The organism is Methylocystis sp., from assembly GCF_051062815.1.
Taxonomy (GTDB): Bacteria; Pseudomonadota; Alphaproteobacteria; order Rhizobiales; family Beijerinckiaceae; genus Methylocystis.
In genome coordinates, this window is sequence record NZ_JBPFDU010000044.1 from 1 (window position 1) to 55873 (window position 55873).

General features: G+C 64.1%; 55 protein-coding genes (1 of these 55 cut by a window edge). 35 read left to right on the forward strand and 20 right to left on the reverse strand.

Translation table 11 applies throughout. From position 1 onward, the window contains the following. The first annotated feature begins 68 nt into the window (after nucleotides 1-68). Nucleotides 69-2777, forward strand: a complete 2709-nt coding sequence (locus tag ACR65W_RS06425) for a valine--tRNA ligase (protein WP_434500121.1) — start codon at nucleotides 69-71, stop codon at nucleotides 2775-2777. Here the strand turns inward: ACR65W_RS06425 and ACR65W_RS06430 are convergent. Beyond that, nucleotides 2774-3535 (reverse strand): phosphodiester glycosidase family protein, encoded by a 762-nt coding sequence (locus tag ACR65W_RS06430; RefSeq protein WP_434500120.1) that lies wholly within the window; start codon nucleotides 3533-3535, stop codon nucleotides 2774-2776. The genes ACR65W_RS06425 and ACR65W_RS06430 overlap by 4 nt on opposite strands. A gap of 251 nt (nucleotides 3536-3786) precedes the next feature. Here ACR65W_RS06430 and ribB point away from each other — a divergent pair, with 251 nt between their 5' ends. Then, nucleotides 3787-4920, forward strand: coding sequence for a 3,4-dihydroxy-2-butanone-4-phosphate synthase (gene ribB, locus ACR65W_RS06435; RefSeq protein ID WP_434500086.1), 1134 nt, complete (start codon nucleotides 3787-3789; stop codon nucleotides 4918-4920). Nucleotides 4921-5001: 81 nt separating this feature from the next. Here ribB and ACR65W_RS06440 read toward each other — a convergent pair whose 3' ends face one another. Together ACR65W_RS06440 and ACR65W_RS06445 are read right to left on the reverse strand one after the other, a co-directional pair. After that, nucleotides 5002-5988: a tyrosine recombinase XerC gene (locus ACR65W_RS06440; RefSeq protein WP_434500085.1), complete on the reverse strand. Its 987-nt coding sequence runs from the start codon at nucleotides 5986-5988 to the stop codon at nucleotides 5002-5004. Between the two features lie 45 nt (nucleotides 5989-6033). Beyond that, nucleotides 6034-6357: a DUF1476 domain-containing protein gene (locus ACR65W_RS06445; RefSeq protein ID WP_123177435.1), complete on the reverse strand. Its 324-nt coding sequence runs from the start codon at nucleotides 6355-6357 to the stop codon at nucleotides 6034-6036. A gap of 556 nt (nucleotides 6358-6913) precedes the next feature. On the opposite strand from ACR65W_RS06445, the gene purC reads away from it, so the two are divergent. After that, on the forward strand, nucleotides 6914-7708 hold the full coding sequence (gene purC / locus ACR65W_RS06450) for a phosphoribosylaminoimidazolesuccinocarboxamide synthase (RefSeq protein WP_014892432.1): 795 nt from the start codon (nucleotides 6914-6916) through the stop codon (nucleotides 7706-7708). A 179-nt stretch (nucleotides 7709-7887) separates the two neighbouring features. On the opposite strand, the gene ACR65W_RS06455 is transcribed toward purC, so the two are convergent. Then, complete coding sequence (locus tag ACR65W_RS06455; protein WP_434500083.1) at nucleotides 7888-8979, reverse strand: AI-2E family transporter; 1092 nt, start codon at nucleotides 8977-8979, stop codon at nucleotides 7888-7890. 184 nt (nucleotides 8980-9163) lie between these two features. Here ACR65W_RS06455 and purS point away from each other — a divergent pair, with 184 nt between their 5' ends. From purS to ACR65W_RS06470, 3 genes are all read left to right on the forward strand, one after another. After that, a complete protein-coding gene (gene purS / locus ACR65W_RS06460; RefSeq protein ID WP_434500081.1) occupies nucleotides 9164-9400 on the forward strand; it encodes a phosphoribosylformylglycinamidine synthase subunit PurS in 237 nt (78 codons plus the stop codon). A 105-nt stretch (nucleotides 9401-9505) separates the two neighbouring features. Continuing rightward, entirely contained in the window at nucleotides 9506-10195 is a 690-nt protein-coding gene (purQ, locus tag ACR65W_RS06465) for a phosphoribosylformylglycinamidine synthase subunit PurQ (protein ID WP_434500080.1), read from the forward strand. 71 nt (nucleotides 10196-10266) lie between these two features. Further along, complete coding sequence (locus ACR65W_RS06470; protein ID WP_434500079.1) at nucleotides 10267-10623, forward strand: DUF1428 domain-containing protein; 357 nt, start codon at nucleotides 10267-10269, stop codon at nucleotides 10621-10623. On the opposite strand, the gene holA is transcribed toward ACR65W_RS06470, so the two are convergent. The 4 genes from holA to ACR65W_RS06490 form a co-directional block, all read right to left on the reverse strand. Next, a complete protein-coding gene (holA, locus tag ACR65W_RS06475) occupies nucleotides 10624-11649 on the reverse strand; it encodes a DNA polymerase III subunit delta (protein ID WP_434500078.1) in 1026 nt (341 codons plus the stop codon). Between the two features lie 25 nt (nucleotides 11650-11674). Beyond that, nucleotides 11675-12202: a hypothetical protein gene (locus tag ACR65W_RS06480; protein WP_434500077.1), complete on the reverse strand. Its 528-nt coding sequence runs from the start codon at nucleotides 12200-12202 to the stop codon at nucleotides 11675-11677. A 175-nt stretch (nucleotides 12203-12377) separates the two neighbouring features. Then, nucleotides 12378-15014 (reverse strand): leucine--tRNA ligase, encoded by a 2637-nt coding sequence (gene leuS, locus ACR65W_RS06485; RefSeq protein ID WP_434500076.1) that lies wholly within the window; start codon nucleotides 15012-15014, stop codon nucleotides 12378-12380. A 144-nt stretch (nucleotides 15015-15158) separates the two neighbouring features. Beyond that, nucleotides 15159-15722 (reverse strand): HdeD family acid-resistance protein, encoded by a 564-nt coding sequence (locus tag ACR65W_RS06490; RefSeq protein ID WP_434496117.1) that lies wholly within the window; start codon nucleotides 15720-15722, stop codon nucleotides 15159-15161. A gap of 198 nt (nucleotides 15723-15920) precedes the next feature. Between ACR65W_RS06490 and ACR65W_RS06495 the strand changes: the two genes are divergently transcribed. Beyond that, entirely contained in the window at nucleotides 15921-16592 is a 672-nt protein-coding gene (locus ACR65W_RS06495; protein WP_434500075.1) for a YggS family pyridoxal phosphate-dependent enzyme, read from the forward strand. A 223-nt stretch (nucleotides 16593-16815) separates the two neighbouring features. Here ACR65W_RS06495 and ACR65W_RS06500 read toward each other — a convergent pair whose 3' ends face one another. Further along, entirely contained in the window at nucleotides 16816-17358 is a 543-nt protein-coding gene (locus ACR65W_RS06500; RefSeq protein ID WP_434500073.1) for a L,D-transpeptidase family protein, read from the reverse strand. Nucleotides 17359-17442: 84 nt separating this feature from the next. Between ACR65W_RS06500 and ACR65W_RS06505 the strand changes: the two genes are divergently transcribed. From ACR65W_RS06505 to ACR65W_RS06525, 5 genes are all read left to right on the forward strand, one after another. Beyond that, nucleotides 17443-18075, forward strand: a complete 633-nt coding sequence (locus ACR65W_RS06505) for a winged helix-turn-helix domain-containing protein (protein WP_434500072.1) — start codon at nucleotides 17443-17445, stop codon at nucleotides 18073-18075. Between the two features lie 61 nt (nucleotides 18076-18136). Continuing rightward, entirely contained in the window at nucleotides 18137-18607 is a 471-nt protein-coding gene (locus tag ACR65W_RS06510; RefSeq protein WP_434500071.1) for a cyclic nucleotide-binding domain-containing protein, read from the forward strand. A gap of 134 nt (nucleotides 18608-18741) precedes the next feature. Beyond that, nucleotides 18742-19191 carry a hypothetical protein gene (locus ACR65W_RS06515; protein ID WP_434500070.1) on the forward strand — a complete coding sequence of 150 codons (450 nt, stop codon included), beginning with the start codon at nucleotides 18742-18744 and terminating at the stop codon, nucleotides 19189-19191. A 135-nt stretch (nucleotides 19192-19326) separates the two neighbouring features. Beyond that, the gene (locus tag ACR65W_RS06520) at nucleotides 19327-20967 is read left to right on the forward strand and encodes an alpha-D-glucose phosphate-specific phosphoglucomutase (RefSeq protein ID WP_434500069.1); all 1641 of its coding nucleotides are present in this window, start codon (nucleotides 19327-19329) and stop codon (nucleotides 20965-20967) included. A 70-nt stretch (nucleotides 20968-21037) separates the two neighbouring features. Next, nucleotides 21038-22357, forward strand: a complete 1320-nt coding sequence (locus ACR65W_RS06525; protein ID WP_434500068.1) for a DUF3422 family protein — start codon at nucleotides 21038-21040, stop codon at nucleotides 22355-22357. 3 nt (nucleotides 22358-22360) lie between these two features. On the opposite strand, the gene ACR65W_RS06530 is transcribed toward ACR65W_RS06525, so the two are convergent. Continuing rightward, the gene (locus ACR65W_RS06530; protein ID WP_123175153.1) at nucleotides 22361-22618 is read right to left on the reverse strand and encodes an exodeoxyribonuclease VII small subunit; all 258 of its coding nucleotides are present in this window, start codon (nucleotides 22616-22618) and stop codon (nucleotides 22361-22363) included. 33 nt (nucleotides 22619-22651) lie between these two features. Continuing rightward, complete coding sequence (locus ACR65W_RS06535; RefSeq protein WP_434500067.1) at nucleotides 22652-24064, reverse strand: cation diffusion facilitator family transporter; 1413 nt, start codon at nucleotides 24062-24064, stop codon at nucleotides 22652-22654. Between the two features lie 118 nt (nucleotides 24065-24182). Here ACR65W_RS06535 and ACR65W_RS06540 point away from each other — a divergent pair, with 118 nt between their 5' ends. From ACR65W_RS06540 to ACR65W_RS06550, 3 genes are all read left to right on the forward strand, one after another. Continuing rightward, nucleotides 24183-24623 carry a VOC family protein gene (locus ACR65W_RS06540; RefSeq protein ID WP_434500066.1) on the forward strand — a complete coding sequence of 147 codons (441 nt, stop codon included), beginning with the start codon at nucleotides 24183-24185 and terminating at the stop codon, nucleotides 24621-24623. Nucleotides 24624-25043: 420 nt separating this feature from the next. Further along, nucleotides 25044-25430 (forward strand): hypothetical protein, encoded by a 387-nt coding sequence (locus ACR65W_RS06545; RefSeq protein ID WP_434500065.1) that lies wholly within the window; start codon nucleotides 25044-25046, stop codon nucleotides 25428-25430. 108 nt (nucleotides 25431-25538) lie between these two features. Further along, nucleotides 25539-26180, forward strand: a complete 642-nt coding sequence (locus tag ACR65W_RS06550; RefSeq protein WP_434500064.1) for a DedA family protein — start codon at nucleotides 25539-25541, stop codon at nucleotides 26178-26180. A gap of 33 nt (nucleotides 26181-26213) precedes the next feature. Here the strand turns inward: ACR65W_RS06550 and ACR65W_RS06555 are convergent, their stop codons facing one another. Next, complete coding sequence (locus ACR65W_RS06555; RefSeq protein WP_196391699.1) at nucleotides 26214-26705, reverse strand: DUF2244 domain-containing protein; 492 nt, start codon at nucleotides 26703-26705, stop codon at nucleotides 26214-26216. Nucleotides 26706-26753: 48 nt separating this feature from the next. Here ACR65W_RS06555 and nth point away from each other — a divergent pair, with 48 nt between their 5' ends. Then, nucleotides 26754-27455 carry an endonuclease III gene (gene nth / locus ACR65W_RS06560; RefSeq protein ID WP_434500063.1) on the forward strand — a complete coding sequence of 234 codons (702 nt, stop codon included), beginning with the start codon at nucleotides 26754-26756 and terminating at the stop codon, nucleotides 27453-27455. A 295-nt stretch (nucleotides 27456-27750) separates the two neighbouring features. On the opposite strand, the gene ACR65W_RS06565 is transcribed toward nth, so the two are convergent. Together ACR65W_RS06565 and ACR65W_RS06570 are read right to left on the reverse strand one after the other, a co-directional pair. Next, nucleotides 27751-28263, reverse strand: a complete 513-nt coding sequence (locus tag ACR65W_RS06565) for a hypothetical protein (RefSeq protein ID WP_434500062.1) — start codon at nucleotides 28261-28263, stop codon at nucleotides 27751-27753. A gap of 113 nt (nucleotides 28264-28376) precedes the next feature. Next, entirely contained in the window at nucleotides 28377-29225 is an 849-nt protein-coding gene (locus tag ACR65W_RS06570) for an ATP-binding protein (protein WP_434500061.1), read from the reverse strand. Between the two features lie 130 nt (nucleotides 29226-29355). Here ACR65W_RS06570 and ACR65W_RS06575 point away from each other — a divergent pair, with 130 nt between their 5' ends. From ACR65W_RS06575 to ACR65W_RS06600, 6 genes are all read left to right on the forward strand, one after another. Continuing rightward, nucleotides 29356-32313, forward strand: a complete 2958-nt coding sequence (locus ACR65W_RS06575) for a bifunctional [glutamine synthetase] adenylyltransferase/[glutamine synthetase]-adenylyl-L-tyrosine phosphorylase (RefSeq protein WP_434500060.1) — start codon at nucleotides 29356-29358, stop codon at nucleotides 32311-32313. Between the two features lie 125 nt (nucleotides 32314-32438). After that, nucleotides 32439-33338: a peptidylprolyl isomerase gene (locus ACR65W_RS06580; protein ID WP_434500059.1), complete on the forward strand. Its 900-nt coding sequence runs from the start codon at nucleotides 32439-32441 to the stop codon at nucleotides 33336-33338. Between the two features lie 209 nt (nucleotides 33339-33547). Beyond that, nucleotides 33548-34795, forward strand: a complete 1248-nt coding sequence (argJ, locus tag ACR65W_RS06585) for a bifunctional glutamate N-acetyltransferase/amino-acid acetyltransferase ArgJ (RefSeq protein WP_434500058.1) — start codon at nucleotides 33548-33550, stop codon at nucleotides 34793-34795. Nucleotides 34796-34802: 7 nt separating this feature from the next. Continuing rightward, entirely contained in the window at nucleotides 34803-34949 is a 147-nt protein-coding gene (locus tag ACR65W_RS06590; protein ID WP_434500057.1) for a hypothetical protein, read from the forward strand. 67 nt (nucleotides 34950-35016) lie between these two features. Continuing rightward, nucleotides 35017-35535: a carboxypeptidase regulatory-like domain-containing protein gene (locus tag ACR65W_RS06595; protein ID WP_434500056.1), complete on the forward strand. Its 519-nt coding sequence runs from the start codon at nucleotides 35017-35019 to the stop codon at nucleotides 35533-35535. Nucleotides 35536-35543: 8 nt separating this feature from the next. Then, nucleotides 35544-35945, forward strand: coding sequence for a (deoxy)nucleoside triphosphate pyrophosphohydrolase (locus ACR65W_RS06600; RefSeq protein ID WP_434500055.1), 402 nt, complete (start codon nucleotides 35544-35546; stop codon nucleotides 35943-35945). A 21-nt stretch (nucleotides 35946-35966) separates the two neighbouring features. Here the strand turns inward: ACR65W_RS06600 and ACR65W_RS06605 are convergent, their stop codons facing one another. Both ACR65W_RS06605 and parE read right to left on the reverse strand, forming a co-directional pair. Next, nucleotides 35967-37031, reverse strand: a complete 1065-nt coding sequence (locus ACR65W_RS06605) for a sensor histidine kinase (RefSeq protein ID WP_434502401.1) — start codon at nucleotides 37029-37031, stop codon at nucleotides 35967-35969. A gap of 162 nt (nucleotides 37032-37193) precedes the next feature. Beyond that, nucleotides 37194-39209 carry a DNA topoisomerase IV subunit B gene (gene parE / locus ACR65W_RS06610; RefSeq protein WP_434502403.1) on the reverse strand — a complete coding sequence of 672 codons (2016 nt, stop codon included), beginning with the start codon at nucleotides 39207-39209 and terminating at the stop codon, nucleotides 37194-37196. A gap of 193 nt (nucleotides 39210-39402) precedes the next feature. Here parE and ACR65W_RS06615 point away from each other — a divergent pair, with 193 nt between their 5' ends. The 6 genes from ACR65W_RS06615 to ACR65W_RS06640 all read left to right on the forward strand — a co-directional run bounded on the left by ACR65W_RS06615 (nucleotide 39403) and on the right by ACR65W_RS06640 (nucleotide 44879). After that, nucleotides 39403-40953 carry a hypothetical protein gene (locus tag ACR65W_RS06615; protein ID WP_434501016.1) on the forward strand — a complete coding sequence of 517 codons (1551 nt, stop codon included), beginning with the start codon at nucleotides 39403-39405 and terminating at the stop codon, nucleotides 40951-40953. After that, a complete protein-coding gene (locus ACR65W_RS06620; protein WP_434501015.1) occupies nucleotides 40950-41435 on the forward strand; it encodes a DUF6790 family protein in 486 nt (161 codons plus the stop codon). Before ACR65W_RS06615 ends, ACR65W_RS06620 begins: the two co-directional genes overlap by 4 nt. Before the next feature lie 61 nt (nucleotides 41436-41496). Further along, nucleotides 41497-42240 carry an MBL fold metallo-hydrolase gene (locus ACR65W_RS06625; RefSeq protein WP_434501014.1) on the forward strand — a complete coding sequence of 248 codons (744 nt, stop codon included), beginning with the start codon at nucleotides 41497-41499 and terminating at the stop codon, nucleotides 42238-42240. Nucleotides 42241-42437: 197 nt separating this feature from the next. Then, nucleotides 42438-43421, forward strand: coding sequence for an ABC transporter substrate-binding protein (locus ACR65W_RS06630; protein WP_434501013.1), 984 nt, complete (start codon nucleotides 42438-42440; stop codon nucleotides 43419-43421). After that, nucleotides 43418-44173, forward strand: coding sequence for an ABC transporter permease (locus ACR65W_RS06635; protein ID WP_434501012.1), 756 nt, complete (start codon nucleotides 43418-43420; stop codon nucleotides 44171-44173). Before ACR65W_RS06630 ends, ACR65W_RS06635 begins: the two co-directional genes overlap by 4 nt. Next, nucleotides 44115-44879 (forward strand): ABC transporter ATP-binding protein, encoded by a 765-nt coding sequence (locus tag ACR65W_RS06640; protein ID WP_434501011.1) that lies wholly within the window; start codon nucleotides 44115-44117, stop codon nucleotides 44877-44879. The genes ACR65W_RS06635 and ACR65W_RS06640 overlap by 59 nt, the downstream gene beginning before the upstream one ends. A 33-nt stretch (nucleotides 44880-44912) precedes the next feature. On the opposite strand, the gene ACR65W_RS06645 is transcribed toward ACR65W_RS06640, so the two are convergent. The 4 genes from ACR65W_RS06645 to ACR65W_RS06660 all read right to left on the reverse strand — a co-directional run bounded on the left by ACR65W_RS06645 (nucleotide 44913) and on the right by ACR65W_RS06660 (nucleotide 48877). Further along, complete coding sequence (locus tag ACR65W_RS06645) at nucleotides 44913-45590, reverse strand: SDR family oxidoreductase (RefSeq protein WP_434501010.1); 678 nt, start codon at nucleotides 45588-45590, stop codon at nucleotides 44913-44915. 189 nt (nucleotides 45591-45779) lie between these two features. Then, nucleotides 45780-46664, reverse strand: a complete 885-nt coding sequence (gene rpoH, locus ACR65W_RS06650; RefSeq protein ID WP_434501009.1) for an RNA polymerase sigma factor RpoH — start codon at nucleotides 46662-46664, stop codon at nucleotides 45780-45782. Nucleotides 46665-46845: 181 nt separating this feature from the next. Next, nucleotides 46846-47061: a DUF2283 domain-containing protein gene (locus ACR65W_RS06655; protein WP_175093654.1), complete on the reverse strand. Its 216-nt coding sequence runs from the start codon at nucleotides 47059-47061 to the stop codon at nucleotides 46846-46848. Between the two features lie 298 nt (nucleotides 47062-47359). After that, nucleotides 47360-48877, reverse strand: coding sequence for a helicase HerA-like domain-containing protein (locus ACR65W_RS06660; RefSeq protein WP_434501008.1), 1518 nt, complete (start codon nucleotides 48875-48877; stop codon nucleotides 47360-47362). A 153-nt stretch (nucleotides 48878-49030) separates the two neighbouring features. Here ACR65W_RS06660 and ACR65W_RS06665 point away from each other — a divergent pair, with 153 nt between their 5' ends. The 7 genes from ACR65W_RS06665 to pheT all read left to right on the forward strand — a co-directional run. Then, entirely contained in the window at nucleotides 49031-49381 is a 351-nt protein-coding gene (locus ACR65W_RS06665; protein WP_434501007.1) for a hypothetical protein, read from the forward strand. Nucleotides 49382-49452: 71 nt separating this feature from the next. Beyond that, complete coding sequence (locus ACR65W_RS06670; protein ID WP_434502405.1) at nucleotides 49453-50100, forward strand: SCO family protein; 648 nt, start codon at nucleotides 49453-49455, stop codon at nucleotides 50098-50100. Nucleotides 50101-50217: 117 nt separating this feature from the next. Then, complete coding sequence (locus ACR65W_RS06675) at nucleotides 50218-50985, forward strand: M48 family metallopeptidase (RefSeq protein WP_434501018.1); 768 nt, start codon at nucleotides 50218-50220, stop codon at nucleotides 50983-50985. Next, nucleotides 50982-51509, forward strand: coding sequence for a DUF3280 domain-containing protein (locus ACR65W_RS06680; protein WP_434501005.1), 528 nt, complete (start codon nucleotides 50982-50984; stop codon nucleotides 51507-51509). Before ACR65W_RS06675 ends, ACR65W_RS06680 begins: the two co-directional genes overlap by 4 nt. A gap of 15 nt (nucleotides 51510-51524) precedes the next feature. Then, nucleotides 51525-52517, forward strand: a complete 993-nt coding sequence (locus ACR65W_RS06685) for a bifunctional enoyl-CoA hydratase/phosphate acetyltransferase (protein ID WP_434501004.1) — start codon at nucleotides 51525-51527, stop codon at nucleotides 52515-52517. A gap of 281 nt (nucleotides 52518-52798) precedes the next feature. Further along, a complete protein-coding gene (gene pheS / locus ACR65W_RS06690) occupies nucleotides 52799-53878 on the forward strand; it encodes a phenylalanine--tRNA ligase subunit alpha (protein ID WP_434501003.1) in 1080 nt (359 codons plus the stop codon). A 188-nt stretch (nucleotides 53879-54066) separates the two neighbouring features. After that, a protein-coding gene (gene pheT, locus ACR65W_RS06695) for a phenylalanine--tRNA ligase subunit beta (RefSeq protein WP_434497883.1) crosses the window boundary here: on the forward strand, nucleotides 54067-55873 show its 5' portion. It continues 608 nt past the right edge of the window; the window shows 1807 of its 2415 coding nt (coding positions 1-1807); its start codon is at nucleotides 54067-54069; its stop codon lies beyond the right edge, outside the window.

Consider the following 55873-nt stretch of genomic DNA (forward strand, 5'->3'; position numbering starts at 1 on the left):
AGCGTCCCCTCTCCCGCGAAGCGGGGGAGGGACAGGGTGGGGGCCAAAAGGCTCCTCGCCCGATGACCATGGAAAAAACCTTCGCTCCCGCCTCAATTGAATCGCGCATCCGCGACGCGTGGGAAGAGGCGCAAGCCTTTCGCGCCGGACGGCCCGAACGCGCGCGGGCGGCGCCCTATTCCATCGTCATTCCGCCGCCGAACGTCACCGGCAGCCTGCATATGGGCCATGCGCTCAACAATACGCTGCAGGACATTCTCGTGCGCTATCGGCGCATGAAGGGCGACGACGTGTTGTGGCAGCCCGGCACCGACCATGCCGGCATCGCGACGCAAATGGTCGTCGAGCGCCAGCTCATGGAGCGCCAGGAGAATCGCCGCGAACTCGGACGCGAGAAATTCGTCGCGCGCGTCTGGGAATGGAAGGCGGAATCGGGTGGCAAGATCGTCGAACAGCTGAAGCGGCTCGGCGCCTCTTGCGACTGGTCGCGCGAGCGCTTCACGCTCGATGAAGGCCTGTCGCGCGCGGTGGTGAAGGTTTTCGTGCAGCTCTATCGCGACGGGCTGCTCTATAAGGACAAGCGTCTCGTCAATTGGGACCCGGCGCTGCATACGGCGATCTCCGATCTCGAAGTGCAGCAGGTCGAAGTGAAGGGCCATCTCTGGCGCTTCAAATATCCCATCGTTGACGACGCTGGGAAAGAGACTGGCGAATATATCGTCGTCGCGACGACGCGCCCCGAGACGATGCTCGGCGACACGGCGGTCGCCGTGCATCCGGAAGACGAGCGCTATACGGCGCTCGTCGGCAAGCGCGTTCGTCTGCCATTGGTCGGCCGGCTGATCCCGATCGTCGCCGACGAATATTCCGATCCCGAGAAGGGCACCGGCGCGGTGAAAATCACCCCGGCGCATGACTTCAACGATTTCGAGGTCGGCAAGCGGCATGGTCTGCGACTCGTCAATGTGCTCGACCCGCAGGCGCAGATGACGCTTGCCGCCAATGCTGATTTCCACGAAGGCGTCGACCCTTCTCCGGAACTCGCGGCGACGGTCTCCATCCTCGACGGGCTCGACCGTTTCGCGGCGCGCAAGCGCGTCGTCGAAATGATGGAGGAGCGCGAGCTGCTCGAGGGCGTCGACGACCATAAGCACATGGTGCCGCATGGCGACCGCTCGGGCGCGGTGCTCGAACCGCGCCTTACCGACCAATGGTATGTCGACGCCAAGACTCTCGCGCAGCCGGCGCTCGCGGCCGTGCGCGAGGGCCGCACGACGTTCGTGCCGAAGAATTGGGAAAAAACCTATTTCGACTGGCTGGAGAATATTCAGCCCTGGTGCGTGTCGCGTCAGCTCTGGTGGGGTCATCGCATTCCGGCCTGGTATGACGAGGACGGCAACGCCTATATCGAAGAGACAGAAGAGGCGGCGCTTGCCGCGGCGCGCGCCAAACTGGGCGATGGCGTGACGCTCACGCGCGACGAAGACGTGCTCGACACCTGGTTCTCGTCGGCGCTGTGGCCCTTCTCGACTCTCGGCTGGCCGGAGAAGACGTCGGAGCTCGCGCGCTATTATCCGACGAGCGCCCTCGTCACCGGCTTCGATATCATCTTCTTCTGGGTCGCCCGCATGATGATGATGGGCCTCTATTTCATGGACGAAGTCCCCTTCCGCGACGTCTATATCCACGCGCTGGTTCGCGACGAGAAGGGCGCGAAGATGAGTAAGTCGAAGGGCAATGTCATCGACCCGCTGCGCCTCATCGACGAATATGGCGCCGATGCGCTGCGCTTCACGCTCGCGGCGATGGCGGCGCAGGGCCGCGACATCAAGCTCTCGACGCAGCGCGTCGAAGGCTATCGCAATTTCGCGACGAAGCTGTGGAACGCCTCGCGCTTCGCCGAGATCAACGGCTGCGCGCGCGTCGCCCATTACGATCCGCGCGCCAATGAGATCACGCTGAACCGCTGGATCATCGGCGAAGCGGCGCGCACAACGGCGGACGTGAGCGCGGCGATCGAGGCCTATCGCTTCAATGACGCGGCGAACGCCGTCTATCGCTTCGTCTGGAGCGTCTTCTGCGATTGGTATATCGAGCTGGCGAAGCCGCTGCTGCAAGGCGCCGATGGCCCTGAAAAGGACGAGACGCGCGCGACGACCGCCTTCGTTCTCGACCAGATCTACGCGCTGCTGCATCCCTTCATGCCCTTCCTCACCGAGGAGCTCTGGGCGATCAAGGGCGCGGACGGTCCCAAGCGCGAGACGATGCTGGCGCTCGCCTCGTGGCCCTCGCTCGAAGGACTCGAAGATGCGGAGGCCGAAAGCGAAATCGGCTGGGTCGTCGACCTGATTTCCGAAGTCCGCTCGCTGCGTGCGGAAATGAATTTGACCAGCGAGACCGAGCTGCTGCTGCTCGGCGCAGACGGCGCGCTGAAAGCGCGCGCGACGCGTTGGGACGAGACGATCCGCAAGCTGGCGCGCCTCTCGCACATCGGCTTCGCTGAGGCGGCGCCAAAGAGCAGCGCGCAAATCATCGTCCGCGGCGGCGTCGCCGCCATGCCGCTCGAAGGCGTGATCGACCTTGGCGCCGAGAGGGCGCGACTGGCGAAAGAAATCGGCAAGCTCGAAGGCGAGTTGAAGAAGCTCGACGCCAAACTCGCCAATGAGGGCTTCCTCGCCAAGGCCGAAGAAGAGGTGATCGACGAGCACCGCGAGCGGCGCGAAGAGACCGCCGCGCGCGTCGAAAAGCTCAATGCGGCTCTTACGCGACTAAGCTAGCGATCCGCGTTCTCGACGACCCCGACGATCGGCCCCATCGCCGGCATAAAGCGATCATGGCGCGAAAGCGACGGCGCATAAAGCGCCGAAGCGGCGCCGCCGTCGAGAAACAGCGCATCCAGACAGTGCAGGCGATCGCGAAAAAGCAGCGCGAACTCATAAAACGTCACCGGCTGATTGGAGATCGCGAAACGCGCGACATGGCCGTCCTGGACGCACACGCCGTTGCGAAATTTCTGCGACGTTCCGTCCTCATGGATGCGCGGATGAATGCGCCCGCCGATAACAAGCATCGGCCCAGACTGGGTCGCGAACTGCGCGCGCTGACGGCTCTTCAAGAAGCGCGCCGTTTCGGTCACGCCGGCGCGCGACCCGTCGACCCAGAACACGCCGTTGGGCTTCATGTGAAAATTGCCGGGGCCGGGGCGCGTATTGGCGCCCTTCGCCGTCCGGCCGTTCTCGACGTAAAGGCCGACCGGCGCGCGACTTTCCGCATACATGCCGGCGTTCATGGCGAAGACGAGCGTTTCGCCGCTCTTCGCCAATTCGCTCGCAAGGCGGGAAAAGGCGCCCAGGATTTCGCCTTTTCCGTCGCGCAGAAAGACCCGGATGTCGCTCTTGTGCGCGTCGAAGTCGCAGACCGCATAGGCGACGCCTTGCTCCTCGATCTCGGCGCAGGGGCCGGGCTCGGCCGCCGCCCCGGATGCGATAAAAAGCGCCAGCCCTAGCGCCGCGAGCGTTTTTGAAAAGACGCGCATCATGGGCGTCATTAGCTCCGTAGCGAGCAAATGCCTCCTCCTTCCTTCCTATCGTCGGAACCGCCATCCGGAAGCGCCGACTTTGGGACTATGTCATTCCCGGCAGGCCGCAGGCCTGACCGGGAATCCAGAGCAACGCCATGAATGGCTGGCTTTATGCTGGATTCCCGATCGCGCGCCGCGCGTCGGGAATGACAATTGCGAAAGCTGCGCAGCCACCCGTTTGAAACGTCGCCGCGGCAAGGCTAGATATGCGACGCAGGCGCCGCAAGCGGCGGGTTCCGGAGATCTCATTGTCCCATTCCATCACTGAAGCCGTCGAGGCCGTGGCTAGAGGCGAGATGGTCGTCGTCACCGATGACGACGATCGCGAAAACGAAGGCGACCTCGTCGTCGCCGCGTCGCTCTGCACGCCGGAGAAAATGGCCTTCATCATCCGCCACACGAGCGGGATTGTCTGCGCGCCGCTCACGCTCGAGGAGGCGCGCCGTCTGCATCTCGCGCCAATGGTCGCGGAAAACGACGCGCCGCTCGCCACCGCATTCACCGTCACCGTCGACGCGCGCCACGGGCTCACCACCGGCATTTCCGCCGAGCAGCGCTGCAATACGGTGCGCGCGCTCGCCAATGGCAATATGGGCGCGAGCGACTTCGTGCGGCCCGGCCATGTCTTCCCGCTGATCGCCAAGGACGGCGGAGTGCTGATGCGCTCGGGACATACTGAAGCCGCCGTTGATCTGTGCAAGCTTGCCGGCCTGCCGCCGGTCGGCGTGATCTGCGAACTCGCCAATGACGATGGCACGGTGATGACCGGACGCCAGATCGAGGAATTCGCGCGCGCACACGACCTCAAACTCGTGTCGGTTTCCGATCTCATCGCGTTCCGACAGGCGCGCGAAAAGCTCGTCGAACGCGTCGCAACCTTCCCCGTCGAGACGGAGGCCGGGGCAATGATCGGCCACGCCTATGTGACGCCCTTCGACAGCGTGCAGCACTTCGCCTTCGTTCTGGGCGCGATCGGCGACGGGCGCGACGTGCCGACGCGCCTGCATCGCGCCGATATCATCTCCGATGTGATGTGCGGCGCGCCGACGATCAAGAAGACTCTCGCGCGCTTCGCCCGCGAAGGGCGCGGCGTGCTCGTCTATCTGCGCGACGGCGCGGCCGGCGTGCCGGCGAATATCGTCGGACGCCAGAAGGACGAGGAGGAAAGGGCGGAGGAAACGCGCAAGCGGCAATGGCTCGACGTCGGTCTCGGCGCGCAGATTTTGAAGGACCTCGGCGTTTCCTCGATCCGTCTGCGTTCCTCGTCGTCAAAGCCCCGCGCTTTCGTCGGGCTCTCGGGCTTTGGAATCGAGATTAGCGCGGTGGAGCCGGTGGAGTGAGCGGCTTCTGACGCCGCCTGCCCGTCACGCGGGCGTGTCACGGGCATCCACGCCCGCGCGGCCATGACGCGATCTTTGGCCTCACTTCGCGCGCGGATGCGCCGAGCGATAAGCGTCGAGGAGCCGCGTCTTGTCGACGGCGGTATAGATCTGCGTCGTCGACAGCGAGGCGTGCCCGAGCAATTCCTGAATCGTGCGCAGATCGCCGCCGCGACCCAGGAGATGCGTCGCAAAGGAATGTCGCAGCGCATGCGGCGTCGCGCTCTCGGGCAGGCCGAGCGCCCCGCGCAGGCGCTGGACGGCGAGCTGGATGATGCGCGGCGAGAGCGGCCCGCCGCGCGCGCCCACAAACAGCGGCCCGCCGGCGAGATCATAGGGACAGAGCGCGAGATAGGCTTCGATCGCCGCGCGCACCGGCGCGATCACCGGCACGGTCCGGCTCTTGCCGCCCTTCCCCAGGATCGTGACCCGATCGGCGGCGCCGATCGGCGCCGCGGCGCTCCCGATCGACAGAGCCTCCGAAATTCGCAGGCCGGCGCCGTAGAGCAGCGCCAGCACGGCGGCGTCCCGCGCGATCACCCAAGGCTCTCGCGCCTCGCCCGCTCTCTGTTCGGGGTCCACGATGTCGCGGGCGTCGGGCACGGTAAGCGCCTTGGGGAGGCTGTGCGGGCGCTTGGGCGGACGCACGGCGCCAAAGACATCCGTGCGGGCGAGGCCCTTCTTCTCAATGAAGCGCAGAAAATTGCGCACGGCGGCGAGCGCCCGCAGCAGCGAACGGCTTTCCAAGCCGTCGCGGCGACGCTTGGCCATAAAGGCGCGCAGGTCTACGGGTTGAAGCGACTTAAGCGCGGCGGCGTCCGGCCGCTCGCCAGTATGATGCGCCAGAAAGCCCAAAAAATTGGCGAGGTCCCGGCCATAGGCCTCGACAGTATGGCGGGAGGCGCGCCGCTCGCCGGCAAGATAGCGCAGCCATAGCGCCGCTTCCTCGGCGATCGCCGGCGCCGCCTGAAAATAGGAGGCGTCGGGAAGCGGTTTCTGTCGGGGCGCTCTCAGGGACGAATCGCGCATAAGCGACTATCGCCCAAAAAGATGAATGAAGGCCGTGGTCGTCGGTTATTGGCCCGACTTGATCTCGGCCTTCGCCTTGGTCAGCATCTCGTCCATGGTGCGGCGGATCTGATGCTCGGACTGATTCACGCCCGCCGCCTCGAAATCCTTCATGACCAAAGCCACGACCCGCTCATCGGCGTCGGCGGTCACTTCCGCTGCGACCAAGGCGTCCGCGTAGGCCTGCGCCTCGGCGCCTGTCTTGCCGAGCTTCTCGGCCGCCCAGAGGCCGAGCAGCTTGTTGCGGCGCGCTTCGGCGCGAAACTGCAGCTCCTCTTCATGGACAAAGCGTTTTTCGAAGGAATCTTCGCGCTGGTCGAACGTGCTCATGTCCATCCTCGGCCGGGTTGTTCTTAAATCAGGACTCGGCGATCATGCGCCGCATCGGCGTGGGCTCGATATATGCGTATTCGCGCGCAAAGCCAATGCCGGAAAGCGTGGTCCTGGCCGCGACGAAACCGCCCCCTGCTCTCCACGCTGCGCGCGCGAGCGCGGATATGGCCGCGCGCCGCGCAGAACTGCAAAAAGCGCGCCGGTGCGGCTATTTGTCGATGCATGGCATTTTCCGTCCGGCGATCCGAAAGTAGAGGCGCTACGCGCCATGAGCGTCGCAGGGGTGAACGGGCGCGGTCGAAAAATCGCCGACCAGATGCTCAAATTACGGGCGCCAGAACCGACACGGCGACGGCGACGCTGGGCCGCCACACTTTCAGTTTCATTGTATCGTCTTCCCCTTTGCGATAGAGTGCCCCGTCGGCTTGTCACTGGCCGCCAAAGACGCTAGGACCGCCGGTGCTCGCGGCTGGGCGCACGCCCGCCGCCGCTCCCTGAGAGCCGCCCACAAGCCGGCATGCGTTCACACTTCGGAGGAGCGACGACCCGCCAGATGGACTTCCTCAAGCCCCGGTTGATCCCAATGAACCGCCGACGCCGCATCTACGAGGGCAAGGCCAAGGTCCTCTATGAGGGCCCTGAACCCGGCACTTTGATTCAGCATTTTAAGGACGACGCCACGGCCTTCAACGCGAAGAAACACGAGGTGATCGACGGGAAGGGCGTGCTCAACAACCGGATCTCCGAATATATCTTCCAGCATTTGAACAGCATCGGCGTGCCGACCCACTTCATCCGCCGGCTGAACATGCGCGAGCAGCTCATCCGCGAGGTGGAAATCATCCCGCTCGAAGTCGTCGTGCGCAACGTCGCGGCCGGCTCGCTCGCCAAGCGCCTCGGGATGGAAGAAGGCACGCAACTGCCCCGCTCCATCATCGAATTCTACTATAAGAACGACGCGCTGGACGACCCGATGGTGTCCGAGGAGCATATCACCGCCTTCGGCTGGGCGACTCCCCAGGAGATCGACGACGTCATGGCGCTCGCCATCCGCGTCAACGATTTCCTCTCCGGACTCTTCCTCGGCGTCGGCATCCGCCTCGTCGACTTCAAGATGGAATGCGGTCGGCTCTGGGAAGGCGACATGATGCGAATCGTCGTCGCCGACGAGATTTCGCCCGACAGCTGCCGGCTGTGGGATATCAAGTCGAACGACAAGCTCGACAAGGATCGCTTCCGTCGCGACTTGGGCGGGCTGGTCGAGGCTTATACCGAAGTCGCGCGCCGTCTCGGCATCATGCAGGAAAACGAGACGATCCGCACCGGCGCGCCGAAGCTCGTGCAGTAGCCGGCGCGCCGCCGCCGCGCAGCTGTGACAGCGCTGGCGTGAAGGTCGCGGCGCCCGCTCCGGCGAAACGCGATTCTGTCGCCTCGCCCTCTGTCCCTATTAGCGTGGCGACGCGATTTCCGCCGCCGCGCGCCTGCCGGTTTTGGCGAGCGAAGCGCGCGACATGGGTTCCGGCATTTTCATATCCACCAACGACGTTTCTTCGGCGGGCCGAGGTCCGCCGCGCCAAGAGAATGCTCGAGGTCCTGCGATAGGACAAAGCGCACGATCACGCCGATTGTCGCCGCTAACGGCACGGCGATGAGCAGACCGATAAATCCAAACAAATAGCCGAAGGCGGCGATCGCGAACATCACCAGGAGCGGGCTGAGATTGACGCGCTGGCCGACGAGGCGCGGCGTCAACGCATTATCATCGAGCAATTGTCCAGCCAGGAATATCCCCAATATGAGCGGAATCATGCTCCAGTTTGGCCAGAATTGAAGAAGCGCAACGCTCACCGATAGGACAACGCCGGTCAGCACGCCCAAATAAGGAATGAAACTGATCAGTCCGGACGCAATGCCGATCAGAAAGGCATGATTGAGACCGGTCAATTGGAGCGCCACGGCATAATACACAGCCAGAACGAGGCAAATGATCCCTTGTCCGCGGAGAAACACACTGATCGTTTCATTGATCTCGCGCGCCAGGGCTCGAACGGTCTCCTGCTGCGGCGCGGGGATCATCTTGTCGAGCGCCGCGATGATTTGATCCCAATCAATGAGCAAATAGAAGGTTACGATCGGAGAGACGACCAGCAAGGAGAAGATCGACGCCAACGCCTGACCATCCGACCATAGCTTGCGCAAAAGGTTCGCGCTCATGTGAGCGCCGAGGGTGGTCAATTCTCCTGTCGACTGCCGAGCTTCGCTCAGCCCTTCGACGATGATCTGGCGCATCCATGGCCGGCTGGGATCGGTCGCCAATGCTTGCAGCTGGGTGAGATAATCCGGCAGTTTTTCGATGAAGAGCGCGATCTCCTCGGCGAGCATTGGCGTGAGAACCACAATCAAGCCGATGATGACCGCGTAAAAAAGGCCGATGAGCGCGAGCGCCGCAACGGTTCGACCGAATCCGAGGCGTTCGAGTCGGGTGACAAGCGGGTCGAGTAAATAAGCGAGAGCGATTCCCACCAAAAAGGGCGTCAAGATCTCGCGCAACAGGACGATCGTTCCGCCGACGATCACCGCCGCCGCGATCCAGGAAATCGATAGACGGTTAAAATTCATGGCGTGATCTTATCCCCATAATGCTGACGGGCAATGCTGGGCCCGAAAACGCGTTCCGACGCAATGTCGAATACATCCTCTTTTGGCCGAGCCCGATGGCGATATGGTGAATATCGGCGTAATGGAGATTGCGCGCCTGTTGCGCGCCCACTAACAGTCTTTCCTTCACCACGGACCTCAGCCGATGAAAGCCCGCGTCGTCGTCACTCTCAAATCCGGCATTCTCGATCCGCAAGGCAAGGCGATCGAGGGCGCGCTGAAGTCGCTTGGCGTCGAAGGCGTCGCCAGTGTGCGGCAGGGCAAGGTGTTCGACGTGGAGTTCGACGGCGATGACGCCAGCGCCGCCAAGGCGCAGTTGCAAGCCGCCTGTGAGAAGCTGCTCGCCAATACCGTGATCGAGAATTATCAGATCGATGTGTGAGGCGATTGAGGGCAGTCGGGCTTCGTCAGTCGGCAGTCGGAGCAGCTCTTCCGACTGCCGATCTGGCGACTGCCGATCTGCCGATTTCCCGCTCAGGACACGCCCATGAAAGCCGCCGTCGTTGTTTTCCCCGGCTCCAATCGCGAAGGCGACATGGCCCGCGCGCTGACACAAGCGACCGGGCGCCAGCCGTCGATGCTCTGGCACGCCGACCACGAGCTGCCCGCCGGGACGGACCTTGTCGTATTGCCCGGAGGCTTTTCCTACGGCGATTATCTTCGCTGCGGCGCGATCGCCGGCCGCGCCGCCATCATGGACGCGGTGCGCGCGCACGCCGCGCGCGGCGGATTGGTGCTGGGCGTTTGCAACGGCTTCCAGATTCTTTGCGAAAGCGGCCTTCTGCCGGGCGTGCTGATGCGCAACGCCAATTTGCGCTTCGTCTGCCGGATGCAGCATCTCAAGGTCGAACGCAACGACACCGCGTTCACCCGGCATTACGCCCGGGGCCAGACGATCGAAGTCTGCATCGCGCATGGCGAAGGCAATTACGAAGCCGACGACGCCACGATCGAGCGGCTTGAGGGCGACGGCCTTGTCGCCTTCCGCTATTGCGACTCCGCCGGCGCCGTCGGCGGCGAGTCCAATCCCAACGGCTCGCGCAATGACATCGCCGGCATCTATTCAGACGGGCGCAATGTGCTCGGCCTGATGCCGCATCCCGAAAATCTCATCGACCCACTTGCGGGCGGAATTGACGGCCGCGGGCTTTTCGAGAGCCTCTCCCGCGCGGCGTGAACAAAACGAGACGACCGATTGTCATTTCCCGAAGCGGCGTCAAAGGCATGCCAGCAAGAAGGAGCGGCGCAATGAGCTATGTCGACGGTTTCGTGATTCCCGTGCCCATGGGCAAGAAGGAAGATTACCATAAGGCCGCCGCGCAGATGTGGCCCATCATGAAGGAGTGGGGCGCGCTACGCGTCGTCGAATGTTGGGGCGACGACCTGCCCGACGGCAAAGTCACCGACTTCAAACGCGCCGTCGCCGCCGAGAGCGGCGAAAACATCGTGTTCTCGTGGGTCCTATGGCCGTCCAAAGACGTGCGCGACGCGGCGCACAAGAAAATGCACGAAGATCCGCGCATGAAGGACATGCCGATGCCGTTCGACGGCAAGCGCATGATCTTCGGCGGCTTCGAAATGCTGATGGACGAAGGCCAGGGCTGACTAACGCCGCGCCGCGCGCGCGACGTTCCACAGCGCGCGCTCGGCCTCCATTTGCGCCACGCCGGCGTTGGCGCGCGCCCGCGTCTGCGCGGCGCGCAGCGGCTCGATCAGCGCGCTAAGACGCGCGGATGACCAGCTCTTGAGCTGCTCGTCCATCAGCGCGCGGTGCATGAAGCCGAAGCCGGCGCGCATCAGCGCCGAAACGCCGGCGTCGGGTCGCCCGCCCTCGCGCTCCATGGCGAGACGGGCGCGATGCAGCGCCACGGCGTAGCGCAGCGCCCCGATGAGAAGCTGCTGCGCGTCGCCGTCCTGCGCGAAATAGGCGTCGAGCGCCACGCCGATGTCGGCGGCGCCCGCGAAAGCCGCCGTCACCATGCGATCCGACGCGATGTTCGAGGCGTGCGCGACGATCGCTTCGACGTCCTTGGCCTCGACATGTTCCCGGCCATGCATATAGAGCGCGAGCTTTTCAAGCTCGGCGCGACTCATCAGCCGGTCTTCTCCGAGAGCGCCGAGGAGTAGGCCGCGGGCCTCGGGACTGGCGACAAGGCCGGCATCGCGCAGGCTGCGCTCGATCAGCGCCTGCAAATCCGCTTCCGCGTCGGGCTGGCACTCGATCGCCGCGCCCTGCTTGGCGCCCTCGACCAGCTTGCGCAGCGGCGAGTCGCGCCTCAGCGCGCCTGCGGTCAGCACGACAGCGCAATGCGCCGGCGGCGCGCCGATAAGCGACGTCAGCGCCGGAATGACGGATTTGCCGCCTGTCTCGACCAGAATGGCGCGCCGTCCGCCAAAGAGCGGCGTGGTGTTCGCCTCGTCGAGCAGCGCAAGCGGGTCGGAAGCGACCGCATCGCCGCTCATCTCGACGAATTGGAAGGGATCGCGGCGATCGTCGATGCGTTTTTCGACGAGCGCGAGCGCGCGCTCGCGCACCATGCCCGCGTCGGAGCCGAAGACCAGGAAAAGAAAAACGCCCTCGGGCGGCGCGGCGATGAAACGTTCGGCGTCGCGACTCTTGACCGCCGTCATGAGGCGCTATTGTCCGTCGCTGCCGTCAATAGCGAACGACGGCGGGCGGCGGGACCGGCGACAGGCGCGTGGCGAGCACGGTGGCGATTCTGGTGCGGATCGAATCGGCGATGACCCGGGCGTTGCGGATCTCTGCGTCGCGCGCGGCGCGCACATTGGAGAAGCGGTTCGAGAAACGATCGTAGCTCGCAATGTTGAAAGCGACGCCTTTCGTGACCTCCACCTCGTCAGGCAAGGTGACCAGCCGATATTCGGCGTCGGCGATCACCGTCGCCGACGTGGCGCGGCCGGTCACGGTGTCGAGAATCGGCGTCTGCACGCGCTCGCGAAGCACAACCATCAGACGGTAGCGCGGCGGCGGCTGCGAGCCGGTGCCGTTCAGGCCGAAGATCAGCTCATTTCGGACATAGTGACCGAGCCGCTGCGGAATTTCGTCAACCGCGATCGACTGCAGCTCGGCCGCGAGCGGCGCGGAGTCGAGCCCAAATCCTGCCGGCGCATAAAGCGGCTGGAGGCAGCCGGCGAGCGGCAGGGTGGCAGAAAAGATGGTCATCACAACTAGGAGCCTCATCCTGAGGAGCCCGCGCAGCGGGCGTCTCGAAGGATGCTCCAGAAGGCGCAGCGCGGAGCCCTCGCCCCTTCGAGACGCGCCTTTCAGGCGCTCCTCAGGGTGAGGGCTTTGTGGGTCGCTCGAGACGCGGAAAGCCTGGGACGCGCGACATGCGGTTTCAAACCACCACATTGACGATCCTTTTCGGAACGAGAATGAACTTCCTCAGCGGCTTGCCTTCCATGGCGCGCTGAACGCCATCTTGCGCCAAAGCCTCTTTGCGAATCGTTTCCTCGTCGGCGTCATGGGCGACAAGAATTTCGGCGCGCTTTTTGCCGTTGACCTGCACCGGCAGGCTTATCATCTCCTGGGCCAACAGGGTAGGATCCGCCGCCGGCCAAGGCGCTTCAGCAACCAGACCTTTGTGGCCCAAATCGGCCCAGCACTCCTCGGCGACATGCGGCGTCATCGGCGCGACAAGCCGAATGAGCGCGTCCGCCGCCTCGCGGAAGGCGAAGGCGAGATCGGCCGGAACCGGCGTTTCGGTCACGGCGTCGAGCGCGCTCGTCAGCTCATTGGCGAATTCGCGGATGCGGGCGATGGCGCTGTTGAACCGCAGCCGCTCGATATTTTCGCTCGCCTGGGCGATCGAACGATGTGTCGCCTTGCGCACGGCGAGCGCGAGATCGTGAAAGGCCGCCGGCGGCTCAGCCCCGACGGGGGCCGCCACACGCCCCAGTTCGCCGGTCAGACGCCACAGGCGCTGCACGAAGCGCCATGCGCCCTGCGCGCCCTCGTCCGACCAGATGACGTCGCGATCGGGCGGGCTGTCGGACAGGACGAAGAGTCGCGCCGTATCGGCGCCATAGCTCGCGACGATATCGTCTGGATCGACAGTATTCTTCTTCGACTTCGACATTTTTTCGATCGGGCCGATGCCGATCTCCACGTCGCCGTCGACGAGAAAGGCGCGGCGACCGCCGTCCTTGGCTTCGATCCGGACATCATACGGCGCGACCCACTGGCCGTCCGGCGCGCGATAGGTCTCATGCACGACCATGCCCTGGGTGAAGAGTCCGGCGAAAGGCTCCGCCACCGCGGCATGGCCGCTGTCGCGCATGGCCCGCGCGAAGAACCGCGAATAGAGAAGATGCAGAATCGCGTGCTCGATGCCGCCGATATATTGATCGACCGGCAGCCAGCGCGCGAGCGCCTCGGCGCTTGCCGGCGCCGTCTCATTATGCGGATCGGCGAAGCGCGCGTAATACCAGGACGAGTCGACGAAGGTGTCCATCGTATCGGTCTCGCGCCGCGCCGGCGCGCCGCAACAGGGACAGGGGACATTTTTCCAGCTTGCGTGGCGATCGAGCGGATTGCCGGGCTGATCGAAGGAGACGTCTTCGGGCAGCCGCACCGGCAGATCGGCTTCGGGAACCGGCACCGGCCCGCAGGTCTCGCAATGGATGATCGGGATCGGGCAACCCCAGTAGCGCTGGCGCGAAATCCCCCAGTCGCGCAGCTTGTAATTCACCTTCCGCTCGCCCTGCGGCCTGTCGAACAGCGCTGTCCTCGTCAGACGGTTGGCGACGTCGTCCTTCGCCTGCGGCACGGTCATGCCGTCGAGAAAACCAGAATTCACCAGCCTGCCCTCGGCCTCGAAGGCTTCGCCGCTTGTCGCAATCTGCTTTTCGAGCTCTTGCGCCGCGAGACTCTCCGGGCAAACCACGACCTTGAAGCCGAGCGCATATTTGGTCGCGAAATCGAGATCGCGCTGATCATGCGCCGGACAGCCGAAAATCGCGCCCGTCCCGTAATCCATCAGAATGAAATTCGCGACATAGACCGGCAGCGTCCAGTTCGGATCGAAGGGGTGAACGACGCGCAGCCCCGTGTCGTAACCCATCTTTTCCGCGGTCTCGATCGCTTCCGCGGATGTCGCGCCGCGCCGACACTCCTTCGAAAAGGCGGCGAGGGCCGGGTCCTTCTCGGCGGCGGCTTTCGCCAGCGGATGGTCCGCGGCGAGCGCGACGAATTTCGCGCCAAACAGCGTGTCGGCGCGGGTGGTGAAGACTTCGATCTCGCGCATCCCGTCAAGCGGCTGGGCGAGCGCGAAGCGCACGAGCATGCCTTCCGAGCGCCCGATCCAGTTGCGCTGCATCAGCCGCACCTTGTCGGGCCAGCGTTCGAGCGCGTCGAGCGCAGAGAGCAGCTCTTCGGAATAGTCGGTGATCTTGAAGAACCACTGCGTCAGCTCGCGCTGCTCGACGAGCGCGCCCGATCGCCAGCCGCGGCCGTCGATGACCTGCTCATTCGCGAGCACCGTCATGTCGACCGGGTCCCAATTCACTTTCGACTTCTTACGGTCGACGATGCCGGCTTTCAGGAAATCGAGGAAAAGCTTCTGCTGGCGTCCATAATATTCCGGATCGCAGGTCGCGATCTCACGCGACCAGTCGAGCGACAGTCCCAGAGCTTTAAGCTGCGCCCGCATCGCCGCGATATTGGCGTAGGTCCATTGCGCCGGATGCGCGCCGGTCTGCGCCGCGGCGTTTTCGGCGGGAAGGCCGAACGCGTCCCACCCCATCGGATGCAGGACGTCGAAGCCCTTGGCGCGCATGAAGCGCGCGATAACGTCGCCCATCGAGTAATTGCGCACATGGCCCATGTGCAGCCGACCCGAGGGATAGGGAAACATCTCGAGCACGTAATATTTGGGCGCGCCGGTGTTGTCGCCTGCCTTAAATGACTGTTTTTCTTCCCAAATCTTTTGCCAGCGCGGCTCCGCCTCGGCGAAATTATAGCGTTCGGGTCTCATCTTGCTGGCGCGTCCGGTCAAAAGGCTTGCGGGATTGCGCCTCTAATGCCGGGCGGTCCGGGCGATGTCAAAGGCAGGAGCCATTCGCAGAGCCCCGAAAAAGCTCGGGGGCCGTAAGCACGGCCCCCATAGTTCCCCATGAACTCACGCCTTCGCCGAAAGCCCGACGGTGATCCAGCTGACGCCCTCGAAGATCAGATTGATCGCGAGGAACAGGCCAAGGATGTAGAGGCCCGACATCGGCCACTGGGCCAGGATCATCCCGCCCAGCACGATGCTGATCACGCCCGAGAACGCCACGAGGCCCCAGGGGCCGACGTCGCGGATGTGCCAGGCGAGGACCAGTTTGAACAGCCCGGCGACGATCAGCGCGACGCCAATGATCGCCGTCAGCGACACCGCCGCGAGCAAAGGATCGCGGAAGACCAGAAAGCCCGCGACGATCGTGATCAGCCCGATCACGCCCCACAGCAGCGCCCTGGTCCAGGGCCGGATCTGAACGGCGGTGATAATCTCCATCGCGCCGGCGACGAGCATCGCCGCGCCGACATAGAACACGGTCACGAGCGTGGCGGTCGTCACGTCATAGAGCGCAAACAGTCCGCCGGCGAGCATGAGCGCGCCGAGCGCGACGATCCATCCCCATTTGCGGCGCAGATGATGCAAATGCATCGCGCGCCCGTCGTAAATCAGGCTGTCATTGACCATATCGGCCTCCAATTTAGTAGGAACAATCATTGGTAGGCGGGACGCGTTTCTCAATGATGAACGTTGCGACGACACCGCCCCTCGCCCGGCCCCTCGCCCGCCGGAAGCTTAACGCGCCGGATTGCACGAAGTTCCGCGCTGCGAAGGCGTAAAAGATTCGGCGCTTGACCCGGCCGCCGAAATCGCGATTTTCGCGCCATGGGAGCCGCCGATCGCCTCGAATCGACACGCGAAGCGATTCGCCGCGCTGCAGTGGACTGTGGCCGCGATCCTGGCTCCATTCGCCTCGTCTGCGTCACCAAGACCTTTCCGGCCGAGGACGTGGTTCCGCTGCTGGAAGCGGGCCATCGCGTCTTCGGGGAGAACCGCGTGCAGGAGGCTTTGTCGAAGTGGCCGGCGCTGCGCGAAAAATATGCGGACATCGAATTGCATCTCATCGGCCCGCTGCAGTCGAATAAGACGCGCGAGGCGATCGAGCTCTTCGACGTCATAGAGAGCGTCGACCGCGAAAAGATCGCCAAGGCGCTGTCCGAGGAAATCGCCAGGACGGGCAAGCGCCCGCGCCTTTTCGTGCAGGTCAACACCGGCGCCGAGCCGCAAAAGGCCGGCGTCCTTCCCGAAAACGCCGACAGCTTTCTGGCCGCCTGTCGCGACGCTTATGGATTGAAAATCGAAGGGCTGATGTGCGTGCCGCCCGTGGGCGAACAGGCGTCTCCGCATTTCGCGCTGCTCGCCGACATCGCCGCGCGCAACGGAATCGCCGAACTCTCCATGGGCATGAGTTCGGATTTCGAACTCGCGATCCAGTTAGGGGCGACCTATGTCCGGGTCGGCTCGGCGATCATGGGCGAGCGCGATTATCCCGCGTGAGACGGCGGCCCCCTCCCCAACCCTCCCCCGCTTCGCGGGAGAGGGAGCAGGCCGCGCCCTTCATCGCCATTTCTCGAAAAGCGTCGCGGCTCCGGTTCGCGATTGCCGCTCGCTAGCGTCCCCTCTCCCATCCGAAGTCGGCTGTTGCCGACTTCGGGGTCGATGCGGAAACCGGGAGCACCCGGTTTGCATAGCGGGGGAGGGACAGGGAGGGGGCTCAGCGCTATCCGATCAACAGCGCGACCTTGCGTCCCAACCTCGGCAGAAGCCGCGCCATGTCGCGGGCGCGCAATGCGACGCAGCCGGCGGTCGGGGAAAGATCATCCGTGGCGATATGAAAGAAAATCGCGCTGCCGCGACCGCGCGCGCGAGGACGAAGATTGTAGCCCATGACGCCGACGGCGTCGTAAAGCGCGTCCTTGCGCCACATTTCCTCATGGCCGAGGCGCGACGGCGCCTGCAGCGGTTTGTTGTAGAGAAAGGTGCGCGGATCGTCGCACCAGAGATCGTGCGGCCGCGTTCGCCGCCACGGCAGGCGCAAGGGCGCAGGCGCGCGCAGGTAAAAATAGAGGAGCGACCAGCGGCCGGCCGGGCTCGCGCCGTCGCCTTCGCGCTTGTTGCGCACAACGCCGCTGCGGCCGAGCGCGCAAGGAAGAACGAGCGAGCCGGCGATCAGCCTTCCCTCGTGCGGGCGGCCGCCAATGCGCCGCGCGACGCGCAGCAAGGCCAGTCCGGCAGGTTTCGTCCGGTTCGTTCGGCGATGCATGATGCATTATATGCGCCGCTCGCCGGCGCGTCTGACCGCCTATAGCAGGAATATTCTCTTCGAAGCGAGGAGCGACCCCGGCCGATGTTCTATCCGCGCGCTCTGATCATCGCCGCCGAACCCCAGTTGCGGGCGACGCTCGTCGAGCAATTCGCCGCGCTCGGCCGCTATGCGCTGCGCGACGACCAGTTCGGTGCGCCGGGAGAAGATTGGCCCGACGCGGCGATCGTTGACGAATCCCATTGCGACCTTGAGGCGCTTGCCGATGCGCGCGCGCGCGGCTGCAGCACCCGTGTCGTGCTCATCACGGATGGGCCGAAATCGCCGCCGCCAGGGGTCGACGCCGTCGTTACGCGTCCCTTCCGCTTTGCGGAACTGGTCGCGCTGATAGATTCCACGCCTGCGCGGGCGGCTGTCGGCCCCTATCATTTCGAGGCCGGCGAACTGCGGGCGCCTTCTGGCGCGCGCCTGAAGCTGACCGAAAAAGAAACGGCGATTCTCGCGAGGCTGGCGCGCGCACACGGCGCGACGGTATCTCGCGCGGCGCTGCTGCGCGACGTGTGGGGCTACGGTCCGAATATGTCGACCCGTACGCTCGAAACGCACATTCACCGTCTGAGACGCAAACTCGAGCCATCGCCCGAACGGCCGCGCTGGATCAAAACCGAAGGCGACGGTTATCGGCTCGCCGCGAGCGAAGAGGACCCCGCGTCTTAACGCTTACGCCGCGCCGCCAGCGCATGTAGAGATAGCGCGGGGGACGCCGAACAAAAATGACATGACGCTGGACGACGATATCGACAATCTCGCGCGCATCCCCCTCTTTTCGATCTTCGAGCCGAACGCCCTGCGTATGCTCGCGCTTTCCACAGAAACGCGCCTGCTGCGCGCCGGCGACGTCCTGTTTCGACGCGGCGAAATGTCGGACGGCGGCTATGTGCTCACCTTGGGGTCGATCGCGCTGACCGCCGCAAACGACGGACGTCCTCGGTCGAAGATCGTCCGGCCCTGGACGCTGATCGGCGAAACCGCCCTCCTCGCGCCCTCGACCCGCCCCGCCGCCGCGACCGCGCAGGAGCCGGCCACGGTGCTTAAGATCTTGCGGCCATTGTTTCATTTGATTTTGGAGCAGCATCCGGCGACCGCCGCTCGCGTGCGCGATTTCTTTCGTTGCCGGCTTTTGGATTTCATCCACGATATCGGCGCCGAGGCGTCGGCGTCTGACAGCGACGTTGGGCGCTTAAGGTAAACGCCAAAAAAAGTCACGTTTCAGCCTCTCGCAGCGGATCAATTTGCGCCTAACTAAGTTGTTAGTGCGGCGTGAGCTCCAGGGGAGTTTGCGGCGCAGCGCGGCGGGACGCCGCGCCAGTAGGAGGATGAACGATGCGAAAAGGCCTGAAATTGGCGCTGTCCGGCGCGCTCTGCAGCGCGACATTGGCGACCGCCGTTCCGGAAGCGATCGCCGGGCCGATGAGCGCGCCCGATCGGTCGATTGTGGCGCCTTCGAGCCCGGTCGAAACTGTCTGGTATCGTCGCGGCTGGGGCTATCGCGGCGGCTGGGGCCGGCGCTACGGCTACCGGCGCGGCTACTACAACCCTGGCGCAGCCGTCGCCGCGGGCGTCGGTCTCGGACTGCTCGGCGCCGGCCTCGCGGCTTCAAGCGGTTATGGCGGCTATTATGGCTACCCCTATGGCTATGGCTATTACCCGACCGCCTACAGCGGATGGGGAGATCCCTATGGCGGTTGGGGCGGCTGGGGCGGTGGCTGGGGCGGCGGCGGCTGGGGTGGAGGCTGGGGCGGCGGCGGCTGGGGCGGCGGCTGGGGCTGGTAAGCTCAAAATTTCTCCAGGCGGTCTGAATGGCGGCGCGGGACTCGCGCCGCCTTTTTGCCGTTGCCGGAGACGAATTGTAGAAGCGGACGCCGCGTCCCCGCGGCGCCGACAAACACGCGAGGCCACCGCTCCAAAATGGGGAATTCACAGGCGACCACGATCGCAACGACGCCCTTCGCCGATCAACGCCCGGGCACATCCGGCCTGCGCAAGAAAGTCGAGGTCTTCAAGCAGCGCCACTATCTTGAAAACTTCATTCAATCGATTTTCGACAGTCTGGAGGGATATCAGGGCGCAACGCTCGTCGTCGGCGGCGACGGCCGCTATTACAACCGCGAGGCGTTTCAAAAGATCCTGAAGATCGCCGCCGCCAACGGCGTCGGCCGCGTCGTCATCGGACAAGGCGGCATATTGTCGACGCCCGCAGCCTCGGCGCTCATTCGCGGGCTTACGGCCTTCGGCGCAATCGTGCTGTCCGCCAGCCACAACCCTGGCGGCCCGCACGGCGACTTCGGCGTGAAATACAATGTCGCGAATGGCGGCCCGGCGCCCGAGAAGGTGACGGACGCCATCTACGCGCGCACGCGCGAGATCACGTCATTTAGGATCATCGAAGCCCAAGACGTCGATATCGACAGGCTCGGCGAAACGCGCGTCGGCGACATGCGCGTCGATGTCGTCGACAGCGTCGCGAATTACAAAGCGCTGATGCAGACGCTCTTTGATTTCGATCGCATCCGCGACGCTTTTCGGTCGGGCTTCACCTTCACATTCGACGCCATGTCGGCCGTCACCGGCCCCTATGCGCGCGTGCTGTTCGAAGAGGAGCTCGGGGCGCGGCCGGGCAGCGTCATCAATGCGACGCCCCTGCCCGATTTCGGCGGCCATCATCCCGACCCCAATCTCGTCCACGCCAGGCATCTTTATGACCTCGCCATGTCGGACGCCGCGCCAGATCTTTGCGCCGCGTCGGACGGCGACGGCGACCGCAATCTCATCATCGGCCGCGGCCGCTTCGTCACGCCCTCGGACAGTCTCGCGATCCTCGCGGCCAACGCCACGATCGCGCCGGGCTATCGCAAAGGCGTCACAGGAATTGCGCGATCGATGCCGACAAGCGCCGCCGCCGACCGCGTCGCGGAAAGGCTCGGCGTCCCGCTCTACGAGACGCCGACGGGGTGGAAATATTTCGGCAATCTGCTCGACGCCGGCCTCGTGACGATCTGCGGCGAGGAAAGCGCCGGCGCCGGCTCCGACCATGTGCGCGAGAAGGATGGGCTATGGGCGGTGCTGTTCTGGCTCGACATTCTCGCCGCGCGCAAAGAGAGCGTCGACGCGATTCTCCGACAACATTGGACGATCTATGGACGCAACTATTATTCGCGCCACGACTATGAGGAAGTCGCAAGCGACGGCGCCCATGCGCTGATCGACGCGCTGCGCCAACGTCTGCCGACTCTCAAGGGCCAATATCTCGGCGGCCTTGAAGTCGCCACGGCCGACGACTTCGCCTATCACGATCCGGTCGACGGCTCCGACTCGCAGCATCAGGGCCTGCGGGTGATCTTCGCCGACGGCTCGCGGATCGTTTACCGGCTATCGGGCACCGGCACGGCCGGCGCGACGCTGCGGGTTTATGTCGAGCGCTACGAACCCGATCCCGCGCGGCAACATCTAGAGACTCAGGCGGCGCTCGCCGATCTCGTGAGACTATCGCGCGAAATTGCCGCCATCGAACGCTATACGCAGCGCGCTGCGCCGAGCGTCATCACCTGAGCCCCCAGGCCGGTGAATAGGATTCAGTCGCGTGAATGAAGCAGCCCTCCAATGCGAGACAAGAGGCGCAATGGAAATCAGCGAAGACGTACCCAAGACTCTCAGCGAGCATCCCTTCCGCGAGGCTGTTCTCGCGGAGCTGCACGCGCGGCCGTTCCTGCCGCTTGACGCGCCGCGGCGCGTCTATCACTACGCCTTCGCCACGGACCACGAAGCGGCGGCGGCCGATCGTGAAGCGATCGGCGCGCTCGCGCTCGCGCATGGCGTGCTGGCGCCGGATCCGGGCGCGCGATTCCACTACTTTATCTTTGGCGACTGGCGGCTTCGCTGGGAGCAACATAGCGAATTCACCACCTACAGCTGGTCGACTGGCGTCGGCGCCGATATCCCCTTCGCGCATGCCGATCCGTTTAAAGCGGGCGAAATCGCCTTTAAGCCGCCGGGCGTTCTCATCGTCGCGACGCAGCTCTGCGTCGTCGACGGCGCGCGATCGGTCGAAGAGCTTGCATCCTATTTCAATTCGCAGAGTCTTTGCGTCGTCGGCGTCGAAGATCGCGACGCGCAGGTTCTGACCGACTTCGCCGTCGACGCCTATGGCTTTACGCGCATACTGATCCGCGGAAAGGCGCTGCCGCGTTTCGAAGCCGGCCGTCTCGCGCAGCGCGTCCTCGAGATCGAAACCTATCGTACGATGGCGCTGCTGGGGCTGCCGCTCGCGCGGCAAGTGTCGCCGCAACTCGCCAACATGGAGCGAGAGCTTTCGGGCATCACCGAAGCGCTGAACGAAGCGCATGATATGCGCGTCAATTACCTTTTGCTGAAACGGCTCTCGGACCTGCTCGCGAGCGGTCAGGCGCTGTCGACGCGCACGGCCTTCCGTTTCGACGCGAGCCGCGCCTATCGCGCGCTGGTGAAGAACCGCCTGTGCCAGCTGCAGGAACGGCGCGAAGGACAATATGTGACGATTTCAGATTTCCTCAATGCGCGCCTTGATCCAGCGATCGAAACCTGCAACGCCGTCGAGGCGCGCCAGACCCGCTTCTCGGCGCAGGTCGAGCGCGCGACCGATCTGATGCGCACCGGCATCACGCTGGAGATGGAGCGCCAGAACAGCGCGCTGCTTGAAGAGATGAACCGCCGCACGCGTTTGCAGATGCGGCTCAACCGCATCGTGCAGGGAATCACGATCGCCGGGCTCGCCTATTTTCTCACCGGACTCTTCAGCTTTGTCGCTAAGGGGCTCAAGGCCGCTGGCGCTCTGCCGCCGCAGGTTTCCGCCGATCTCGTCGCCGCCCTCGCAATGCCGATCGCGGCGCTCATCGCTATCGCGTTCATGGCCCGCGTCCACAGATTGTCGCGAGAGGCGGCGGAGGAAGAACACTTGGACTAACGCCTATTCGACGTCGAAGGGCGCGACGCCTGTCGGCTGGCCGTTCTCGCCAAGCGTGATTTTCTCGATGCGGGCTTCGGCCTCGGCGAGAAGCGCCTCGCAGCGCGCCTGCAGCGCCTTGCCGCGCGCATAGAGCTTCACCGACTCGTCGAGCGAGACGGCGCCTTTCTCCAGGTCGGCGACAATACGCTCGAGCTCCTGCATCGCCTGTTCGAAAGGCATCGAGGCGATGTCTGCGGCGGCGTCCGGCTCCTGCGTCATGGCGTCTCTCATAGACGAAGCGCGCATCCTTGGCTATGCGGCGGCTGAGCGATCGCCGGGCTCGGCGCGGCCGACGATGCGCAGAATCGCGGGAAATTCCTCGCGCGTACGGCGCTCGATCTCGTCGAGCGCGTCATGGGCGCTTTGCACGGACACGGCCGCGTCGAGACGGCAGCGGAAGTTGACGACGATGCCTCCCGCCGTTTCACGGACTCGCACGTCCCGCACTTGCGCCGGCGGTCGGGTCTGAGCGGCGACGCGCACAAGCGCCGCTTCAATCGCGCCGGCAAGCCCGGGATCGGCGACCTGCGCCGCGAGCAATTGCAGCTCGAGCGGCTCGATATGCGTGTCGACTTCGGCGTCGGCGCCGAATTCGTCGCGCAGCGCGCTCTCGAAGTCGGCGGCGATCGCGTTCGCGCGGCCGAGCGGCATGGCGCCATCGAGTTCGACGTCGACGCCGATCGATAGCCTGCCCTCGATTTGCTGGGCGATGACATGATGGGCGTGAATGTGGCGACGCGCCCCGACTAGCAGGATGCGTTCCGCGATCGTTTCGTCGTCAAGCGCCCGCGGCTCGATCGACAGCGTGACCCGGGCGCGCGGCGTGACTGTGGCGATCGCTTCGGCGACGGCTGATTTGATGCGCGCCGCCTGCTCGACGCGCAAGCCGCGCGAAACGCCGATCGTCGCTTCGCCGATGATGTCAGGGCCAATCATGCGCAGCCGCAGCGAATCGATCGCGATGACTCCCGGCACGTCGACGATCGCCCTCTCGAGATGCGGCGCCATTTCGCGTGGCGCGGCGTCGAGCAGAGTGTCGATCGTGCGACGGCCCAGCCGAAACCCCGCGACGGCGATGAAGGCGGCGACGCCCAAGGCGGCGAGCGCGTCGCCGCGCTCGAACCCATAATGCGCGGCAACGAGACCGAGCAGCACCAGCGCCGATGACACCAGATCGCTCGAAAAATGCAGCGCGTCAGCGGCCAGTGCGTCGCTGCCCTCTTCCTTTGCGATCCGGCGCAATTGTCGCGATCGCACGAAATCAACGACGATCGAGACGACCAGAACGCCATAGATCGGCCAGCCGGCGTCGATCACGACATCCGTCTCCTGCAAGCGCCGCCAGGCTTCGCCGACGATGAACAGGGCGAGGCCGAAGAGGAAGCCGGTTTGGATCAGCGCGGCCAGCGCCTCATATTTGCCATGGCCATAGTGATGTTCCTCGTCCGCTGGCTTCTCTGCTTCGCGCACCGCGAAGAAGGTCAGCACTGTCGCGCCGGTGTCCACGAAGGCGTGCCCGGACTCGGACAGCAGCGCGAGCGAGCCAGACCACAGGCCGGCTGCGAGTTTCGCCGCCGCGAGCAAAGCGCTGGCGGCGATCGACGCCTTGGCGGCCGCCAGCTTGACGCTCGGCGCCGCTCGAGGAACAGCCTTCGTCTCGGTCACGTCGCTAGGCACCTATGTTTTGGGAGCGCCAGCGCTCTAGCAGGCGCCCGGCGTCGGCGCAAATCCGCGCCCGCGGGAACGCTATTATTATGGCGGACGCATCAGATAGGAGCCGCATATGAGATTTCTGCACACCATGATCCGAGTCGGCGACCTCGACCGCGCGCTAGCGTTTTTTTGCGGCGCGCTCGGGCTACAGGAGGTGCGCCGCACCCAGAACGAAAAGGCGCGCTATACGCTCGTCTATCTCGCCGCGCCCGAAGACGCCGCGCAAGCCAAGGAAAACGGCGCGCCGATGATCGAACTCACCCATAACTGGGACGAACACGCATATGCCGGCGGGCGGAATTTCGGTCACCTCGCCTTCGCCGTTGAGAATATTTACGAGGCCTGCGCGCGGCTGCAGGCGGCAGGCGTGACGATCAATCGGCCGCCGCGCGACGGCCACATGGCCTTCGTGCGAACGCCCGATTTGATCTCCATCGAGTTGCTGCAGAAGGGCGCGCCGCTGCCGCCGACGGAACCCTGGGCTTCGGCGCCCAACATTGGCGCCTGGTAGAGGCAAGGCTACTGCGGCGCCGCACGAGTCTTTTGCGCCGCAGCTACGAATTTTTTAGCTGCTCGGAACTATTGCTCTAGCCACGAGTTGAGTCTGAAGTCGTGCTGTGGCCTCAGCTCGGCTGATCATTATGTTGTTGATATGCTGGCGAACTTCGTCGCGAAGCTGTCACGGCTTTCAGTTAGAAGGCAGCAGCGCACGGCATGGGGAGCGAACGTCTCTCGGCTCTTGCGCCGACAGCCTTGTTCGCCGGGCTTGAGAGATCCCATCCGATCGTCGGATGCGGAATTTTTTCATCACTCATACAGATAACGTTCAGCTTGACTGGATAGCTTGGCGGAAACCGACGCGCCTCATGGCGCGAGGAAAACTGATGTCGCGGAGATAAAGAAAACCGCGGCCAACAAAGGGTTCCAAAACATGGAACGTTCAAGGGCGGAGGTCGTCATGGTCATCGTGGATCTGATCAATTCCTGCTCGAACGACAAGGTCGCACATGCCGCCTTGGCCTGCATTGGCGGCGGCTTCGCCGAACGCGTGCGCGCCGCGGCCGAAGAGAAAGGCGTCAGCGTTGGCAAATTCGTCGCGATGGCGGTGCGCGAGTTCGCGAGCCGGTCGGATGAAGCCGCGCAAGAGGCGCTTCGCGCCAAGGTCGTCCGCGACGACCAGCCTCTGCTCAGAGGATTGCGGGAGGTCCTCCAAGTGGCGCTGGAGCGCGACCCCTTCTTCTTGGACAGCGAGGCTATGGCGGCGACGCCGCCCTACGCCTTCAGCGCCGCGCGAGAGAATGCGCTGCAATATCACTGACCCTGTCCGATCGACGTTTTTGAATGGCGGCCTCGCTTCGGCGACGTCGCCATTTGCGCGTTTAGGCCTACATGAGAGTCGCGGAAGCGGATACTTTCTGGGCCATGGATGACGCATTTTCTCGACCAGGCGCAGATCGCCGCCATCCTTTCGACCTACGGCTATTGGGCGATCTTTATCGTCGTGGCCCTGGAAAGCGCCGGCATTCCGCTGCCCGGCGAAACCATGCTGGTCGGCGCGGCAATTTACGCGCGGCTCTCCGGAGCGATCGCCATCGAGAATATTGTCGTGGCGGCCGCTGCAGGCGCGATCGTCGGCGACAATGTCGGCTATTGGCTGGGGCGGGAGTATGGAACGAAGCTTCTCGAACGCTACGGCCATCATGTCGGGGTCGGGCCCGAAAAGCTGCGCCTGGGCCAATATCTCTTCTATCGTTGGGGCGGCGCGATCGTCTTTTTCGGCCGCTTCGTCGCGTTGCTGCGCATTCTCGCGGCCTCTCTCGCGGGCGCAAACCATCTGCCGCCTGGCCGTTTCTTCATCTATAACGCGTCGGGCGGCGTCGTTTGGGCCTGCGTATTCGGCTTTGGCGCGTATTACCTGACGGCCGGCTTCGAAAAAATCGAAGGTCCCATCGCGATGGCCCTCGCCGGCGGGCTCGTCATCGGGCTGTTTGTGCTTTGGCGCTACTATAAGCGGCACGAGGCGCGGCTGATGCGGGAAGCCGACGCTATGCTAAGCCAGCGACGCTAGATCTTGCCGCTTTTGGGCGGAATGGAGCGCGTTCTAGCCGAAACGGGCGCCCATGCGCGCGTCGATGAGCGCGCGGTTCAGTTCGCGCGCCAGCTCCGCTTTCTGATCCGGCCCCAAAAAGGCGCCGATCTCAATGCATTCGCCGCGCGAGATCAGGGCCACCCGCTCTGTCCCGAATTCTTCGTGGATCGTTTGCTCAAGCCGCACCCAGGAAGGGTTAAAGCGCCATTCCTTTCGTTGTCCGCGCGCGCCGATTTGCGCGAAAACGAGCTCCAGCGGCGTGAGGTCGAGCGTCTCATGACTGCGGGCGGCGCGGAAGCTGACGCGGAAGGCGAGATAGAGACCGACCGCGTCGAGGCCCATGAAGCCGGCGACGGGCCAAGCGCCCATGAAGAAGAACGGCAGCGCGAACAGCAGCTGTCCGAAACAGAAGATCATAATGAAAAGGTAGAAGGCGTGCGGCGTCATCGACCGATGCGGCGTCAGCCGCGCTTCGTAAATTTTCCGCTCGAAGGGGTCGGACATTTCTCCTGCCGGCTTTGTCCCTCAGATTCTAAAAGTTATAACGCGCCCATGGCGGAAACAAACAGTCAGCGCGCGCGCGTCACTAAAAAACCGCGCGCCGGCCGGCGGCCGGCGGCCGCTGAAGCTGCGCGCATCGAAGAGATTTTTGCGCGTCTCGCAGCCGCGAATCCCGAACCCAAGACCGAACTCGGTTACAAAAACCCCTTCACGCTGCTCGTCGCCGTCGTGCTGTCCGCGCAAGCGACGGATGCTGGGGTCAACAAGGCGACTCCGGCGCTCTTCGCGCAGGCCGACACGCCCGCCAAGATGGCGGCGCTCGGCGAAGAGCGCGTGCGCGACCTGATCAAAACGATCGGCCTCTACCGCGCCAAGGCGAAAAATATCGTCGCCCTGTCGCGATTGCTGATTGAACGGCATGGCGGAGACGTGCCGCGCACGCGCGAGGAATTGACGGCGCTCCCCGGCGTCGGCCGCAAGACCGCGAATGTCGTGCTCAATGTCGCCTTCGGCGAGCCGGTGATCGCGGTCGACACGCATATTTTTCGAGTCTCCAATCGGCTGCCGCTCGCAAGCGGCAAGACGCCCGAAGAGGTCGAAGCGGGACTCGCGAGGATCACGCCGGAGAAATATCTGCTGCACGCGCATCACTGGCTCATTCTGCACGGACGCTATGTGTGCAAGGCGCGCAAGCCAGAATGCCCGCGCTGCCTGATCGCCGATCTGTGCCGGTTCAAAGCCAAGACGATCTGATCTTCCGATCCCTGCAGCCCCACGCGGCAATGAAGACAAAGTCACAGACGCACGTCGGGCGACGTGGGATCTATTCCAATCAAGCCGAAGCGCCGAACGCTCTCGGAGAGGAACCGCGATGAATTACAAAATGGCGATCATCATCATGGGCGGATTGCTGCTTGTCGCCGCCATGATCCCCTATGCCTACCAACCGCGATGCACGACGGCGGAATGCACGCCGGAGCGTCCGTATTGATCCGCCGGACGGCGATCCGAGACGCCTGCCGTGCAGGCGTCTCGCCATATTCTCACGTCAATTGACCTGGCAGGTCGACTCATATCTTCCGCAGGCCCGGGCGTCGCCTCTGTCGCAGCTCTGTTTCCAGGTCCGGCAACCCGGCTTTTTCCACGGCTGGCTTTCAAATTCGCTCATTCGTTTACGTACAGGCACGCAGTTATCCGTTTCCGGAACGGGCCGCGTTCCGGGCGGGCAGCCATGCATCGAATGGCCTTCCTCGCCGCGACCCGGCCGCTGTCGTTGGCCGCTGTCGACGCAGAACTTCTGGGAGATGAAGCACGTCACCCTCCCGCCTTCGCGGCAAGACGACGTGGCGGTTTGGTAATGAACATTGCGGCTGCCATAATTGCCTTCAAGCCTTCGAACCTCCACGAGGCCCTTGTTGTTGGCCTTTGAAAGCGCTTCGTCTCTGGAATAGCCGCTGGCTGAAGCCTGCAACACGCCACAGAAAGCAAAGGCGCTTTCCGAAAGAGAAACCAACGAGAAAAACATCGTGATCGAGATAAGCGCAATGCGTCTGAAGCTCATGCTGCCCCCTTTTCGCCCCAGCTCAGGCTAAGGCTGATGCGGAACGAAAGCTAGCAAGCGCGAAGAAAATCCAGGGGCGAAGTCAGGCGCGGACGCGTAAACGTCGGACGATCCTAGGACAATTCTTTCCCCAATCGCCCCGCGAGATCCTGCACGAACTGCCAAGCTACACGGCCGGAACGGCCGCCGCGGGTGATCGACCACTCCAGCGCCTCGGCGCGGATCGTCGCCTCGGGCGCGCCGAGGCCAAAATGGTCGGCGTAGCCGAAGACCATCGCCAGATAGTCATCCTGGCTGCAATTGTGGAAGCCGATCCAAAGTCCGAAGCGATCGGAGAGCGAGATTTTCTCCTCGATCACCTCGCCGGGGTGGATCGCCGTGGCGCTCTCATTTTCCATCATGTCGCGCGGCAACAGATGGCGGCGATTCGACGTGGCGTAAAACAGCACATTGTCCGGCCGACCCTCGACGCCGCCTTCGAGAGCGGTCTTGAGCGCCTTGTAGCTCGTCTCCGCGCCGTCGAACGACAGGTCGTCGCAAAAGACGATGAAGCGGAACGGCGCCTGCGCCAGCGCGCCGAGCAGCGCGGGCAGCGCTTCAATATCCTCGCGATGGATTTCGATGAGTTTCAGTCCCTTCTCGGCCAGCGCGCCGTGAACCGACTTCACCAGCGAGGATTTGCCCATGCCGCGCGCGCCCCACATCAGCGCGTTGTTGGCGGGAAGCCCCTGCGCGAAGCGGCTGGTGTTGGCGAGAAGCATGTCGCGCTGACGGTCGACGCCCTTGAGCAGCGCCAGATCGACGCGATTGACCCTGCTGACGGGATGGAACGCTTCGCCGGCGGCGCGCCAGACGAACGCCTCGGCGGCGGAGAAGTCGGGCGCACGCGGCGGCGGCGGCGCCAATCGCTCCAGCGCCCCGGCGATGCGGGCGAGCAGCTGCGCGACATCCTCTTGCGACATGAATTTCCCCGCAGTTGCTTTGAAATTAGAGACGCCCCAGGGCCGTTGACCCGCCGGGGCTGATTTGCGCGACGCGCGGGATTATACCGAAGGGCCAGCGCCGCATCGACGGCTCAGCCGGGAAAAGATTTTGACGCCGACAGAACATTCGCTTATCGACCGCGCCCAGGTCGTCATTCAGCCTCTCGACGCGAAGAGGGCCGAAGAGGCGCTCGCCCGTGTGTTGGAGAGGGACGCAGCCGCCAATGGCGCGCTCGCGGCGCTGTTGCGGGACCGGCCGAAAGCGCGCGATCTGCTGCTCGGCGTCTTGGGCGCGTCGCCCTATCTGACCGACCTTTCCGCCCGCGATCCGGCGCGGCTCGCGCGCATCCTCGCGAGCGATCCCGCGCAGCGCATCGAGGCGCTGATCGAAGAAACGCGAAACATCGAAACCCAAGACGAAGCCGAGCTGATGCGCCTGCTGCGCGTCACCAAGCAAGAAGCCGCGCTCGTCATCGCCCTCGCCGATCTTGCCAAAGTCTGGGACATGCCGGAGGCGACGCGGGCGCTGACGCGGATCGCCGACGCCACGCTTTCCGCCGCCATTCGCTTCACGCTGCGCGCCGCGGCGCTCGCCGGCAAGATCGAACTCGCCGATCAGCGCGACCCGGAACGCGGCTCCGGATGGATTTTTCTCGGCATGGGCAAGGGCGGCGCGTTTGAGCTGAACTACTCCTCCGACATCGATCTCATCGTGTTCTTCGACCGTTCGCGCGCCCGACTTGCCGAGCCGTCAGAGGATGTGGATTTTTTCGTCAAACTGACGAAACGGATCGTGCGGATCATGAGCGAGCGCACCGCCGACGGCTATGTGTTTCGCACCGATTTGCGGCTGCGTCCCGATCCGGGCGCAACGCCGATCGCCATCCCGCTCGAAGCGGCGCTCAGCTATTACGAAAGCATGGGCCAGAACTGGGAGCGCGCCGCCTATATCAAGGCGCGGCCCGTGGCGGGCGACATTTTCGCTGGCGAACAGTTCCTGCAGGAGCTCGCGCCCTTCGTCTGGCGCAAATATTTCGACTTCGCCGCGATCGCCGACGTGCATTCCATCAAGCGGCAGATTCACGCCCACAAGGGACATGGCAAGATCGCCGTCGCCGGCCACAACATCAAACTGGGACGCGGCGGCATTCGCGAGATCGAATTCTTCGTGCAGACGCAGCAGCTCATCACCGGCGGCCGCGATCGGCGCCTGCGCGGGCGCTCGACGCTGGCGATGCTCGACCAGCTCGTCGAGAGCGGCTGGGTGGCGCGCGAGGCGCGCGACGATCTGCGCGAAGCCTATCTCTTTCTGCGCGACGTCGAGCATCGCATCCAGATGGTCGCCGACGAGCAGAAACACACGCTGCCGGAAACTGAAGACGGCGTCGCCGTCATCGGCCGCATGATGGGGTTTACAGGCTACGCCGATTTCGCCGAAGCGCTGCTGAAGCGGCTCGACGTGGTGCAGGGCCATTATGCGAAGCTTTTCGAAAGCGCGCCGCAGCTGACATCGTCGGCCGGCAATCTCGTTTTCACCGGCGACGACGACGATCCGGAAACGATCGAAACGCTCGCCAATATGGGCTTCGCCAGCCCCAAGACGGTGACGGCGACCATTCGCGGCTGGCATTTTGGCCGCTACGCCGCGACGCGTTCGACGATCGCGCGCGAACGACTGACGGAGCTGACGCCCATCCTGCTCGAAGCCATCGCCGCAACGGAGAACGCCGACGCCGCATTTCTCGCCTTCGACAGGCTCATCTCGAAACTGCCGGCGGGCGTGCAGCTCTTTTCCCTACTCGTCTCGCAGCCGCGACTTCTCAAACTCCTCGCCGCGATTACCGGCGCGGCGCCCAAGCTCGCCGAAACGATCTCTCGGCGCCCGCGCGTGCTCGACGCGCTGATGGAGCCGGCTTTTTTCGAGACGGCGCCGACGCAAAGCGAATTGGAGGAGCGTCTCGCCGGGCAATTCGCCGAAGCGCGCTCCTATGAAGACGCGCTCGACCGCGCCCGCATCTTCGGACAGGAGCAGAAATTCCTCATCGGCGTGCGCATTCTGACCGGATCGGCGTCGGTCACTGAGGCCGGCTTCGCCTATACGCGGCTCGCCGAAACGCTGATCGCCCGGCTCTTCGCGCGCGTCTGCGAGGAATTCGCCAAAACGCATGGAACGATCGATGGCGGCGCGTGCGCGGTCGTCGCCATGGGCAAGCTTGGCGGATGCGAGATGACGGCCGCGTCCGATCTCGATCTGATGCTGCTCTACGACGCCGACCCACTGGCGGAATCACAGGGCGGCGGACGGCCGATTTCAACGCAGCAATATTATGGCCGGCTCACGCAGAGGCTGATCAGCGCCCTTTCCGCTCCCACGGCCGAAGGCCTGCTCTATGAGGTGGATTTTCGTTTGCGTCCTTCCGGCAACAGCGGGCCGCTCGCAGTAAGTCTCGCCGCCTTTTCGGACTATCAGGCCCATGAAGCGTGGACTTGGGAGCACATGGCCTTGACCCGCGCCCGCGTCGTCGCGGGTCCTGAGGCGTTCACACAACGGGTCGAAGCGGCGATCCGCGTGGCGCTAACGAGTCCTCGCGACGCGCAAAAACTCAAGGACGACGTTTTGTCCATGCGCCGGCGGATCGAAAAGGAAAAGGGCTCGACGAGTCCCTGGGAGGTTAAGCAGGTTCCCGGCGGATTGATCGACATCGAGTTCATCGCGCAATATTTGATGCTGCTGCATGGCCCGCAGCATCCTGAGCTTTTTTCAACGAACGCCACGCTCGCCCTGCAGCGTGTCAAAGACGCCGGATTTCTCGACGCAGGCGCGGCGGACGCGCTGGCGGAGGCCTCAAAGCTCTATCAAGGGCTGACGCAATTGCTGCGACTCGCCATCGACGACGCTTTCCGTCCCGCCGACGCGCCGCGCGGACTAACGGAGCTGCTGCTGCGCGTCGGCGACGCGCCAGATCTTTCCAATCTCGAAGCCCTGCTCGCCGATACGCAGAAGCGAACCCGGGAAATTTTCACGAGCGTCGTCGGAGAGGTCGCCGAGCGCCCGGTTTCGGCGTAGCCGGGAGTTGTCAGAACCGGCTCCTCGGGCATAGATACGCCGGATTCCTCGCGCAGGAGCATTTCCCGCCAGCGGCGACGGCCGCTTTTGTTCAGGGCCGCCCTGGCCTCTTTTTGGAGCACATCATGTCTCACGCCCGCAAGAATGCGCGTTCTTTCGCCCGCGCCGCGCTCGGAGCGACCGCGCTCGCCGCCCTGCTGGCGATGAGCGCCGTCGGCGCGACATCTGCGGTCGCGAAAACCCTCGCCAAGGTCAATGGCGTCGAGATCACCGACGAGGACCTGAAGCTCGCGATGGAGGACCTTGGCGCCGCCATTCCGCGTCAGCTCGAAGGAAAGGCGCGCGAAACCTATGTGCTCGACTTCCTGATCGACGAGCAGCTGGTCGTGCAGAAGGCGCAGGCCGACAAGCTCGCCGAGACGCCGGAATTCGCCAAGAAGCTCGCCTATCTGCGCGACAAGGCGCTGATGGAGACGTTGCTCGGCGACGTCGCGAAGAACGCGGCGACTGAAGCGGCCGTCAAGCAGACCTATGACGAAGCGGCGAAGAACCAGAAGCCCGAAACGGAATATCACGCGCACCATATTCTGGTGCCGACCGAAGAAGAGGCGAAGGCCGCGCTGAAGCGCGTCAAGGCCGGCGAGGATTTCGGCAAGGTCGCGACCGAACTTTCCAAGGACCCCGGCGCCAAGGGCGGCGACCTCGGCTGGTTCACCAAGGACCGCATGGTGCCGGAGTTCGGCGACGCGGCGGCGAAGATGGAGCCGGGTCAGGTCTCCGATCCGATCAAGACGCAATTCGGCTGGCACATCATCAAGCTCGACGAGAAGCGCCCGAAAGTTTTCCCGCCGCTCAATGAGGTGAAGGATCAGGTCGCCCGCTACGTTGTGCAGAAGGCGCAGAGCGAACTCGTCATGAAATTGCGCGAGGGCGCCAAGATCGAACGTTCCGACGCGCCGGCCGAGGGCGCGCCCGGCGCCAAGCCGGCCCCGACCCAAAAGCCGGCCGACGCCAAGAAGAAGTAAGCGCCGAGCCCTTCGCCCTCCCCCTTGATGGGGGAGGGTTGTAGCTCGAAGCATTTTCGGGTGGGGGCGCCCACCCGCGCGGATGACGGCGCGACTCTCCCCATCAAGGGGACAGTGAATTGCGCGAGACCGCCCCAAGTCAGCCTTGACGCGGAGCTGTAGCGCCGGCCACATCCGCGCAGGCCCACTCCGATTGACAAGGCTCCACTATGGCTCATGACGCCGCTGTCTCGCCGCTCGCGCCGAAATCCGCGCCCGAAATCCCGCCGCTCGAGGGCGTGCGCTTCGGCGTCGGCGCCGCGGGCGTGCGCTACGCCGGACGCACCGATGTGATGCTGGCGTTGCTCGACGCGCGAACGACGGTCGCGGGCGTCTTCACCAAATCCAAATGTCCCTCGGCGCCGGTGGACTGGTGCCGCGACAAGCTGAAGGGCGGCAAGGCGCGCGCCTTGCTCGTCAATTCCGGAAACGCCAACGCCTTCACCGGCAAAACCGGCGCACAGGCGGTCAAGTTCTCGGCGAAGCTCGCCGCCGCGGCGACCGGCGCGCCCGAGCGCCAAATTTTTCTGGCGTCGACGGGGGTCATCGGCGAACCGCTCGACGCGCATAAATTCGATGGCGTGCTTGAGAAGCTCGCGCAGGAGGCGCGGCCCGACGGCTGGCTGGACGCCGCGCGCGCCATCATGACCACCGACACCTATCCGAAGCTCTCGACCCGAAGAGCGACGATCGCCGGCGTCGAAGTGACGATCAGCGGCTTCGCCAAGGGCGCGGGCATGATCGCGCCGGATATGGCGACGATGCTCGCCTTCGTCTTCACCGACGCCGCCATCGGCGCCGAGGCGCTGCAGACGCTGCTCGAGAGCGGCGTTAAGGGCAGCTTCAACGCCATCACCGTCGACGGCGACACGTCGACCTCCGACACGCTGCTGCTGTTTGCGACAGGCGCGGCGAAGACGCGAGGCGCGCCGAAGATCGACAAGGCGAGCGACAAGCGGCTGATCGAATTCAAGCGTGCGCTCGACGCCGTGCTGCTCGATCTCGCCCATCAAGTGGTGAAGGACGGCGAAGGCGCGCGCAAATTCGTCGAGGTGACGGTGACGGGCGCCGACAGCGCCAAGGCGGCGAAGCGCGTCGCCTTCTCCATCGCCAATTCGCCGCTTGTGAAGACGGCGATCGCCGGCGAGGACGCCAATTGGGGCCGTATCGTCATGGCCGTCGGCAAGGCCGGCGAAAAGGCCGATCGCGACAGGCTGGCGATCTGGTTCGGCGGCGTGCGCGTCGCCCATAAGGGGGTGCGCGACCCCGGCTACGACGAAGCGGAAGTTTCGCAGATCATGAAGCGCGACGACATCGTCATCAACGTCGATCTTGGACTCGGCAAAGGCGCGGCGACCGTGTGGACCTGCGATCTCACCAAGGACTATGTCGCGATCAACGGCGACTACCGGAGCTGACCGCCGGATGATCCTCTCGGGCGCGATAACGATCATGATTCCCGACCTCGCGCCGGAGACTGCGGCTGAGCGGTCGCTGTGCGTCGCAGTCGTCAGAACGGTGCATGACGTGCTAGATTGCCTGATCGTCGCCGAAGTCGCCTCTTCGGTCTGATCCGCGGGGCGTGGGCGTCGGCGCCGGTCAAAGTGTGCGACCTGCGTTCTGGTGGAGCGTTATTGTCATGCGTTGCGTCAAGCTTCTCTTCGCCGCGCCGCTCGTACTGCTCTCAGCCTGCAACGCCGCGCGTGGTCCGTCGCCAAGCGTTGGCTTCGATCCCTCGCAGGCGAATTACATCAGGGCGCCCGGCAGGGGCGTCATCGCCGGACAGGCCTTTCTGCGCGATGGTTCGGGATCGAACGTGCGCTACGCCGCCGGCGAAACCGTGAGGCTGATACCGGCCACGACCTATGCGGAGACCCGCATCAAGAATTTCTACGGCTCGGTGAAATTCCTGCCGGCCGCGTCAATTCCGAAGGTCGAGCCGGACACGCAATACGCCTCTCTGACCCGCACAACGACGACGGAGTCGAATGGGCGATTCACCTTCGAAAATGTCGCGCCAGGGCGCTACTATCTTACCACCCAGCTCATCTGGAAGCCGAAGGATGCGCACGCGCCTGAAGGCGGCGCGATGTATGAAGAAGTGACGCTCACCGGCAAGGAAAACGGCCCGGTGAAAGTCGTTCTCTCCGGCAATTGAGTTCGCCCGTGACTCTCCTTCTCGTCGTGGCGGCGGCGCTCGTCGACGCCGACAATCGCGTGCTGATCGCGCAACGTCCCGAGGGCAAGCAGCTCGCCGGTCTGTGGGAATTTCCCGGCGGCAAGCTGCATCCCGGCGAGCGGCCGGAAGACGCACTCGCGCGCGAACTCGAAGAAGAACTCGGCGTGCGGGTCTGCGCGCCCTGCCTCGCGCCGCTGACCTTCGCGAGCCACGCCTATGACGGCTTCCATCTTCTGATGCCGCTTTACGTCTGCCGTAAGTGGGAGGGCTTTATTTCGCCGATGGAAGGCCAGGCGGTGAAATGGGCGCGGGCGCGCGATCTGCGCAACTATCCAATGCCGCCCGCCGACGCGCCGCTGATCGGACCGCTGATCGATCTGCTGGGATGAGTGCGACGGGAACTTGAGCGATCAGACCTGATCGTCCCTGACGGTCGCGTAGCTCGCCGGAATCGACAGAGTCCAAACCAATCCGTCGGGCGGAAAGTTGAGCGTCGCCGTCCCATCCAGCGCCTGCGCGACAAGTCGCTTGATGACCTTATGGCCGAAGCCTTCGCGCGGCGGCATCGCCACCGCCGGGCCGCCGCTCTCGCGCCATTCGATATTGAGCCGCCCGTCTTCGAAGCGCCATGTCAGCGCGACGGCGCCGTCCGGCCGCGACAGGCCGCCAAAGCTTAGCGCGTTGGTGGCGAGTTCATGCAAGGCGAGGCCGATGTTCTGCGCCGCCTCCGGCTTCAGCATGATTTTCGGGCCATCGATCGTCGCGCGCGACGTCACGTCGCCCTGCGGCACGTCCATGCAATAGGCGAGTTGAGCGCGCACCAATTCGCGCATCGAGGCGCCGCGCCAATCCTGCGACACGAGCAGATCATGCGCCATCGACAGCGCCTGCAGGCGGGCGCCGAATTTGCGCTGAAAATCTTCGACCGAGGGCGAACCGGCGGCCGTCTGCCGCGACATCGCCTGCACGACGGCGAGCAGGTTCTTCGAGCGATGCACGAGTTCGCGCAACAGCACGCGCACATGCTGCTCGCGCTGCTTGCGCGGCGTGATGTCGCGCGCGGTGCCGAGAATGCGGACCGCGCGGCCTTCGTCGAAAAAAGTGCGGCCGCGCACCGAGACCCAACGTTCGATGCGGTCGGTCTGACCGATGACGCGATATTCGATCTCGTAATCGCCTTCGTGCGTGGGATCGAGCGCGACGCCGACCGCCTCTTTCGTGCGCTTCTTGTCCTGCGGATGCAGCGCGCTGCGAAAAATTTCAAAACTTGCCGGAACGCCTTCGGGAAGGCCCCACAGACGGCGCACGCGCTCGTCGATATGCACTTCGCCCGTCAGGAGGTTCCAGTCCCAGATGCCGGTGCGCCCGGCGTCGAGCGCAAGCTGCATCCGCTCCAGGGCGAAGGCCTGCTCGTCGCAGACGGACCGCGGGGGGCGCGCATCCTCGGTCGTTGGGCGAATTTCCGTGTCGGTCACGCGGCGCCTATCATCGTGGGAGGACGACACCATACTCCCAGACGCGTCCGGGCGCGAGGGGCTTGGCAAAGGGTTCCTCGTCCTGAGGAGGCCTCATAGAGGCCGTCTCGAAGGACGAGGAAACCCGTTTTCGCGTATGTTTCCTCACCCGATCGCCCTGAGCTAGATATCCACGAGTTCCGTCGCGAACTCGGCGCGCTCCTGGATGAAGGCGAAGCGCGCTTCCGGCCTGTTGCCCATCAGCCGCTCGACGCAGTCCGCGGTCTCCTCGCGATCTTCCGGCTCCACGACGACTTTGAGGAGCGTGCGCTTGCTCGGGTCCATCGTCGTTTCCTTGAGCTGAGCCGCGCTCATCTCGCCCAGCCCCTTGAAGCGGCCGGTCTCGATTTTTCCCTTCCCGGTCAGCTCCTTGGCGATCAATTCCTCGCGATGTTCATTGTCGCGCGCATAGACGGTCTTCGCGCCTTGCGTCAGCTTATAGAGCGGCGGCTGCGCCAGATAGAGATGGCCGTTCTCGATGAGGCGCGGCATCTGCCGATAGAAAAAGGTGATGAGCAGCGAGGCGATATGCGCGCCGTCGACGTCGGCGTCGGTCATCACGATCACTTTCTCATAGCGCAGATCCTCGTCGCGGTAATGCGCCCCCAGTCCGCAGCCGAGCGCCTGGGTCAGATCGGCGAGCTGCTGATTGGCGAGGAGCTTGTCCTTCGTCGCCGAGGCGACGTTCAAAATCTTGCCCCGCAACGGCAAAATGGCCTGCGTCGTGCGGTTGCGCGCCTCCTTCGCCGAGCCGCCGGCGGAGTCGCCTTCAACGATGAACAGCTCCGAGCCCTGCGCCGAATTATTCGTGCAGTCGACGAGCTTGCCGGGCAGCCGCAGCTTGCGGGTCGCGGTCTTGCGGGCGATGTCCTTCTCGGCGCGCCGGCGCAGGCGCTCCTCGGCGCGCTCAACGGCGAAATCTAAGAGCTTATTGGCCTGCGAGGGGGCGCCGGCGAGCCAATGGTCGAAGGCGTCCCGCACCGCGCTTTCGACGATCCGCGCCGCCTCGGCGCTCATCAGCCGGCTTTTGTTTTGGCCCTGAAACTCCGGCTCGCGCATGAAGACCGAGATCATCGCGGCCGACTGGCCCATGAGATCGTCGGCGCCGATGTCCTTGGCGCGCTTCGCCTGTCCGACCCGTTCGGCGTGATCCTTGAGCGCCTTTAAGAGCGCGGCGCGAAACCCCGCCTCATGCGTGCCGCCGTCGGGCGTCGGAATCGTGTTGCAATAGGAATGGACAAAGCCGTCATCCTCGGCGAGCCAGGAGACCGCCCATTCCAGCGAACCATGCCCGCCTTCGCGCGTGATCTTGCCGACGAAGGGCTGGTCGGCGACGAGTTCCTTGCCATGGATTTCGCGCGCCAGATAATCCTTCAAGCCGCCGGGAAAGCGCAGCACCGCCTCCGGCGGCGTGTCCGCGCCGGGGTCGATCAGCGAAGGATCGCAGCGCCAGCGAATTTCGACGCCGCCGAAGAGATAGGCCTTGGAGCGCGACATGCGGAAGAGCCGCGCCGGCTTCCAATGCGCGCCCGCGCCGAAAATCTGCGCGTCGGGCTTGAAGCGCACCTTGGTGCCGCGCCGATTGTTGACGCGGCCAAGCGTCTTGAGTTTGCCGAGCGGCAGGCCCCGCGAAAACTCCTGGCCGTAAAGCTGGCCGGCCATCGCCACCTCGACTTCGAGCTTTTCGGACAGCGCATTGACGACCGAGACGCCGACGCCGTGCAGACCGCCGGAGGTCTGATAGGCGCCTGAATCGAACTTGCCGCCCGCGTGGAGCGTGGTCATCACCACTTCCAGCGCCGATTTCTTGGGAAATTTCGGATGGGACTCGACCGGAATGCCGCGGCCGTTGTCATTGACCGTGAGCCAGCCGTCCGTTTCCAGCGTCACTTCGATGAAGGTCGCATGGCCGGCCACGGCCTCGTCCATGGCGTTGTCCAGCACCTCGGCGAAGAGGTGATGCATCGCCGCCTCGTCGGTGCCGCCGATATACATGCCGGGGCGCCGGCGGACAGGCTCGAGCCCCTCCAGCACTTCGATCGAGGCGGCGGAATATTCCGCCGGCCCGCGCTTTGGGGCGGGTTTCGACGCAGGCGCCTTGCGCGGCGCGCCGCTGAAAAGATCGGGTTTTGAAGCCATGAGCGATCTTAGCGCGATTCGGGACGGCGTGGGCCGGTTCGGCGCAAGCGTTCTCGCCTGGCCGACATAGGGAGTTCACAAAAAAGGCAGACAGCGCTTCGGCTTGTCGCACAGGCGACGCTGAGGCATGCTTGGACCCGGCTAAATACTCACCTTAGGTTTATCGCTCAATCAAAAATTTCGGAGCGGCCCCATGGCGCACGACAAACAATTAGCGGTGTACGAGGTCACCCCACCACCTGCCGCCAAGGCCTTCACGCCCGCTTTCTTCGTCGAAAGCACAGCGCCCGATAATATCGACGACAAGGAAAGCGCGCCGTCAACTCCTGAAAATTGCGAACCTTCGGAGATCGATAAGATCGTCAAGGTATTGAGCACGCAGGCGAACCCTAAACTCCTGATTACCGTCCACGGCTTCAACACGCCTCGAAAGAAAGTTCTCGAAACTTTCAAAGAGTCGTTCATCGCGCTGAACGACGACGACGCGCTCAAAAACCGCGGCCTCGTTTGCATCGGTTATCGTTGGCCCTCAGAGGCCATGGGAACCCCTTGGCGAAGCGGCTTGAACGCCGCGCCGTTGTTCCTCCTTGGCATTCTCTTCGTCTCACTCGCCGCCGTATATCTCGTGAACTTCTCTTTCGAGATTTGCGACTGGTGGAAGCTCACGCGCGTCGTCGTGACGGCTCTGACTGCGGCCATGGCCATCATTCCCCTCACCCTTTTTGGCTTGCGGCTCATCGTCTATTTTCGTGACGGCTTTCGAGCGACGAATTACGGCGTGCCCGATCTCGTCAATCTTATTCGCGAGATCGACGACAGGCTTCCCAAACGACCGAGCGATGACCCCGACGATCTTGTCGGAAGGGTCGACCTTTCCTTTATCGGCCATAGCATGGGCGGCTTCGTCGTCACCAACGCCGTGCGCATTCTCTCCGACGTGTTTTCCCCACTCGCGATCGCCGCGATGCGCCACGGCCCAGAGACGCTCGGAAGCGAAGAGGAGCGCGGGCGGCGGGAGCTCAGATCGAAGATTGGAGAGAATTTTATATTGCGCCGCCTAGTTCTCGTCTCGCCCGACATTCCATCAGAGGTGCTGCTGTTCGGCCGCAGCAATGCGCTGCATTCGTCATTGATCCGCTTTCAGGAGGCCCATCTTTTCTCCAACGAAGGCGACGAAGTTTTGCGCGACATTTCGACGACGGCGAATTTCTTTTCGCTGCCGACGAAGAGCCGCAGGTTCGGCTATCGGCTCGGCAATGTCGGCGTGCTGACCGGCTGGGGCCTTTCCGAACAGCTGACGCTCGGCAATCTGCGCGTCGGCGCGCGCACCCTTTACCAGCTTTACGCGGAACTCGACGCCGTGCAGTCGGAAGAATCATTCGCTCAAAGGCTGACCTATTTCGACTGTACTGACAGCATCGACGCCGAGGGACATGGGGTGGTGACGGACGCTGCGCCCGGCGTGTCGCCGAATCTATCCTGGCTTGGACATCTGCGCCTGCTTTGGGTCTATGTCAGAGGCGAGGTTGACGTCCACTCCGGCTATTTCCTGAAGCCCAGCCTCGTGCGCGAGCTGATTTATCGCTTCGCCGCCATCGGCTATGGCGACGCCGAGAGGCTTTACGGCGGTCTCGGAGCGTTGAGCACGGAATGTGAAAAATATCAGATCAAGGCGCTGAAAGCGGGCCCGCACAGCATCGCCGCCGCCGCGGCGGAGGACGCGAAAGCGGCCGCGTCGCCATGATCGGCCTCATCGTCGCGCTCTTCAGCGTGCTGCTGCCGCTGGCGCATCTGGCGCTAAGCAAAGTCCCAAGGACTCGCGCGCGCGTCGTTCGCCTGCTGCTGCTTTACGCGCTGGTTCTCGACGTCGGCGTCATCGGCCTGCCGCTCGGCTTCGTCCCGCATGTGTTCTTCGCCGATGAAACCGCGCGCAGCATCGGCTGGCCGCCGGGCAGCCCGTTCCAGTTCGAAGTCGGCGTTCACGACGGCGCCTGGGGCGTTCTCGGTTTTCTCTGCATTTGGATCCGCGGCGCCTTCTGGCTCGCCACCGGGCTTGGATGGTCGTTGTTCATGCTCGGGGCGACCTATGGGCACATCGAGCAGACGCTTCGCGCAGGGGACTATGCGCCCTACAACTTTTTGACGATTTTCTCCGACGGCTTTATCGCGGTATGGCTGCTCCTGCTGCTTTACCTTCGCCATCGATGGGACGCGGAGAAAGGCTAGGCGCAGATGAAGGGCCGCGCGGATTCACGCATGCGGCGACCGAATGCCGTCAGAGGGTGAGATGGAAACAAAGCTCGATGAAATCGCCGAGCGCATCTATCGTCTGTCGACATTTGTGCCGGAGATCGCGGCGCCCGCCGGATTCACCTTCAACCAGTTCCTCATCGACGCCGACGAGCCGCTGCTGTTTCACTGCGGGCCGCGTTCGCTGTTTCCGTTCGTCTCGAAGGCCTTGGCCGCGATCATGCCGATTGAGCGACTGCGCTGGATTACCTTCGGCCATGTCGAAGCCGATGAATGCGGCGCGATGAATCTCTGGCTCGCCGCGGCGCTGCAGGCGCAGGTGGTTCATGGCCAGACCGCCTGCATGGTGTCGCTCAACGATCTCGCCGACCGGCCGCCGCGCGCGCTTACGGACGGCGAGATTTTGGATATCGGCGGAAAGCGCGTGCGTTACATCGATACGCCGCATGTGCCGCATGCGTGGGAATCGGGGCTGATCTATGAGGAGACGACCCGCACGCTTTTTTGCGGCGATCTCCTCACGCAAATCGGTCAAGGACCGGCCGTCACGACGGAGAGCGTGCTTGAAGCGGCGATGACGGCGGAGAACGCCTTCCAGGCCACGTCGCTGACGCCGATGACCGGCCCGACGATCCGCATGCTCGCGGCGATCGAGCCCCGTCGCCTCGCCGTGATGCACGGCTCGAGTTTTGAAGGCGACTGCGCCGCCCTACTCTCGCAGCTCGCGGATTTTTATGAAGCGGCGCTTGCGACGAAGAGTTCGCGCTCACCCTCCCCTTGAGGGGGAGGGTGAAAGCGCGCAAGTGGGATCGAACGCGATCGTCGAGAGAGTTTTCGTCGAGCTTCGTGCATCGGTTAGCCACCCTCCCCTATCAGGGAGGGTCGCATTGCGAAGCAATGCAGGGTGGGTGAAGGCGCAGACGCATCGACGCCCTCTCGATCCTGCGGTAAGACTTCGAAGCAAAAGTCGAAGGAAACATGCAACGCTTCTTCGTCGCTCTCGCCGCCTGTCTCGCCAACGTCTTTCTCCTCGCCGCGCCGGCGCAGGCGGAAAAGCTGCGTATCGCGCTGCAGAAGACCGGCACGCTCGGCTGGGAACTTGCCGTCGCTAAGGCGTTCGGCCTCGATACGGAAGCCAAGCTCGACATCGACGCCACCGAGCTCGCCTCGACCGACGCCGGCAAGATCGCCATCCAGGGCGGCGGCGCCGACCTCATCATCTCCGATTGGCTATGGGTCGCCCGCCAGCGCGCCCAGGGCGCGAAGCTGACCTTCTACCCGCACTCATCGGCGATCGGCGCGGTGATGACCAAGAACCCCGCGATCAAGAGCGTCAAGGACCTCGTCGGCAAGAAACTTGGCGTCGCCGGCGGGTCGCTCGACAAAAGCTGGCTGATGCTCAAAGCCTATGCGCTAAAGAACGGCGTCGATCTCGACAAGACCGCGACGGTGCTGTACGGCGCGCCGCCGCTCATCGCCGAAAAGGCGTTGCAGGGCGAGGTCGATGCGGCGCTCGAATTCTGGAATTTCGCCGCCGATCTTGAAGCGCAAGGCTTCAGGCGCGCCGTCGAGCTCACCGACGTCGAAAAGGCGCTCGGCGCCAAGGGCGACGTCGTCGTCACCGGCTATGTCTTCGACGAAGATTTCGCGGCGAAGAACAGGGACGCGCTGGCGCGGTTCTTCTCGATGACGAAGAAAGCCAAGGAGCTGATCGCGACATCCGACAGGGCCTGGAGCGCAGTCATCGCGCAGCGCCTCGGCGGCAAGGACGCCAAGACAGTCGACGTCTACCGCAAGCGCTATGTCGCCGGCGCGCCGAAACGCTCGATCGCGCAGGAAGAGGCCGACGCCCGGACGCTCTACGGCGCGCTCGCCGCGCTTGGCGGCGCAAAGCTTGTCGGCCCCGGCAAAACGCTCGATCCCGGAACCTTCTACAAGGACGCCAAGGGCAAGCCGCGTTGATCCGTTTCATCTCGCTTGCGGCTCTGCTCCTGCTTTGGCAAATCGGCGCGTCTCTGTCCGATCCGCGCCGACTTCCCGGACCGATGGCCGTTTTCGAGAAGATTTATGAAGAGGCGGTCTCCGGCGGGCTGTTCTTCAATCTCACGATCACGCTGGCGCGCGTCGTCGCCGCCTTCGCTCTCGCCATGAGTTTCGGCACGGCGATCGGCTATGTCATGGGTCGCAACAAGCTCGCCGACCGGCTGCTCGATCCCTGGCTCATCACGCTGCTCAATCTGCCGGCGCTGGTCGTCATCGTGCTCGCCTATGTCTGGGCCGGCCTCACGGAAGTCGCCGCGATCGGCGCCGTCGCGCTCAACAAGCTGCCCAACGCCATCGTCGTCGTGCGCGAAGGCGCGCGGGCGCTCGATCCGCATCTTGAGGACATGGCGCATGTCTTTCGCTTTTCGCCCGCCGCGCGTCTCAAGCATCTCGTCCTGCCGCAGCTCGCGCCCTATCTTGCGGCGGCGACGCGCTCCGGCCTGTCGCTCGTCTGGAAGATCGTCCTCGTCGTGGAGCTGCTGGGGCGTTCCAACGGCGTCGGTTTTGAAATCAACATGGCCTTTCAGCTCTTTGACATGAAGCTTCTGCTTGCTTACGCGCTTCCCTTCGTCGCGCTGATGCTCGGCGTCGAAACGATTCTGGTGCAGCCTCTTGAACGACACGTCTCGCGCTGGCGGCGCGGCGTCTCTCGACGTCTCGATCGCGTCTAAGGATTATCATTCCGCCGGCGGCAGCCCGCTTCGCGCGCTGGAAGATTTGCGGCTGACGCTGCCCGCGGGACAGGCGGGCGCGGTCGTCGGCCCTTCCGGCTGCGGCAAGACGACTCTGCTGCGGCTCATCGCCGGACTCGACAAGGACTTCGTCGGAACGATCGTCGTGCCCGAACACGGCCGGCTCGGCATGGTTTTCCAAGAGCCGCGATTGCTGCCCTGGCGCAGCGTCATCGACAATATCCGCATCGCCGCGCCGCATGCGCGCGAAGACGACATCGCCGCGCTTCTCGACGAACTCGGGCTTGCCGAGCACGCATCGCATTTCCCGCGCGAACTTTCGCTGGGGCTCGCCCGACGCGTCGCGCTCGCGCGCGCGCTCGCCGTCAAGCCGGACCTGCTGCTGCTCGACGAGCCGCTTGTGTCGCTCGACGCGGCGCTGGCCAAGGATCTGCGCGAGATGATCGCAAGGCTCATCGACGAGCGGCGCATCACCACGCTGATCGTGACTCACGATCTGCGCGAGGCGATTGCGCTCGCGGACAGGATATTCCTTTTATCACCGCGTCCGGCTCGCGTCGTCGCGACGCTCGATGTGCCGACGCCACGAAGAGCGTTGGCGAGAGAGACGGCGGAGAGGCTCGAGACCCAGGCGCGAAACGCGCTTGCCGTCGCGCGCGCCGGGCCGCAGCAAGAAAAACATTAGGCGCGCGCCTGTCCGGCGCTCCGCGGGGCGCCCTCACCAGGGAAGCTCTTCACCGCGATAGTCGAGATAGCGGCGCGTATCGACGAGCGTCAGCGACTCGACGGTTCGAATGATGCCCGCCACGCTGTCGCGCACGTCGAGCGGCGCGTTCGGCCCGCCCATGTCGGTGCGCACCCGACCCGGACTGAGGGCGACGACGATGACGCCTTCCGCCTTCAGATCGTCAGCGAGACATTGCGCGATCTTGTTCAACCCTGCTTTCGAAACGCGGTAGGCGACATTGACCGTCCCGCCCAGCGACATCGAGCCCAATCTGCTGGTCATCAACACGATGCGGGGATGGGCGCTCCGCTTCACCAGCGGCAGGAAGGCCTGAACGACGCGCAGCGGGCCGAGCGTATTGATCGAGAGTAGATCGAGCGTGCCTTCGAAATCCATGTCGGTCGAGGATTGGCGCTGCGGCCCATAGGCGCCGGCGTTGGCGATCAGCACGTCGATCGGATCGGAGACTTGCGCGGCGGCGGCCTCGATCTCGGCCTCATTGCGCACGTCGAACTGCAAGGGCGCCGCCTGCGGCGCTGCCGCTTTCAGCGCCGCCAGGCCCGCCGCGCTGCGCACGCTCGCGGTCACGCGCTCCCCTCGCGCCGAAAGCTGACGCGCAGTTTCAAGTCCGATCCCGCGGCTGGCGCCGACAATGAGCCAATGAGACATATCGCTGTTCTGGCGCGCCTCCCAATCCTCACCAATATAGAGCGAGCGAAGGCTTGGGGCAGGCGCCACAGCTCTGGTGAGTTCGTGCGACTTTTTGCGGAGTGCAGACCGATTTGGCGTGACCGGCCTGAAAGGCGCGGCGCGCTTCTTGCGCCGCGTCGTTCAATCGTTCCTCGGATTCTGGAGCCGTTACGCGGCCGGCGCAGGCGTCGACTCGATGCGCGCGACGCCGTCGCGCACCGCCGCCTGCACCTTCTCGAAGGCGCGCACCTCGATCTGCCGCACGCGCTCACGCGACACGCCGAATTCCTCGGAGAGCGTTTCGAGCGTGAGAGGATCATCCGAAAGCCGCCGCGCCTCAAAGATGCGCCGCTCGCGCGGATTGAGCACGTCAAGCGCGCCGCGCAGCGCCTTCAGGCGATTGTCGCTTTCTTCGTGGGCGACGAGCAGATGCTCCTGATCGACGCTGTCGTCGACGAGCCAGTCCTGCCATTCGCCTTCGCCCTCCTCGCGCAATGGCGTATTGAGCGAAGCGTCGCCGCCCATGCGGCGATTCATGTCGATGACGTCCTGCTTGGACACGCCAAGCCGATGCGCGATCTTTTCGACGTTCTCAGGCCTGAGGTCGCCTTCTTCGAAGGCGGAGATGCGGCTCTTGGCCTTGCGAAGATTGAAGAAGAGCTTCTTCTGGCTCGCGGTGGTGCCCATTTTGACGAGCGACCAGGAGCGCAAAATATACTCTTGGATGGAGGCGCGGATCCACCACATTGCATAGGTCGCGAGGCGGAAGCCACGCTCGGGCTCGAAGCGCTTGACGGCTTGCATGAGGCCGACATTGCCTTCGGAAACGATTTCGCCGATCGGCAAGCCGTAGCCGCGATAGCCCATGGCGATCTTCGCCACGAGCCGCAGATGCGACGTGATCAGCTCCTGCGCGGCCTTAGCGTCTTCATGCTCGCGCCAGCGCTTGGCGAGCATATATTCCTGCTGCGGCTCCAACATTGGAAACCGCCTGATTTCAGATAGATAGCGGGCTAGGCCGTCTTCTGAGACGATTGGCAAGGCATTCGCCATAAGTCCCTCCTGGCGAACCCCCTGAGTATGGCGGGTCCGCAAAGCGCGGCCACGAAACGCCGGCCGCGACAGGGGGACATTATAGGGCGCCCCTACAGGGCTGGAAAATGACAATTGCGTGAAGGGAGGCTAAAGCACGGATTAAGATTCAGCAATGTGAATGGCGCGCTCAAAAGAACAGTCACGCCACTTTGGCGACTCGCACGGGCAATGAAATCGTCTCAAGTGTGGTGAGATCGAGTTTTTTCGAGGCGTGGTCGATATCGAGTCCGACCACGTCGCCAGACGCGTCAATATCCACATTGAGGCCCGACACAACCTCTCGCGTCTCCGTTCCTGGACCGGACTTCAATTCTATGTAGAGACTGTCGGTCTCAGGGTAGTAGTGCAGTTTCATTGGTCTTCTTTCCTAAAGTCTCGGTCAAAAAAGGCGTTGTGCAGGGTTTCGCCGTCCTCGAGGGTGATGACCCTCAATATTCGCTCATTTCCGTCGCGTGTGTCGACCACCGATCCCCAATGACGAAGCCGACCATCTGGTTGGACCAGCCGATTTAGCGGTGACGCTATAACGGCCCTGCACATCGACTCACTAATATAGGGTCGCTTGCGCGCAGCACTTGTTCAGAAAAATAGCGCGTCGACTTCATCACGCCGTCCATGTCAACGAATCGATTCGATGGCCATTTCGCCCGAATTCACTTCGACATCCCGCCGAGCACGCCGCGCAGAATGTGGCGCGCGATCTGTGTGCCGGCGGAGCGCGCCGCCGATTGGATCGCGGCGCGCGCCGCAAGTTCCGCGGGCGACATGCGCTTCTTGTCGCCCTTGCCAAAAATGCCGCCCAATATGCCGCCGAGCGCGCCGAGCAGACCGCCCCCTGCGCCGCTTTCGGCTTCGCCCTTGGCGGCGCGCGCCTGCAGCATTTCGAAGGCGGATTCGCGATCGACCATCGTGTCGTATTTTCCCCCGAAGGCGCTCGCCGCCATGACGGCCGTCCGCTCCTGCGGCGATATCGGTCCAACGCGGGCGGACGGCGGCGCGATCAGCGTTCGTTCGACGACTTCCGGCGTTCCCTTGGCGTCAAGCATGGACACCAGCGCTTCGCCGACGCCAAGCTGCATGATCGCCTCGGCTTCCTCGAGGGCGCGATTGTCGCGAAACGTCTCGGCGGCGGCGCGCACCGCCTTCTGATCGCGAGGCGTGAATGCGCGCAGCACATGTTGGATGCGGTTGCCGAGCTGGCCCAGAACCGTATCCGGCACGTCGAGCGGATTTTGCGTGATGAAATAAACGCCGACGCCTTTCGAGCGGATGAGACGCACGACCTGCTCAATCGCGGACAGCAGCGCCTTCGGCGCGTCGTTGAACAGAAGATGCGCCTCGTCGAAGAAGAAGACGAGCTTCGGCTTGTCGAGATCGCCGACTTCCGGCAGGGCTTCGAACAGCTCGGAAAGCATCCAAAGAAGGAAGCTGGCATAGAGCCGCGGCGCGCGCATGAGCTTGTCTGCGGCGAGAATATTGATGACCCCGCGTCCGTCGCGATCGAGTCGCAGGAAATCCATGATGTCGAGCGCCGGCTCGCCGAAGAAATTTGCGCTGCCTTGCGTCTCCAAGACCAACAGCTGGCGCTGAATGGCGCCGACGCTCGCGGGCGCAACATTTCCGTATTTCTGTTTGTAGGCCGCGGCGTTCTCCGCAACATGCGCGAGCATCGCCCGCAGATCCTTCAAATCGAGCAGCAACATGCCCTGCTCGTCCGCAACCCTGAAAACGACATTCAGAACGCCCTCTTGGACGTCGTTCAAATCGAGCAGGCGCGACAGCAGCAGCGGCCCCATTTCCGAAATGGAGGCGCGAACAGGGTGTCCCTGTTCGCCGAAGACATCCCAAAAGGCGACGGGAAACCGATCGGGCTCGTAAGCAACGCCAATCTCCTTGGCGCGCGCGACGAAGGCCGACTTGCCTTCGCCCGGCTGCGACAGTCCCGCGAGATCGCCTTTGACGTCGGCGAGAAAGACGCAGGTTCCGGCGTTGGAGAAACCTTCGGCGAGCAACTGCAGCGAAACAGTTTTGCCGCCGCCGGTTGCGCCGGCGATCAAGCCGTGGCGATTGCCCAGCGCGAGCAGAAGGTAATGGTAAGCGCGCGGTTTCCCCTCCGTTACGCTTGCGCCGACGAGGATTTTGCCTGGAGCGGGGCTCGGAGTTTCGCTCATGGTTAAAGCGCTTTCACAGTCAGGAATCGCATTTGCGCGAAGCTACACCATCGGCGCGGGACGCGCATATCCGCCCGTTCGACGCCGCACAGGCGCCGACAGCGCTTGGCGAATGCAAAAGGGCGGGATAAGTTCCCGCCGGGAGAAGGTCCAATGAAGCTACGCTTGGCGATGATCGGCGTCATCGCCGCCGCCGGCGTCGCGCAGGCGGTCGGCGCAACGAAGCCGCGAACGGCACCGGCGAAGCTGGCGCAAACCGTCGATCTGGAGAACCAGCGTCCCGTGCCGCTGAAAAGCTTCGAGATCGTCATGGCGGCAAAAGACAAGAACCCGGAAGCCATCGTCGGCAAGCTCGATAAGCCGCTGGCCGCCGGAGGCCGCATGCGGTTTCCGATCACCGGCGCCAGAGGTTGCCGCTTTGAGGCGCGTTGGGCGTTCGACGACGCGAAGGATTCTGGCGACGTGGACTTATGCAATGACGCCCATATAGTTTTCGCGGACTGATCCTCTTCGCGGTTCGCTAAGCGGACCCGCTGCGGCGCGCGCCGCCCACGACAACAATCAGGAAACGCACGATGGCCAACGGATCGAAGGGTGGCGCAAAGGGAATGAAGCGCAATGCAAAGGGCGCACAATCCGCCAGCGGACCAGGCATATCGAGGCCGCTGCTGATCGGCGTCGGCGCTGTCTTCGCGCTCATATTCGGCGCCTTTGTCTACTTCACCAGCGGCAAGCCCACGACGTCGACGGAAATCATCGGCGGACCTTTTCAGCTCACCGCGCATACCGGGCAGCAGGTGACCGAGCAGGATTTTCTCGGCCGCCCCTTCCTCGTCTTCTTCGGCTATACGCACTGTCCCGATATTTGTCACACCACGCTCTTCGAGATGTCGGAGATCTTGCGGGCGATGGGACCGGACACGAAAGTCGGCGCGCTGTTCGTCACCGTCGATCCGGAGCGGGACACGCCCGAGGCTCTCAAAGACTATCTCTCCAATTTCGATCCGCGCATCATCGGCGTCACCGGTCCGCGCGCTTCGATCGATCCCGTGTTGCGGGAATATCGCATCTTCTCTAAGCGTGCGCCCGGCAAGGACGAGGACTATTCCGTCGACCACACCACCGTCGTCTATCTGATGGACAAGAACGGCCGCTTCGTAAGCCCGTTCAACGTGGCGCGACGCCCTGCCGAAGCCGCGCGTGAGCTTGAACGCCATCTGTAGCGCTCGCAGTCGCCCGCATCGCAGAGCGCGCAAAAAAGCAACGCAAGGGAAATATTTTCATCAGGCCGCAATTTTGGAACTCGCGACTCATATGGCGTTTGCGCTAGCATGAGCGCCATGCTTCGACTCCTGCGCGAAGGACCGGCGCCAACTGGCGGCGCGTCGATTCTCACATTGGTCCACGCCGGCGAAACAATCCTCGTCGCTTTGCGTCGGTCACAGAATGCGCGGCGATTCACTTTGCGCGTGCGCTTCGCCGCACGCGATGCGGTGTTGACGATGCCGAAGCGGGCATCATTGCGCGATGCGCGAGATTTCGCTCAGCGCCACGCCGCCTGGATCGCTTCGCGTCTCGACAGGCTTCCTGCAACCATTCCCTTCGCGCATGGTTCGGTCGCGCCTCTTCGCGGCGTCGATCATATGATCGCCCATCATCCGGACCGCCGCGGGGTCACCTGGATCGAGCCAAGAGACGACGCCGAGGCTCCCTTCGCGCTTTGCGTCGCCGGTCAGACCGAACATGTGCACCGCCGCGTTCAGGATTATTTGAAGCGGGAGGCGCGGCGTGACCTTGAAGAGGCGGTCGCCCGCCATACCGGCGCACTCAGTCTGCCGCCCCGCGGCGTCGGCCTGCGCGATCCGATCAGCCGATGGGGATCATGTTCGGCTTCCGGCTCGCTGAACTTTTCCTGGCGGCTGATCATGGCGCCGCCGTTCGTCCTCGATTACCTCGCCGCCCACGAGGTCGCGCATCTCGTGCATCTCGACCATTCGCCGCGATTTTGGAAGTTGACGCGGCGGCTTTGCGCCGACACGGATCGCGCCGAAGCTTGGCTCTCCGCCCATGGCGCGCACCTCCACAAATATGGAGCCAAGGCGCGATGATCGACCGCCGCGGCCTGCTCAGACTCGCCCTGCTCCTGACCCTCCCGCTGTCGCATGCCGCGACAGCGCTGGCGGAAGAGCCGCGCAGACGCCTGCTCGTTCTCGATTTCGAGCTGGTCGACACGTCAAACGAACCTGTTGACCAAAGCGCCGAACATGCAAAAAGACTGGCGCGGGCGCGTGACGACATCGGCGCGGGACTCGCCGCGCGGCGCGTCTATGACGTCGTCGATCGGGCCCCCATCGCGGCGGATCTCGACGCGATCTTGAAACAAACCTACATTCGCACCTGCAACGGCTGCGAGTTGACGCTTGCCGCCAAGGCCGGCGCCGATCTCGTTCTGACGGGCGTCGTCAACAAGGTCAGCACGCTGATCCTCAGCATGGGCGTTTCAATCGCGCGCGTCTCGACGGGCGAACTGATCTATCATCAGGGGTTCGATTTTCGCGGCGACAATGATCAATCCTGGGCGCGCGCGACAAAGTTCTTCGTCGATCGCATCGCCCGCGATCCACCGAATTGAGCGAAGGAGGCCCGTATGAGCCAGAGCGCTGGCTGTGAGCCGACGGCGACGTCGCGCCCGCCCTGGTCCATGGTGGCGCAAGCCCGCACGCGCGGCGCCTTGCTTGACGCCCTCGTGCGTCGGGCGCAGGCGCTGCCGCCCATCCGCATGGGCGTCATCCACCCTTGCGACGCGCGCTCGGTCGAAGGCGCGATCGCCGCGCGCGACAAAGGGCTGATCGTCCCGACTCTTATCGGACCGCGGGCGAAGATCGAGGCGGCCGCGCGCGCAAGCGGCGTCTCGCTCGAAGGCGTCGAGATCGTCGACGCGCCACACAGCCACGCTGCCGCCGATCAGGCGGTGGAGCTCGTGCGCCGCGGCCGGCTGCACGCGCTGATGAAAGGCGCGCTGCACACGGACGAACTGATGACCGCGGTCATACGCGACGGCGCCGGATTGCGCACGGACCGGCGGATCAGCCATGTCTTTGTGATCGACGCGCCGTATTATCACAAATTGCTGCTCGTCACCGACGCGGCGATCAATATTGCGCCGACGCTCGACGCCAAGCGCGACATCGTGCGCAACGCCGTCGATCTCGCACACGCGATCGGCATCGAACGTCCCAAGGTGGCGCTGCTTTCGGCCGTCGAGACGATCGAGGGGAAAATCCCGTCGACGATCGAGGCGGCGGCGCTCTGCAAGATGGCCGACCGCGGCCAGATCGCCGGGGCCGACCTCGATGGCCCTTTGGCCTTCGACAACGCCATCTCGCGCGAGGCGGCCGACGCCAAGCACATAGAGTCCGAGGTCGCCGGCGACGCGGACATACTGGTCGCGCCCGATCTCGAGGCAGGCAATATTTTGGCGAAGCAGCTCGTGTTCCTGGGCGGCGCCGATACGGCCGGGCTGGTCCTCGGCGCGCGCGTCCCGATCGTGCTGACGAGCCGCGCCGACGACGTCGATTCGCGCGTCGTCTCTTCGGCGCTGGCGCAGATTTTCACGCATCGGCCGCGCGCCGCGCCATAGAGCGCGCTGCGAAAAAGTGGGACCCGGTTTTTTTGCGCAGAGCGGGCGCGTCCAAATGCAGCGCGATCTAGCGTTCTCGACAGAACGCCCCCCGCGTGGCAGAACGCAGCGCAAGATTTCCCGAAAAGGGCGGCTGACCTTCGCCCACATGCTTCGAGACGGCTCCTGCGGAGCCTCCTCAGCATGAGGGCGCAAGCGGCGCGCTTTACGTTTCCTCATCCTGAGGAGCCCGCGGAGCGGGCGTCTCGAAGGACGCGGAAACGTCCACATTAGAAACCAATATGACCGACCTCGCCAAACTCGAAGAAGACACGCTGCGCCAGATCGACGAGGCCGCCAACGAGGCGGCGCTCGAAGCCGTGCGCCTCGCCTCGCTCGGCAAGAAGGGAGCAATCTCGGCGCTGCTCGCGACGCTGGGCAAAATGTCGCCCGAGGAGCGCAAGACCGAGGGCGCGAAGATCAACGCGCTGAAAGACAAGGCGGCCGAAGCGATCGCCGCGCGGCGCGAGCAGCTTGCCGAAGCGGCTTTGGAGACGCGCCTTACGGCCGAGACGCTCGATATGACGCTGCCTGCGCCGGCGGGTCCGCTGCAACGCGGGCGCATCCACCCGATTTCGCAGGTCACGGACGAGCTCTCCATCATCTTCGCCGATATGGGCTTCGCCGTCGCCGAGGGGCCGGACATCGAGAGCGACGACTATAATTTCACCAAGCTTAACTTCCCCGAGGGGCATCCGGCGCGGGAGATGCAGGACACGTTCTTTCTGACCGCCGAGTCAGGAGAGAAACGGCTGCTGCGCACCCATACGAGCCCGGTGCAGGTGCGCACCATGCTGTCGCAGGCGCCGCCGATCCGAGTCATCTGCCCTGGCCGGGTCTATCGCTGCGACTTCGACCAGACGCATACGCCGATGTTCCATCAGATCGAAGGTCTCGTCATCGATGAGACGACTCATCTTGGGCATCTCAAATGGACGCTGGAAGAATTCCTAAGGAGCTTCTTTGAGGTGAAGGGGGTCAAGCTGCGCTTTCGTCCCTCCTTCTTCCCCTTCACCGAACCGTCGATGGAGGTCGACGTTCAGTGCCGGCGCCAGGGCGGCGACATCCGCTTCGGCGAGGGCGAAGACTGGATGGAGATTCTGGGCTGCGGCATGGTGCATCCCAATGTGCTGCGAAACTGCGGCATTGATCCCGACCGCTATCAGGGCTTCGCCTTCGGCGTCGGCGTCGACAGGCTGGCGATGCTGAAATATGGCATGTCGGATCTGCGCGCCTTCTTCGACGCCGACACGCGCTGGTTGGAGCACTATGGTTTCAGGCCGCTCGACTTCCCGACGCTGGCGGGCGGGTTGAGCGGCTAACGATAATTCGCCGCGTCATGGCCGGGCTTGTCCCGGCCATCGACGTAGCGCCGAAAAATAGAGACACGAAACGCTATGGTGCTGCTCTCCTTCGTCAGCGTTGTGCCGAATCGCGTGGATGCCCGCGACGAGCGCGGGCATGACGGCCCCTTAGCTCCAGCACTCGACAACGTCAAAGTTCGCAACTGATGAAACTCACCCTCTCCTGGCTCAAGGAACATCTCGACACGTCGGCCTCGCTCAGCGAGATCGTCGAGACGCTGACGCGCATCGGCCTTGAGGTCGAACATGTGCACGACCCCGCCGCGCAGCTGAAAGATTTCACCATCGCGAAAGTGATCGAGGCGAAGCCGCATCCAAACGCCGACCGTTTGCGCGTCTGCATGGTCGACATGGGCGCCGGCGCGCCGGTTCAGGTCGTCTGCGGCGCGCCCAACGCCCGCACCGGCATGAAGAGCGTCTTCTCGGCGCCAGGAACATATATTCCCGGCAAGAAGATCACGCTCGGCAAGGGCGTCATCCGAGGCGTCGAATCGCTCGGCATGCTCTGCTCTTCCGCCGAACTCGAACTTTCCAACGATCATGAAGGGATCATCGATCTGCCCGAGGACGCGCCGGTCGGCGCCGTCTATGCGCAATGGGCCGGGCTCGACGATCCCATTATCGAGATCAATCTGACGCCGAACCGTCCGGACGCCGCCGGCGTCTACGGCATCGCGCGCGACCTCGCGGCGGCGGAGCTGGGCGTCCTCAAGAACAAGGACATTCTGCCCGTCGAAGGCAAGTTCCCCTGCCCCATCGGCGTGACGCTCGACTTTAACGGAGAGGACCAGCATTTCGCGCCCTTCTTCGGCCTGCGTCTGGTGCGCGGCGTCAAGAACGGACCGAGCCCCGCCTGGCTGCAGTCGCGGCTGCGCGAGATCGGCCTTCGCCCGATCAACGCGCTGGTCGACATCACCAATTTTTTGACATTCGATCGCGCGCGGCCGCTGCATGTCTTCGACGCGAAAAAGGTGAAGGGCGATCTCGTCGTGCGGCGCGCGACGATGGGCGAGACGCTGCTCGCCCTCGACGGACGGACATACGAACTCGACGAGAGCATGGTCGTCATCTGCGACGACGACGGGCCGGAATCGCTTGCGGGCGTCATGGGCGGCGAGGCCTCAGGCTGCGATGACTCGACGACCGACGTGCTGATCGAGACGGCGCTCTGGGACCCGATGAATATCGCGCACACCGGCCGCAAGCTCGGCATTGTCACCGACGCGCGCTACCGGTTCGAGCGCGGCGTCGATCCCGCCTTTGCGCTGGCGGGGATCGAACTCGCGACGCAGTTCGTGCTGGAATTCTGCGGCGGCGAGCCGTCGGAGCTCACGCTCGCCGGAGCGGTTCCACGCGAGCCGCGCGTCATCGGTTTTCCGTGGAGTGAGATCAACCGGCTGGCTGGGATCGATGTCGAGCCCGCGCGGGCGACGGTCATCCTCCAGCGCCTCGGCTTTACCGTCGAGAAAGCCGGCGACGACGACGCGCGCATCACCGTCCCCACATGGCGTCCGGATATCGAGGGCAAGGCCGACATCGTCGAGGAAGTCGTGCGCATGATCGGCGTCGACAATGTGCCCTCGACGCCGCTGCCGCGCGCCGAGGGCGTCGCGCCACCGGTCCTGACCATGATGCAGAAGCGCGCCCGCAACGCCCGCCGCGCGCTCGCCGGTCAGGGCCTCGTCGAGGCGGTGACGTGGTCCTTCGTCTCCAAGGAGCAGGCGGAGGCGTTTGGCGGCGGCAAGCCGTCGCTGGCGCTCGCCAATCCGATCGCCGCCGATCTTTCCGACATGCGGCCGAGCCTGTTGCCGGGCCTCGTGGCGGCCGCCGGCCGCAACGCCGCGCGTGGGCTTGGCGATCAGAACCTCTTCGAAGTCGGCCAGATCTTCTTCGACGCCACCGAGAATGGCCAGCGCCTGGCGGCGGCCGGCGTGCGGCGCGGACTCGCCGGAG

Bases quoted from the DNA above. Each gene is read 5' to 3' on its own strand.
- ACR65W_RS06425 (WP_434500121.1), top strand. From the start codon at position 69: ATGGAAAAAACCTTCGCTCCCGCCTCAATTGAATCGCGCATCCGCGAC.
- ACR65W_RS06430 (WP_434500120.1), bottom strand. From the start codon at position 3,535: ATGCGCGTCTTTTCAAAAACGCTCGCGGCGCTAGGGCTGGCGCTTTTT.
- ribB (WP_434500086.1), top strand. From the start codon at position 3,787: ATGCGACGCAGGCGCCGCAAGCGGCGGGTTCCGGAGATCTCATTGTCC.
- ACR65W_RS06440 (WP_434500085.1), bottom strand. From the start codon at position 5,988: ATGCGCGATTCGTCCCTGAGAGCGCCCCGACAGAAACCGCTTCCCGAC.
- ACR65W_RS06445 (WP_123177435.1), bottom strand. From the start codon at position 6,357: ATGAGCACGTTCGACCAGCGCGAAGATTCCTTCGAAAAACGCTTTGTC.
- purC (WP_014892432.1), top strand. From the start codon at position 6,914: ATGGACTTCCTCAAGCCCCGGTTGATCCCAATGAACCGCCGACGCCGC.
- ACR65W_RS06455 (WP_434500083.1), bottom strand. From the start codon at position 8,979: ATGAATTTTAACCGTCTATCGATTTCCTGGATCGCGGCGGCGGTGATC.
- purS (WP_434500081.1), top strand. From the start codon at position 9,164: ATGAAAGCCCGCGTCGTCGTCACTCTCAAATCCGGCATTCTCGATCCG.
- purQ (WP_434500080.1), top strand. From the start codon at position 9,506: ATGAAAGCCGCCGTCGTTGTTTTCCCCGGCTCCAATCGCGAAGGCGAC.
- ACR65W_RS06470 (WP_434500079.1), top strand. From the start codon at position 10,267: ATGAGCTATGTCGACGGTTTCGTGATTCCCGTGCCCATGGGCAAGAAG.
- holA (WP_434500078.1), bottom strand. From the start codon at position 11,649: ATGACGGCGGTCAAGAGTCGCGACGCCGAACGTTTCATCGCCGCGCCG.
- ACR65W_RS06480 (WP_434500077.1), bottom strand. From the start codon at position 12,202: ATGACCATCTTTTCTGCCACCCTGCCGCTCGCCGGCTGCCTCCAGCCG.
- leuS (WP_434500076.1), bottom strand. From the start codon at position 15,014: ATGAGACCCGAACGCTATAATTTCGCCGAGGCGGAGCCGCGCTGGCAA.
- ACR65W_RS06490 (WP_434496117.1), bottom strand. From the start codon at position 15,722: ATGGTCAATGACAGCCTGATTTACGACGGGCGCGCGATGCATTTGCAT.
- ACR65W_RS06495 (WP_434500075.1), top strand. From the start codon at position 15,921: ATGGGAGCCGCCGATCGCCTCGAATCGACACGCGAAGCGATTCGCCGC.
- ACR65W_RS06500 (WP_434500073.1), bottom strand. From the start codon at position 17,358: ATGCATCGCCGAACGAACCGGACGAAACCTGCCGGACTGGCCTTGCTG.
- ACR65W_RS06505 (WP_434500072.1), top strand. From the start codon at position 17,443: ATGTTCTATCCGCGCGCTCTGATCATCGCCGCCGAACCCCAGTTGCGG.
- ACR65W_RS06510 (WP_434500071.1), top strand. From the start codon at position 18,137: ATGACGCTGGACGACGATATCGACAATCTCGCGCGCATCCCCCTCTTT.
- ACR65W_RS06515 (WP_434500070.1), top strand. From the start codon at position 18,742: ATGCGAAAAGGCCTGAAATTGGCGCTGTCCGGCGCGCTCTGCAGCGCG.
- ACR65W_RS06520 (WP_434500069.1), top strand. From the start codon at position 19,327: ATGGGGAATTCACAGGCGACCACGATCGCAACGACGCCCTTCGCCGAT.
- ACR65W_RS06525 (WP_434500068.1), top strand. From the start codon at position 21,038: ATGGAAATCAGCGAAGACGTACCCAAGACTCTCAGCGAGCATCCCTTC.
- ACR65W_RS06530 (WP_123175153.1), bottom strand. From the start codon at position 22,618: ATGACGCAGGAGCCGGACGCCGCCGCAGACATCGCCTCGATGCCTTTC.
- ACR65W_RS06540 (WP_434500066.1), top strand. From the start codon at position 24,183: ATGAGATTTCTGCACACCATGATCCGAGTCGGCGACCTCGACCGCGCG.
- ACR65W_RS06545 (WP_434500065.1), top strand. From the start codon at position 25,044: ATGGAACGTTCAAGGGCGGAGGTCGTCATGGTCATCGTGGATCTGATC.
- ACR65W_RS06550 (WP_434500064.1), top strand. From the start codon at position 25,539: ATGACGCATTTTCTCGACCAGGCGCAGATCGCCGCCATCCTTTCGACC.
- ACR65W_RS06555 (WP_196391699.1), bottom strand. From the start codon at position 26,705: ATGTCCGACCCCTTCGAGCGGAAAATTTACGAAGCGCGGCTGACGCCG.
- nth (WP_434500063.1), top strand. From the start codon at position 26,754: ATGGCGGAAACAAACAGTCAGCGCGCGCGCGTCACTAAAAAACCGCGC.
- ACR65W_RS06565 (WP_434500062.1), bottom strand. From the start codon at position 28,263: ATGAGCTTCAGACGCATTGCGCTTATCTCGATCACGATGTTTTTCTCG.
- ACR65W_RS06570 (WP_434500061.1), bottom strand. From the start codon at position 29,225: ATGTCGCAAGAGGATGTCGCGCAGCTGCTCGCCCGCATCGCCGGGGCG.
- ACR65W_RS06580 (WP_434500059.1), top strand. From the start codon at position 32,439: ATGTCTCACGCCCGCAAGAATGCGCGTTCTTTCGCCCGCGCCGCGCTC.
- argJ (WP_434500058.1), top strand. From the start codon at position 33,548: ATGGCTCATGACGCCGCTGTCTCGCCGCTCGCGCCGAAATCCGCGCCC.
- ACR65W_RS06590 (WP_434500057.1), top strand. From the start codon at position 34,803: ATGATCCTCTCGGGCGCGATAACGATCATGATTCCCGACCTCGCGCCG.
- ACR65W_RS06595 (WP_434500056.1), top strand. From the start codon at position 35,017: ATGCGTTGCGTCAAGCTTCTCTTCGCCGCGCCGCTCGTACTGCTCTCA.
- parE (WP_434502403.1), bottom strand. From the start codon at position 39,209: ATGGCTTCAAAACCCGATCTTTTCAGCGGCGCGCCGCGCAAGGCGCCT.
- ACR65W_RS06615 (WP_434501016.1), top strand. From the start codon at position 39,403: ATGGCGCACGACAAACAATTAGCGGTGTACGAGGTCACCCCACCACCT.
- ACR65W_RS06620 (WP_434501015.1), top strand. From the start codon at position 40,950: ATGATCGGCCTCATCGTCGCGCTCTTCAGCGTGCTGCTGCCGCTGGCG.
- ACR65W_RS06625 (WP_434501014.1), top strand. From the start codon at position 41,497: ATGGAAACAAAGCTCGATGAAATCGCCGAGCGCATCTATCGTCTGTCG.
- ACR65W_RS06630 (WP_434501013.1), top strand. From the start codon at position 42,438: ATGCAACGCTTCTTCGTCGCTCTCGCCGCCTGTCTCGCCAACGTCTTT.
- ACR65W_RS06645 (WP_434501010.1), bottom strand. From the start codon at position 45,590: ATGTCTCATTGGCTCATTGTCGGCGCCAGCCGCGGGATCGGACTTGAA.
- rpoH (WP_434501009.1), bottom strand. From the start codon at position 46,664: ATGGCGAATGCCTTGCCAATCGTCTCAGAAGACGGCCTAGCCCGCTAT.
- ACR65W_RS06655 (WP_175093654.1), bottom strand. From the start codon at position 47,061: ATGAAACTGCACTACTACCCTGAGACCGACAGTCTCTACATAGAATTG.
- ACR65W_RS06660 (WP_434501008.1), bottom strand. From the start codon at position 48,877: ATGAGCGAAACTCCGAGCCCCGCTCCAGGCAAAATCCTCGTCGGCGCA.
- ACR65W_RS06665 (WP_434501007.1), top strand. From the start codon at position 49,031: ATGAAGCTACGCTTGGCGATGATCGGCGTCATCGCCGCCGCCGGCGTC.
- ACR65W_RS06670 (WP_434502405.1), top strand. From the start codon at position 49,453: ATGGCCAACGGATCGAAGGGTGGCGCAAAGGGAATGAAGCGCAATGCA.
- ACR65W_RS06675 (WP_434501018.1), top strand. From the start codon at position 50,218: ATGCTTCGACTCCTGCGCGAAGGACCGGCGCCAACTGGCGGCGCGTCG.
- ACR65W_RS06680 (WP_434501005.1), top strand. From the start codon at position 50,982: ATGATCGACCGCCGCGGCCTGCTCAGACTCGCCCTGCTCCTGACCCTC.
- ACR65W_RS06685 (WP_434501004.1), top strand. From the start codon at position 51,525: ATGAGCCAGAGCGCTGGCTGTGAGCCGACGGCGACGTCGCGCCCGCCC.
- pheS (WP_434501003.1), top strand. From the start codon at position 52,799: ATGACCGACCTCGCCAAACTCGAAGAAGACACGCTGCGCCAGATCGAC.